The organism is Bacillus sp. BR3(2024) (assembly GCF_039134555.1).
GTDB classification, from domain to species: Bacteria; Bacillota; Bacilli; order Bacillales; family Bacillaceae_G; genus Bacillus_A; species Bacillus_A cereus.
On the sequence record NZ_CP152433.1, the window covers coordinates 3,273,257 to 3,330,927 of the forward strand.

Consider the following 57,671-nt stretch of genomic DNA (forward strand, 5'->3'; position numbering starts at 1 on the left):
ATACAAAGGGGATATTACATTGTATAACTTTCTTTCTGTCTTTATTGGTGTGCTCATCGCCGTTATGCTTCCATTGAATGGAATTTTATCTGAGTTAATTGGCAAGTACACAGCAAGCGTGGTCATTCACCTTGTCGGTTTAATTGCAGTTATCTTCATTTTAATCATAAACAAAAATAAAATTCGTTTCGATAAAAGTATTCCACTTTTTTTATATAGCGCTGGAGCGATTGGAGTATTCACTGTTCTTTTTAACAATATAAGTTTCTCCGTCCTTGGTGCTTCTATTACGATCGCATTAAGTTTACTCGGTCAATCTATTGCTTCCATCGTTATTGATCATTTCGGCTTATTAGGAATGAAAGTTGCAAAGTTTGAAAAGAAAAAACTAATTGGATTATGTTTCATCTCTTCTGGAATTATAATCATGACAATTTATTAATGGGGGCAAGAAAATGTTATATATTACGATCGCTATTTTAGCTGGTGTTTCTATCGTTGTTGCTAGAATTATTAACGCGAATTTAGCAAAGGAAATTGGAAACTGGGAAGGCACGTTTTTCAATTATATTACTGGATTATTTTTCTCTATGTTATTTTTAATTTTCAGTTCAGATTCATTGTATATCCCTATTCATAAGTTGCAATCTATTCCTATCGCCGTATACTTAGGCGGATTAGTAGGAGTTATCGTTATTTCATTATCCAACTATATTACTCCTAAAATATCAGCCTTTTATTTAACATTACTCATCTTTATCGGACAATTATTTGCGGGGACTATTATTGATTTCTTCCTGACAAATGAACTCTCAATTGGTAAAGTTATCGGTGGCATTTTCGTATTAATTGGGCTCACTTACAATTTACTCATAGATCGCCCGATAAAAACTGTGAAGCATAACCAAGTTCAACTATAATACTTTACGCTTACCTATCATATATTAATAGAAAAGCTCTTCACACGAAGTAATAGAGAGGAGAAAATCCTATTAAAAAAATTATTTTATTGCTAGGTAGCGTATTAATTATTTCTGGAATTGCATGGTTTATAAACTCGGGAAAATCTATTCAAGATCTCTATACTGCAAATAAGCCGAAAAAGAAAGCTACTATTATTTCAAGCTCGCGAGATCCAAATGAGCCCTCTGTTTTTTTAGGTAAACAGGAAATAAAAGATATACATGTCGAATCAATTAAAACAAAACAGGATATCTTTCTCACAAAAACAGATGAATTAAAAACGTTTATTAACAGTATGAATACCGCAAAAAAAGGTAAATTAACATTAGATGAAGAAGGATCAGACTTAATAGATTGTGATATGTGGATTACTTTCGAGGATGGAACTTATAAAAAATATTTCATATGGGTAGTTGATCATCACAGCAGCGAAGTGATGATTGCTCAGCAAGATACTCCTGATGATGTAAACCTTACGTACTATCAGTTAAACGAAGATAGTTCAAAAAAAGTTTATAATTTATTTAAAAAAATTATTTAAACGAAAAAGTCATGAGCACGCGAACTCATGACTTTTTGCACTATATATACTCAGGGAACACTCTACAACCCTTTTCCTGCTCTATATCATGACCAAAGAAAACAATTGGTTTCTCTTTCGCCACAACTCCTTTTAAACGTTTAATTGAAGATAAAGCTAATTCTGGATCAAATCCTGCGAACGGCACTTCATCTTCAAAATTCTCTTTCGTGTACGATGCATCAATTGTTAATAAAACTGAACCGGATTGCTCCGTCTCAATGAATAGCGACTGATGGCCTGGAGAATGACCTGGCGTATACAATAATTGAACACCTGGTACCACTTCATAATCCCCTTCAATAATTTTGTAGTTCAAATGCGGTAATATACATTCTTTCATATATTCTTCTCTATGAAGTGCTGCCTCATATTCCGTTCGCTGCACAATAATCGGTGTATTTGTAAAAGCACCGTTTCCTCCTGCATGATCAAAATGTAAGTGAGAACTAATAATATATAAAAGGTCGTCCGGCTCATACCCTACACGCTTTAATATATTCACGATTCTATCTTCTTCAGTCATTTTCGGTAAAATCTGTCCTTCAACAAATGTACCGTTAAAAAGCCCTTCATTATTAACTGCACTTTCTGGCATACCTGTATCTACTAAAATAGGCCCCTCTTCTGTCTCCAAAAGATAACACCATACAGGTAAGTTCAATAAATTCCCCGGCGCGAGTGTACCATTAACAGAAGAATGATCTAACATACAACGACCTGCTGGGATGAAATAAAGCTTCTTTACTGTCATTATGTATCCACCTTTACATTTAGTTTGGGATAAAGTAATACAATAAAAAATTCTTCTTTTTAGAAATAAACTCCTTCTAGACTATCAGTACAGCTTACATAAAAATGAAACATTAACACCGATTAACGCTGAAAACTAAAAGAAAGCACATGCACTACTTGAAAGCGGGCACACCATTGGGAAAATCGTATTAGAGAGATTTTAATCATGATAGTGACAGATAGTATGTGAAACTATATTAACGATTTTTCGAATATATCTATCATAACGTACAATATATCAACGATTTTTCGAATATATCTATCATAACGTACAATATATCAACGATTTTTCAAATATATCTATCATAAATCAAATTATATCAACGATTCGTCAAGCTATATCGATTTATCGACAAATAGCAACAATAAGAAAAGGCTGTTCCAGATGAACAGCCTTTTCTTTATTTACTTGAAATCTCTTTATTATTTTGAACGTCTAACGGAGCTCGCTTTCCTATTCCGAAAGCATAGAAACTAATTGTAACGATAGCTAAGAAAATAATACCTACAACTAATGAAATACGAGTATCATCGTTAAACCACATTCCGATTAATACCATAATTAAAAAGGCAATCGTTAAATAGTTTGTTACAGGAGCAAATGGCATTTTGAATGGATGATCTTTCATCTCTGCTCCCTTTTCTTTTCTAAAATTAATTTGACTAATTAAAATGACAAACCATGGTACCATACCAGGAAGTACACTCGCACTATATACATATACGAATAAGTTTTTCGGTGCGATGTAACTTAAAACAACACCAACCGCCAGACCGATAATTACGCCAACTGTACCAAATAAAGGTACACCATTTCCAGAAAGTTTCGTAAAATATTTCGGTGCTTGTCCATTTACACCTAACGTATAAAGCATACGACCAGCACTATAAATACCACTATTACAACCAGACATTGCTGCTGTAATAACAACAAAGTTAATAAGTCCAGCTGCTGCCGTAATACCAACTTTCGCAAAAGTCGCTACGAACGGGCTACCAATTGTACTTAATTGATCCCACGGATACACAGTTACAATAACGAAAATAGCACCGATGTAGAAAATTAAAATACGCCAAATTGTACTTTGAATCGCTCTTGTAAGTGTCTTCTTTGGATCCTTCGCTTCACCAGCAGTAATACCGATTAATTCCACACCTTGATACGCTCCAACTACAAGTGATAATGCAAAGAAGAATCCTGAAAAACCACCTGTAAAGAAACCGCCATTTGACCAAAGATTAGATATGCCAATCGCTTCTCCGCCGTTACCAATTCCAAAGAAAATAAGGCCAAATCCCGCAATAATCATTAATAGAATCGTAACGATTTTAATCATCGCAAACCAAAATTCAAATTCACCAAATGACTTAACTGAAATTAAGTTAGCTGCACCAAGAATAACCATTGCGATTATACCTGGTATCCAAGCTGGTAAATCCGGGAACCAATATTGCATATATGCTCCAACCGCGATAATTTCTGACATCCCAACGATAACCCACTGGAACCAGTTACTCCACGCTGTCATATAACCAGCTAACGGGTGAATATACTTATGACCGAACGTCGCAAATGAGCCTGTACTTGGCTCCATATACAACATTTCTCCCATGGCACGCATGATGAAGAAGATAAAAATACCTGCAATGGCATAAGCAAGCATTACTGACGGACCTGTCCATTTAATTGTGCTGGCTGACCCCATAAACAAACCAACACCAATCGTTCCGCCTAAAGCAATCATTTGAATATGACGTGCTTCTAAACCTCTTTTCAATTCTTTGTTTGCCACTTCACTTCCCCCTCTTAGATGATTCATAGCCGCATTTTAACACAAGATGCTTTCCCCTAATTCCTTTCGGCCCTGAAAATGATGAAGCAAACGTCATTTTACACTAGCTTTAAAGCTATCCTAAAATCGTTTTGCGCTCCTAATAAAATTCTCAAAACCTTTCATCTTCCAATATTCTATAAATCTTAAAATTACTTACCTTATATTAATTCATTAATCTGAAAAATTCAATTATTTTTTCAATAAATTATTATACATAAGTCTGATTAATTTTTAACTAAATTAACAATAAAATACATCTATTCAATATGATTCCGGCATGAATATTATTACAATATAAATAACCGAGGAAAGTATATCTTCCTCGGTTTCATATGTCAAATACTTCAACCTTTATAGTTAATAACGTAATTTCCCACACATTCGATTTATATACCAATGAGAAATTTAATATATTAATAAACTACTAACTTCTTTACACCAGCCAAAATATAAAAGAGTCTCATTAAAAAATGAGACTCTTTTACAATTTCATATTTAAATCGATTTCGAAGTTTGCTTACCAAAGATAAATACCCTAGTAAACACTACCATTATAACTACAATAACCAGAAAATAAAGTGGCATCACTAGTAACGAGCCTGTATGCAGCTGACTCATTCCCAAAATTGTCATCGTTACAATTACATAGTACCCTAAACTAAACAATGCACCTGCTGTACCAATGACATCTTGAAAATCTACTAACGCTAAACTTAAACAGTTAGGTAACGCTACTCCAATCCCTAATAACAATATAAACATTGCTATTAAAAATACAACCATATATATTACATTCGGATTTAATCCAATAAACGTAATAACAGATAAAAGGATAGCTCCCCCTGTCATTACGAGACAACCGATATATATAATTTTCTCTGGTTTATAAGTAGCAAGTAAACGTTTTGAAATTTTCGCTCCAACAATAGAAGCAGATGCAACAACAATTCCTAGAAATCCATACATACTAGGCGATAATTGAAAATATTCAATAAAGATAAACGGCGCTTCTGCATAATAGCTAAATAAAACACCATTTGCTCCTCCAATTAACAGCCCATATGTTACCACTTTCGGATTTGTAATTAACCTCTTCGAGACTGAAAATACATTTATTTTATTCGTTACTGAGACCGTTTTTGTTTCAGGGAGAGAAACAAACGTATACAGAAAAATACCGATACTCATAACTACTAAACTTAAAAATACTATTTTAAATCCAAACATTTGATCAAGAAAGCCACCAATTAACGGTCCTATCGCTGGTGTAAAAGCAATGACTGCCGAGATTTGAGCAAACATAACATGCCGCTTATGCCCTTCTACACTTTCCCGAAGAATCGTTTGTGTAACCACGGATCCTGCACTTGCTCCAAACGCTTGAATAAAACGACTTATCAATAAAACTTCAATGGAACTTGCAATATAGCATAAGAAACTCCCAGCGCCATATACGACAATTCCAAGTAACATCGCCCGGCGACGACCAATTATATCTGATAACCACCCAATAAAAAATACACCTAACGCAAAACCAGCAAAATACACACTAAGTGTTAACTGCACCTCATTATTACTTACATGTAACGCCTTTGAAATGTCTGGTAAAGACGGTGTGTAAATCGTTTCACTAATTTGCGGAAATGCGACAAGAACAATCATTAACAAAAGTGATGGTACTGAGACTTTTTTCATTTTTCATACCCTCCTATAACTTTGAAAATCTCAGAAATAAAAAGACTTTCCTTAGCTACGGAACAGGAGGGGCCATTATAGAAATCCGTTCATAAAACAACAAAGAAAACACCTCAATTACGTATGTTAATACTTATAGGAGGGTAATATTAACATCGATTTTTAAATATACTTTTTCAATTATATTACATACTGCGTTTCTTTTACTAGTGCTCGGCCTTGGAGGATTGTTAAAAAGATAACTTGATGCAGTCACCTTTTTATGGAATAATTAGAAATAGTTTGAATTCGTAAGTTTAATTATTAAACGATAGACTAGCATATTTTAATGTCACAAGCTTACAAACTGGAGGCCTTTCGTAATGATTGAAATTTTAAGGACAGTAGTAAACTTTCTAATTTCTCTATTCTCAGGAGAATTACCATTTGTATATTATGTATGGATTATTACCCTATTCCTAATTCAAATAACCCAATCTACTCTAAACTATAAACTCTTTAACAAGAAAGGCAATTTCAGCACTTATATATCGGAAGGATTACTTGCTTTTATTATTTTATTGTTTGGAGGAATATTAGTATCTAAGTTACTTGCTTACATAATAGACGATCCTACTATTAGTATGACGAATTTAACACATTATTTTGTTTCTCTTATCATATTAACTATATTTGTCGTAATAACCTGTGTTAAAGACTTTATAGAGACATCTATAAAGAATAAAAATATATCTCTTTTGAGCTTTTTAGTAATTTCCTTAATAACAAGCATACTTTCATTCAAGTTTTTATCACCTTTAATTGAAGGTTCTTTTTCTCTTTCTAAATCTTTTATAACTACTTTAATCATTCTTGTAACTATATCAATCCCTCTATTAATTTCCTTAGAGGATAAGTATGCAGATGAAGGGGAAACGGAAAATTTATAGCTTCTCATTTACATAAAAGAAAGAGGGAGCTCCCCTCTTTCTTTTAAATCATCCCTTTTAATATTAATCCTAAAACTGACATTATTATCGCACTAATAATAATTCGCAAAATCCAAGTTGTGTTTGTACTTATTTTTTCTAATTGCTTATTGATTGTTGCTATATCTTTCTCATTAATAGTAGTACGCGTTTCTAAAGCACGAATGTCTCTCATAATTTCTTTTTGCTCCGCCTTGAGACTGTCAATTTTAGCGTAAACATCTTCCATATATTCACACCCTCTGTTCATCTTAATAGAAAAATCTATATATATTATGAGACAACCCTCTTACCTGTGAATACATTGCGTACATCCGCGTACCAAATTATTTGTACAATCTAATTGAATTATTCATATGTTTCCTATCTTCTATATAAATCAGCGTTAAGATAAATTAAAAAAGGAATCCCTTGTTTATTTAACAACAAACAAGGTGCAATCCAACATTCGGGAGCACCTACGATAATTTCTATTGTTTTCATATTTACAACTCCATATAATCAGTATGATTTTCTGAAGAAGCCACTTTTTGAACTGTTTAAAGTATACTAATATGAATACGAAATAGCTGTATTGATAAACTCTCTAGAACAATAAATATACTGGCTGAAACGGATCTATATCCAATATTTTTTCCAGTAACATGAATGGTTATTTCTGATAAATACGTTTGTATATCATTGTTTTCAAAAATTTCATCCTCAACCTTTACAATATCTGCTTCACAATCTACTTCTTTAAAAGTTTTCAATAATTTTGTTTCCAATAAACTACAATCAAAATTCTCATCTTTTATTACGGCAAATTTAACCTTCATATCGATTTCCCCATTTTTAACAAACTAAAATCATTAAATCAATATAAATATATATTATTCTATTAAATAATTCAAAATATACGCTTCTCATATACATTATTAAAAATCAGTTCTAAAGAATTAAATGCAAAAAGAAATTACATATACAAATCCCCTATTTCAACTTAACTTTGTGTAATAATGCATATTTCAAATACATTATTTCCTTTCACTCATACTTTTATCATTGAGTTTTTATTCACAAATTCGTAACACATATATATGAGTTATTATGCTAAAATTAGTTTATTCACAAGAAGAAGTTATTCTTAATAAATCAATCATTTTTAATACCCTGTTTAAAGCCTTGCCCCCCTGCAAGGCTTTTTCCTATTTAACTAGAGTAGTAGTTTTCGTTATGCATCTCTCCCCTTTGTTCCTTACCCTACAAATAATACTGAATGTTTATTTTATTTTTTCAACATCCTTACTCGCTCTGTTCGAGAGCTCTTTACCAAATATTCAATCTAATGATAAAATTGACCAAATTAATATTTTCGTCCATAACTGTATCAAAAAGTACACTAAAGAAAAAATAGCACTCTCACGATTAAGTAAACGCGAGCTTTTTTCTTCTATCTACTTACTATTTAAGGTTAATAGTTTAGTAACAAGATTTAAAAATTCGACTTAAATTCATTAATGAATGGAGAGGTTTATATGAAATTAAAAGACAAAGTAGCAATCATAACTGGTGGTGCAAGTGGAATTGGCGAATCTACTGTTCGTCTTTTTATCGAAGAAGGTGCAAAAGTAGTTATTGCTGACTTTTCTGAACGTGGAAAAGAACTATCAGATGAATTGAATGCACATGGATATAATACATTATTTATTAAAACCGATGTAACAAAAGAGGCAGATATTAAACAGCTAATTCATGAGACAGTAAGTACATACGGTAAATTAGATATTATGTATGCCAATGCCGGCGTTGCTGATGATGCACCGGCAAACGAATTATCCTATGAAAAGTGGAAAAGAACTATTGATATTAATTTGTCTGGGGTATTCCTTTCTGATAAATATTCGATTGAACAATTTCTTAAACAAGGTACAGGTGGTGTCATCGTTAACGCTGGTTCGATTCATAGTTTTGTTTCATTACCTACACCAACAGCATACTCCTCTGCAAAAGGTGGTGTGAAACTATTAACTCAAAATTTATGTACTGCCTACGCTAAATATGGAATACGTATTAACGCGGTGTGCCCTGGTTATATTGACACCCCTTTACTAGGTAGTGTTAATCCTCAACAGAAAGAATATTTAGCTTCACTTCATCCACAAGGCAGACTTGGAACACCAGAAGAAGTCGCTAAAGCTGTCTTATTTTTAGCAAGTGATGATGCTAGTTTTGTTAACGGCACAACACTTCTTGTTGATGGAGGCTATACTGCACGTTAATTTAAAAATTTTGAAGCACCCTAAAAAATATATAGTCTTCAACAAGAAAAAGCGCCATCACAAGTGACGGCGCTTTTTCTATGTAAGAGCAACTAGAAGATATCCTTCTAGCCTACTCCCATTTATAAGTCCAAAACTGTTCAAGTTGCAGCCATTTTAATGTTGCTGCATCTTTGTTTTTTATTTTTGCATGCGTGTCTTCAAGCATTGCTTCTGTTTGTGAACGGTGCGCACCTAATGCAGTTAATTTATGATCAAATACTTCACTAATGTTATTTACAACATCCGGTTCTCCTAATACTGCTTCACGATTTTTCGTAATCGCAACAGCATGAATAACTGGGCGCTCTTCTTTTGGCATACGTGATACAGCGCGAACGACAGCGCGGCCAAATGCATTATGATCTGGATGTACACCGTGCTCTGGATAAAATGTAATAATTCGAGATGGATTTACTTCTTGAATGATTGCTTGAATTTTGTCAGCAACGAAATCAACATCTTCAAATTCTAACGTTTTATCATGGAAGCCAAGCATTCTTAAATCTTTAATACCCATCGCTTCACAAGCATCTTTCAATTCTTTCTTACGGATATGTGGAATCGTTTCACGGTTAGCGAATACGTTCTTACCCATGTTACGTCCCATTTGTCCTAGAGTACCACATGCATATGTTACAGGTACTCCTTGATCTGTTAATAAGCGAATTGTTCCTCCCGCAGCATATGCTTCATCATCTGGATGCGGAAATACAACAAGTACATGTCTCTCCATAAGTTTCCCTCCTTCTTACTTAAATGGTGTTAAGCTTAACTCAAGTGCAACTGCTAGACGACCTAAATTATCATGTCCAGCTAATAATAAACGCTCTTGATCGTCTACTTCCCAGTGCGTAATACCTTCAGCATATACCCAACCGTGATCCATTTTCAGACCAACTCGGTATGGATTTGTTCCAGTTATCTTCCCGCGTTCAAAACGGATAATCGCATTTCGAATGAAAGCACCAACTGTCATCATCTTTTCATTTATGTGTGATGCATACGCTCCGTTTGTCGTTTCTAAATGAATATATACATCTTTATTTACAAAACGTTCAATTTCATTTTGAATAAGAGAACTATCTTTTACTATTTCCATCGGAATTCACCTCTTTAAACCATTTTACGCAAAAATAATGTAAATTGCTATCTCTATATTAGAGGACAACGCTCACTTTTCCTAATAATTTGCACTGTGTTTTTTATATTTTTTATATGATATGTAAAAAATACATTTTTTCCTTCACTTTGTTAAATAGTTTTCTTTCTTTTTTGAATTTGCTACAATATATTTTATCCTGTATTATTGCAGCGAGATACATTTCGACAATTGAATACATAATTTAAAGAAGGTGACATGATTGGAACAGTCAGCACATGAAGTAGCAAATTGGCAATATTATTTTGCAATTGCCGTATTTTTAATCACGTACGGATTTATTATTTCTGAGAAATTGAATCGTGCTGTAATCGCACTATTCGGTGCTGCTATTATGATTATTTTTGGAGTTGTAGATTTACATACTGCTTTCACATCACATATTCAATGGGAAACGATTACCCTTTTAATTGGGATGATGATTCTCGTACATATTACGAGTCAATCAGGCGTCTTTGAATTTGTGGCCATTAAAGCGGCAAAAGCAGCTGGCGGAAAACCGATTCGCATTTTATTATTACTATCCCTATTAACTGCTGTCGGATCAGCATTTTTGGACAATGTAACGACTGTTTTATTAATCGTTCCTGTTACATTATCCATTACACGTATTTTAAAAGTAAATCCTGTGCCTTATTTGATTTCAGAAGTGCTGTTTTCAAATATAGGCGGAACAGCAACATTAATCGGTGATCCACCTAATATTATGATTGGATCAGCAAACAAGCATTTAGACTTTAACGCCTTTTTACTTAACTTAGCTCCAATCGTAATTATTATTTCTATTGTGACACTTGGCATTATTTACTTCATGTACCGTAACAAACTAAAAACAACACCTGAACAAATCGAAAAACTAATGGCATTAAATGAAAAAGATTATATTAAGGATCAAAGCCTCCTTTTAAAATCTATTTCGATTTTAGGACTAACTATTTTAGGCTTCGTACTTCATTCGATTATTCATGTAGACGCTGCCGTTATAGCGATGACAGGCGCTACACTTCTTATGTTAATCGGCGTGAAAGAACATGATATTGAAGATGTATTTGCCCACGTTGAATGGGTAACCATTTTCTTCTTCGCCGGACTATTCGTTCTCGTTGGCGGGTTAATTGATATCGGACTTATCTCTTCACTTGCAAAAGAAGTAATCGGCGTAACAAACGGTGACATCGGATTCGCAGCTATACTTATTTTATGGGTATCTGGCATCGCATCTGCGACAATCGACAACATCCCTTTTGTCGCTACGATGATTCCTCTTATTCAAGACTTAGCTACAGGACTCGGACTATCTGTCGATTCTCCGCAAATCGAAGTACTATGGTGGGCGTTATCTCTTGGAGCTTGCTTAGGAGGAAATGGAACGCTAATCGGAGCATCTGCAAACGTAGTCGTTGCTGGTATTGCAAAACGTGAAGGACATGCTTTCTCTTATATGGACTTCTTAAAAATTGGTTTACCATTAACTATTGTTGCACTCTTGTTATCACATGCTTATATATATTTACGTTATTTAATGTAAAAGTTGTATTGCATGAAATTATATCGTCAAATCCAAAAGGTTTGCAGCATCGTGCTGCAAACCTTTTTTCATCACCAAAATATACCGATAATTGCTAACCCACCTAAAATCATACCACCAATTTGTCCGACAATTGTTGGTGATAATTGAACACCTTTTCTCACTTCAACAACTGGTCTTTCGTGCCTTAGTTGCTGCACTTCGCTTTGCAGTTGATGTACACTTCCGTGTAACTCTTTAATTAGTTCCTTTAATTCAGCGACCTCTTCATTTACTGGTTTTGCTTTTTCTAAATTCATTTTACATAACTCCTTATAAATTCAATCAGTTCACTGTGAATTTTCGCCAATTATCATTATATCTCCTGCATACTACATATATAATATTGAATGTATTCGCTAATCTTGCAACCCTATCCATTCATCCCGCAATATCCCCATAATGATACGATCAAAACACTTCCCATCTCTTTGAACCGCTTCTCTCATACACCCTTCCATCTGAAAACCTATCTTTTTATACAACGCAATGGCTGCTTTATTATAAGAAATTACATCCAGACCGACGCGGTGTAAATTCAATTCATAGAAAGCATACTTTAAAATAAGATGTATTGCTTCTTTCCCATATCCTTTTCCTCTATCATTCGCATCTCCTATACCAATGGCTAATAAACCTGTTCTGTTATTCCACTCTATACCATGAATCGCCACAAAACCAATTAAGCGATCTTCTTGAACTGTCCTTACCATGAAAGAAACACTATTCGATCTTCGTCCTTTTAATAACCCATCACTTGCTATTTCATTTAAAGATTGCGGGAATGCTACATCTGTATCAACATTTCTTAAATACTCACTATCTTCTTGCCACATAGCCATTACTTCAGCATCTGTTTCTCTCATAGCTGATAATTTAATCGTTTTATTTCGAAAAAGATTCATTGTCATTTCAAACTCCCCCTTTATTAAATAACGGGGATAATTATTCCAGCCTATTTACCCCCTCGTTTCATAAACGGGATACTTACAATAAGCGCTGACATTGGCACATCTCCTCCATATTGAATTAACTTCATTGTATAATTTTTTATTTATTCTAACAATAACAGAAAGGCCCTCCAAATTTTGAGGGCCTTTCCTAATAGCAAAACTATATTATTTCGTAAACATTTTCTCCGCTTCATCCATTGCCATTTTGTTTCCTAAAGCAGAATAGTCAAGCCATGGTTGATCATTGATAATGTATACATGCTTGCCTTTAACTGCTTTTAAGTCTTTCCAAATTGGTGTTTCTTGAAGTTGTTTAAATGCTGCTTTTGCTTTGTCATCTCTATTTACAACAACGAAAATCGCATCTGCATCAAAGTCAGGTAATACTTCTTGTGAAATGACTTCGAAAGGACGGTTTCCATCAATTTTCTCTACACCATTTGCAGGTTGTAACCCTAGGTCTTGGAATAAAATTGGTCCCATCGGTCTTTTCGTACTAAATACACGCAATTCTTTTGCAGTAACGCGAATTGCCATTACTTTTTCGTTATTACCTAGCTCTTTATCTATTAAACCTTTTACTCGTTTTGATTGCTCTTCGTAATCTTGAATATATTTATCTGCTTCTTTCTCACGGTTTACAAGTTTACCAACTTGTTTTAAATGCTCTCTCCACGTACCTTCATCTAAATTGAAAGAATGTGTTTTTGCAATTTTTTCGTATTTCGCTACATCTTTACCAGCATATTTTTCATCAACATAAATGTCAGTTGGCTTTAATTGAAGTAACGCTTCCATATTCGGATCTGTTACAACACCAAGCTTCTTCGTATCTTTCAACTTCTCTTTAGCGTGCGGTAAGAAATCTTTTAAATCTCCACCAATAACAGAACCTACTGGTGTAATTCCTAATGCAAGTAAATCATTCGTTAAATGAATAGACATTGAAGCAATTTTTGGGTCATTACTTTTTTCCGTTTTTTTCGTTGCCTCTTCATTAGCTTTCGTTTGACCACATGCTGCTAATACTAAAATACACATCATGCTAAATAAAATAGTAAGTTTCTTTTTCATATGTTCTCCTCTTTGAAGTATTTATTTTGTTTTTGTAAGTAAATAAAGAAAATACGGTGCTCCTAAAGTTGCCACTACTATACCAGCTGGAATAGAGTTTGGCTCAAATATAGAACGACCTATCGTATCTGCTAGCACTAAAATAATCATTCCGATAATGCCAGCTAAAGGAAGAAAGTGTTGATATGTAGTACCTACTAACTTCCTTGCGATATGCGGAGCAACTAAACCGATAAAACCAATTCCTCCTGCCATCGATACACTTGCGCAAGATAATCCAACCGCTGTAGCTAAAAGTAATAACCGTTCTTTTTGAACAGAAACACCAAGTCCTGCTGCTACACTATCACCTAGTGACAATGCATTTAACGTTTTAGATTTTAGCCACGCATAAGGGGTTAGTATGAAAATCCATGGTAATAATGCAAGGACATGAATCCAATCCCTTCCCCACACGTTACCAACTAGCCATCTAGAAGCGAATGTATACGTCTCATCATTTAACTTGAGAGAGAAAAATAGCGAAATTGCACTAAAGCCAGCTGAAACTGCAATACCAACGAGAATAAGTCTAATGGGAAGTAAACCTTTTGACCGATCACTCGCAAGTAAAATAATAAGAAATGCAGCTAATACTCCTCCGCCAAATGTAAATAACGGTATTAAAATGGATGCACTCTCATTAATAGAATGAAAGAGAGTAACAAATACGATAAGACCGAAAGATGCACCTGAATGCAACCCTAAAATACCAGGATCTGCAAGTGCATTACGTGATAACCCTTGCAAAATCGCACCGGAAATACCAAGACCAATGCCGGCTAACATCGTGATTATTATTCTTGGCATACGATAATCATATAGCACGGTTGCACTCTCAAAATCACCATAACCCAAAAGTGTTTCAATTACTCTAAGTGGTGCTATACTCAGCGTCCCTGTATTTAAACTAATTAAAATTACAGCGATATTTATACATCCGAAGATTGTAGTTACAGTAATAGCTCTCTTTTTATCCGTGTTAAAAAGATCTTTCACTTATAACTCCCTCCCAACTTTACGTGCTATATAGAGGAAGAACGGAACTCCAACAAGAGCTACCATAATCCCTATCGCAAGTTCCTTAGGAGGATTTACTGTTCTTGCCCCTAAATCAGCTACAACTAATAACATAGCTCCTAATAATGCTGACATAGGAATAATGAGTCTATAATTCACACCAACTAATTTTCTAGCAATGTGCGGGATAACTAGTCCTACAAATCCAATAGAACCAACAGCTGAAACAGAAACACCTGCCAGAATAACTACTATAATCATCCCTAGTATTCTCGTTCGGTTCGTTTTCACTCCTAAATTTGTAGCAACATCATCCCCCATTGATATGAGTGAAATAGATCTCCCTAGCATTGTCGCGAAAATAATCGTTATAAGAATAATAGGAACTAAAAATTTCAAGTGTTCCCACTTAACCCCTGCAACACCACCAGCATACCAAAATGCTAAATCTTGGCTTAAATCATAATAAATCGCAACACCTGAACTTAATGAATGTAAAAGCGCTGCCATAACTGCTCCAGCAATCGTTAATCTCATTGGTGTTAACCCGCCTGATGTTGCTGACCCAATAACAAAAATAAGTACTGTACTTAAGACTGCTCCAATAAAGGAAACAATCATTAAATAGGAATACGGCATATGCGGAAAAAAAGCAAAACTAAGTGCCACTACAAACATCGCACCTGCATTTATTCCGAGTACACCTGCATCAGCTAAAGGATTTCGTGTTATACCTTGCATAACAGCACCAGCAACCGCAAAAGCTGCCCCTACAACTCCTGCACCAATTACTCTCGGGAGCCTTAATTCATAAATAATTTGGTGCTGCGTTAATTTCGGATTGTAATTCAAAATCGCTGCCCACACCGTTTGTAAATGAATATCTTTTGCACCAAATGAAATGGCTAAAAATATAGATCCAATTAAACATAAAATTGTTAAGCTCATGAAACATATGAACTTAATATGTATCCAGCGGTTATTACCAGCATGTACAGTAGACTTATGTAACATGTTTCATTTCATCCTTTATATTCAGTTGTTTTTTATAATTATTTTTTATTTATAATTATTATTGATAATAATTATCATTTTCATTTAGATATTATATCCCCACTTTTTTTAAATAGCAAACTATTTTTTCACTTCGCTAAATATTAAAATACTCATTACAATTCCCTTCTAAAACTTACAAATACATGCAACATAGACTACTGGATTATTTTTTAAATTGTAGTATACTTATTAATTATTTTGATTTTTCTAATAAAAATCCCGAAGGTGACACAATGTTCCATATAAAACAACTACTACACTTCACTTACGAGCAAGCATTATCTTGCTTATTCCCAGTCGTTATTTTCTTAACACTAGCCCTTTCAAAAATCGTTTCTATTCCAGGGTTATATCGCTATGATTTCATACTCATCGCATGTCTTCTTATGCAGTGGATTATGTACAAGACTGGACTTGAGACGAAAGACGAATTAAAAGTAATTACTGCCTTTCACCTCATCGGCCTTTTACTAGAAATATATAAAGTTCATTTCGGTTCATGGAGTTATCCTGAAGAGGCGTATTCAAAGATTTTTGGAGTTCCGCTTTACAGCGGCTTTATGTACGCAAGTGTCGCAAGTTACATATGCCAAGCGTGGAGAAGGTTGCATTTACAAATGCATTATTGGCCGAAAGCTATTTTTACCGTGCCATTAGGAGCAATGATTTACTTCAATTTTTTCACGCATCATTTTCTATACGATTTTAGATGGTTCTTAACTTTACTTCTATTCATCGGTTTCTTTCGGACATTTGTGGAATTTTCATTACGAGGCGTTACATATAAAATACCACTCGTTCTCTCCTTTTTCCTTATCGGTTTCTTCATTTGGATTGCAGAGAACATCGCAACATTTTTCGGAGCATGGCAATATCCAAATCAACGGGAAGCATGGAATCTCGTTCACTTAAGCAAAATTAGTTCATGGTTTTTACTCGTTGTTATTAGCATTATGATTGTCACGCAGCTCAAACATTTGAAGGAATCAAAAAGATAATGCTGATTATGTAAAAACAGTTAGCCCATCACTCATTAGAGAGTGATGAGCTAACTGTTTTTAGTAATATTTTTTAAACCGTCCTTATCAAGGGAGTTATAATTTACAAGAGTATAAGCAATTACACATTATGAACTGCTACTAGCAGAAGATGTTGCTACAGATGAAGCGGCAATCGTTGCCATCATGGCTGCCTGTTGTGCTTGTATGAGGACTTCTATCATTGTTTGTAAACCTGTGTTAGTAGCTTTACTTTCCTCACCTTTCTGACTTACGAACAGTTGAATAGCAATAAGAATAGTTGTATCTGTATGCCAACGGAACAATTTATCCCCCTGCAATTTTTCAATAAATGCTCGAATAGAATGAATCTCTTTTTCTCCGTCCTCGAGTAACGCTAGTAGCCCGATAGCTGGGTAATGCATCTGTTTTACTTTTACCTTTTCTTGCTTTAACAAATTCCATATATTTGTACATTTTGCAACTAATAGTTCTTCCCTGACATCCTTCTTTAGTGAAAGAATATGACTCAAAAATTGAAGATCATTCCCTTTACGCAAACCAGCTGTCGCTAGTTTCTGATAAAGACGTTCCACTCGGTCCATAAGTGTTTCTACATGCTCTGATTGTCCTGCTAATAAAACTGCGAGCGGATAATCATTTGTACTTGTAAGAAAGAGGTGATCCTTTTTCATGCGTTTATATACTTGCATCGAACGCTGAATGTGCGCGCCATGCTGTTCATTTTCTTCTGTTAAAAGCACAGCTGCTGCGAGATAAGTAAATATACTCCGGCTAAAGCCACCAGTGACCAATTGTTCATATAAATCTAAAAACTTCCGAAAAGCTTCCTTGTAATCTGTAAAGTGAATATCTAATGTTGCGGCCACTACAAAACGATGATAAGACTTTAAGTATGAAAACATCCCTACCTGATTCTTAATATAACTACTAATTTCTAAAAAACGTCCGAGATCAAACAATTTATCACTACCTGCATACATAGCAGCAATCATCATTCCTGTTCGAGAATCACTCGTTTTCCATTTAAGTTCTCCCTTTAACTGTATATATGTATGTTTATATTGCTCCAACTTTTGCTCTAATGTAATCATAGTATTCACCCCTATTTCTAGTTCTTCTCTATTATTATACGTATATTCCATATTTAGGAATACTATAATTAATAATCACAACATAAAAAATTATAAAATTCTCTAATCCTTCAAGAAGTTATACAAAAAAGGTAGATAATAATTTATCTACCTTTTTTGTATATATTATTTAACATTACAACTGTATTGCTTGTTATATGCAATTAAGACTAAAGAGCTTTAATAATACGTTCCATCGCTTTCATTTGCCCAATATGATCAGCTTCATGATAAAGCATCATACCGTAAAGCTCCCCTACTGTTTCCAATCCTAGGAATGGCTCTGGCAGTTTATTTTCAAATGCTTCTGCTGGAATTTCGTTAATACGTTTTGCTTGTTCTTTTAATTGAGCCGTTAACACTTCTAACGATGGTCCTTCTGTCGTCCATTTAGATGGTCTTGATCCATATCCAAACATACCTGGATATTCAGTTGGCAATTGTTTAAATTCTCTTCCGAACATGAAAGTCTCTGCTGCTGTTAACACGTGACCGATATGCCAACGAATTGTATTGTTAAAACCCTCTGGCTGCGTATCCACAGTTTTATCATCTAACGTTTCCATAAATTTAAGTAACGCCCCGCGCGTTATTTCAAATTGTTTTAAACCCACTAGTCTATTCATTTTATCGTTCCCCTTCTTGATGTACAATTTATTATGAACTAAGAATGTTCAACTTACTAAAGTTTCACCTTGTTTAATCTATCAGAAACAAATAAGAAATACATCTAATATGCTTATTAAAAATAATAAAAAGGTTCACTCCTCGTAAATATAGAATTACTTACTATGTTAATAAAAGAGGAGTGTACTTGCATGTTACATATTTTAAAACAACAATATAATCTTATTAGCTCTACAAGAGAAACTCTATTTTCGTTTTTGGAAGAAATCCCAGTAGAAAAATTACATAGCACAGTTTCTAATTTCGGAAGCGGTAGCATTATAAAGACTCATATTCATGTAGCCGATTGCTATCGATACTGGCTTGGATCATTCGCATTCAAGCAAAAAAGAGCAGATTTTTCATTTGCTAGCGATTACGAAATTGAGCATGCAGATGTGGAAAAAGTTCGCGCTAGATTTAAGTTAGTAGATGAGACTGTACAACGTTTTTTAGATGAATACAATGACCGTTGGCTCGAAAATATAGCAAATGAAGTGAAATGGCAAAAAGAACCTTGGAGCACAACTCCGCTATGGCTTTTAACTCATACGGAGACGCATGAATTTCACCATAAAGGACAAATTGTATCTATGGCTCGTCACCTTGGATATACTCCTCCTGATACAGACCTTAGTTAATACATTCGTGTTCATTTAAAAGCGGAATGAGCAGCAAGAATAATAGTATGATCAAAAAACTCGTTGATACATTTTGTTGTGTATAAAACATTTATTATTTGTTTTAGGTATACCATGCCATTATAAAATTCATGTAACGTCGAATTAAGATTCATATTTTTTATGTAACTCATTGAAGAAAGTTAAGTATTTATACATTCAATTACTAACTAAAGGAGAAAATTATAATGAGATTAGAGAGCGAGAGAATTTATTTAAGGCCTCTTTGTCAGCTAGATGCTCCTATTATATTAGAAAGTACAATGGATGATGAAATAAGATATATGACTGGAACTAAGTCCACTTTTTCATTGGAGCAAATTACGAAACATATAGATCATATAAATAATGATTCAAGTCGCTATGATTTCGCTATTTGTTTACAAAGTACTGACAAGATGATTGGAGAGTTGTCGATTTTAGATATCGATGAGGAGAACAAAAGAGCAGGATTCAGAATATCAATGCTTTCAATAGCATTAACAGGACAAGGCTATGGAACGGAAGCTATTAAAATAGTTTTAAGATTTGTTTTTGAACAACTATCATTAAATCGTTTACAGTTAGAAGTATTTAGCCATAATTTACGCGGAATTAAAGCTTATAAAAAAGTTGGTTTTGTAAAAGAAGGAACCTTACGTCAATCTTTATTTTATAACGATACATACTCAGATGAAATTATTATGGCCATACTTAAAAGCGATTATATAGAGAGACCTTTGTAAATGGATGCAGTTAATCTATTAAACAAATTTAAAGAACCTTACCACAATAAAATGCAGTAAGGCTCTTTCATTTTTATATCAAATAACAGCTCTTAAAACATGTATAATCGTATTAATACCAAATAGTCTCCGCATAATTATATGCATCACTATTCGGAATTGCATGTTTCCCTTGTGCTTGTGCCTTTCTTGGATCTAAATCATATACCATTGGTGTATAGCATGATGTTTGCCCTTTATTTACAACACCATTTCCTCCAGCACTTCCGCAAGTGTATGCCTTTCCATCTGTTTTTCTAACAATCCTTGCATCAGCTTCATTATTATAAACTGCCAGGCGAGTTACAGTAACTTTTGCCCACGCTGTTTTACACGTCGTGCTAAATTTTAATTCCACATAAGAATTTGAATCAATCCACTTCTTTTCTTTCGTTACTGCAGATTGATCACAGCTGTTATAATAAGGACTTTTCCCATCATATGAATGGTCTTCTGCGTATGCTTTATCGCTATTAGTCGTGCTAAACATACTAGTTACAACGAGTAAAGATAGCAATAAACATGCACTCGTCTTTTTTAAAAGTTTCATATCTTTTCACTCCTTTATTAATAACGTGCTGTTTTCCCGTAACCGTTATTAAACGTAACTGCTTCAGCATCTGCTGTGTATCCGAAATCAGCAGTTAAATCAAATACCATTCCTGTATAAGTGCTCGTTTGACCTGTTTTTATTGTGCCGTTCCCCTGATTAGAAGTAACTGATTTTTGGAATACACCATTTTTGTATTTATTCACAACAGCGTACGCGTACACTCCTCCCGAAACAGCTGGTGCTGGTTGATCTAAAACAAACTTAGCCCATGCTGCATGACATTTATTACTGTAACGTAAATACACTGTCCCTACTTTTTTACTACCTTCATATACAGCTGTAGATTTTGCATTAAATCCATCTGCATCACACGTCGTACTTCCCCCGTATACTTTCGTTGTTGCTGGATTCTTCCCGTCATAATAACTGCTTAAATCAGTAGCTGCAAATGTACTTCCTTGGAAACTAAATAATACCCCTACACTCGCTGCACTTAACACACATACTTTCATTAGCTTTTTAAACATTGTAAATCTCCTCCCTCAAAATAAGTACGTTTATCTATCCCCTATGTACGCCCCTCCTTTCATGCTGCCTAGAGGCATCTTACAGAAACGAATAAAAGTTGTAAATTCCCTTACGATTATTGGAATATACAAAGAAATTTACTTATCCTTTTAAGAAAAAAAGTTGAGAAATACAAATTTGAAGACATCCTTTATTTCAAACATAAAAGAACCGATACTTGTTACATGCAAGCATCAGTTCTTTATACAAAATTGCCATTTTTTCTTTTTATAAAATAAATATTTCTCCACTTAATCCGTTGTAAAGAACTCCCTCGTTACATCAATAAATGGCTGCAGTGGTGCTGTCATCCATTTATCTTTATGCCAAGCAATTTGTGTATAAATTGGAGATATTGTTTCGTTTAACATTAACTCCTTTAACGTCCCTTCCCGTATATCTTTTTCTACTACTATCGCTGGTAAAATGGCTATACCTAAATCTGCAATAACACATTGTTTAATTGCTTCAACACTCACAAATTCAATTTTATTTGCTGGATATACATCTTCCCCGCGAAATAGCTCTTCAAATAAAGTCCGATACGAGCAGCCTAATTCTGTTAGTAAAAGTGTTTCACTCTCTAAATCTTTTATAGAAACTGAAGGTTGTTCAAGTAAACGATGCGTAGGAGCAGCTACTACTTTTAATTCTTCTTTCATAAGTGGTTCCACATGTAAAACATCTTCTGTTTTACATTCGTCCAAAATAAATGCAAGATCTACTTTCCCCTCCATCAATTGTTCCTTCGCATCTTTATTGGAGTGTGCTGGTTTAAATATAAGTTTTATTTGAGGAAATTGTGCTTTAAACTTCTTTAATATAGAAGGCAGTCTGTATGTACATTGACTTTCTTGTGCACCAATTATTAACGTACCTGCTATTTCTTCATCATCTTTCACAGCCATTTTCGCTTCGTTACTGAGTGCAATCATCTTGTCGGCATATAGTTGAAACTTCCTACCTGCTTCAGTTAAGAAAAGACGTTTCCCTAATCTCTCAAATAGTGGTGTACCGAGCTCAGCCTCTAATGTTTTAATTTGTGCTGTAACGCTCGATTGGGCAAAGTTTAATTTCTTCGCAGTTTGTGTAAAGTTCAAAGTATGTGCCGCTACTTTAAATGTAATTAACTGTTTTATTTCCATTTATCATCCCTCTTTTCAATCGATATTTCCGATTGATTCCATCGAAATAATCCTCTTTGTCTATTGATATTTGTATTGTATGATAAAGAACATCTATAAACAATATAAATGGAGGTATTCCATATGAAAGCACTTTGTTTCGAAACATTCGGAGACGCTAATGTTCTACACTATAAAGAAATACACAATCCAATCATAAGTCCAAATGAAATTCTTGTCCGCACGAAAGCAATCGGATTAAACTTCGCTGATATTTATAGACGCCGCGGCGATTATCATCTTGCTGGCAATCCGCCTTATGTATTAGGTTATGAAGGAGCTGGAATTGTTGAAAAAGTAGGAGCTGACGTTACTACTATCAACCTAGGAGACCGTATTGCATTTGCGGACGTCCCATTTGCAAATGCAGAACTAGTTGCCGTTCCATCTGAAAAAGTAATCCCACTACCAGATTCTATTTCTTTTGAAACAGCCGCTTCTGTCTTATTACAAGGATTAACTGCACATTATTTAACGCACGATAGCTATCAACTAAAACAAGGTGATATAGCTTTAGTACACGCTGCAGCTGGTGGCGTCGGTCAACTTCTTATTCAAATGATTAAACTACAGGGCGGAACAGTAATTGGTCTTACATCATCAAAAGAAAAAGCAAAGATAGCTACATTAGCTGGTGCCGATCACGTATTTTTATATACCGAAGCATGGCATATGAAAGTACTTGAAATGACTAATGGAACTGGAGTAAATGTTGTGTATGAATCAGTAGGTTCTACATTAGGGGAAAGTTTTAACGCTACTAAAATTGGCGGTACTGTCGTATTTTACGGAATGGCTGGTGGTAATCCTGCGCCAGTTGATCCGCGTATGCTTATGGATACTTCAAAAACTTTAACTGGTGGAGACCTTTGGAACGTGCTTACCACTTATGAAGAACGTAAAAAACGATCTACTCAATTATTCGATTGGATCGCAACTGGAAAATTAAACATTTCAAATCCTACTACATTCTCTTTACAAGACGGTGCTCTTGCTCATGAATTATTAGAGAGCCGTAAAAGCACAGGGAAGATTTTATTAATCCCATAATTCACAAAATGAAAAGGAAGCTAGATTTCTCTACCTTCCTTTTCTTATTTCTATTTGAGATTTAATTATATTTCCACACTTTCTTTCCCTTTTGCAACATAACTCATATCTCCAACCGACTCGACTGTATATGTTCCATCTTGGTATACAATCTTCGTCACACTAGCATTTTCCACCCCAAGTTTTGTTTTGCTACTGTCTAACATTTCTATTAAGGTAGTAATCAAAAGCCCATGAACGACAACTAAAACGTTACCGCCACCATTTCCAGCAGCTTCTTCACTAATTTTATCTATCTCAGCTTTTATGCGAGTAGAAAATAATTCCCAATCTTCCGCCTGTTTTGTAGGATCTGCTACTCTAATAAGATTAATCACTTCTTGAATAGAAAACTTCATAAGTTCTTCTGGTGATGCAACGCCTGCAGCTTTTCCAACCACATCCCACATATTCTCAAGTTTTTCACCTTCAAAAATACCGAAATTTAATTCTCGCAAATCTTTTCTTTGCTCAAGTTTTAATTTTGATTGCTCACTATATTTTAATACTAAATTAGCAGTTTCAATTGCGCGGCCGCTATCACTACTATATGCATTCATAAAATGAATATCTTTTAATCCTGTCCCTAAATTTGTGGCAACTTCAACACCTTTTTCTACTAATGGAGAATCAGCCCAACCTTGCGCGCGATGATTCGTATTTAATATTGTTTTACCGTGTCTTGTAACATATAACGTAACTGCATTCTCATTGCTATCTGTTTCTCGCTTATTCATTTCATTCTCTCCCTTTACGTTTCTATATCAATTTTACCACCTCAATTATTCATTGAGCAAAATATACGTCAGTAGATCCGCTTAATAAAAAAAGCTATCTTTCTGTATATCCATACAAAAAGATAGCATCTTTTATGATTACATTTCTTAACCGTTACTCCTACTCAGCAAAAGCACTCGAATATTGTACAATTCCTTTTACACCTCGAAGAGAATTTTCTGTTAATTCCATTATCATAAATACCTCTTCAGGCACTTCAAACGGTGCTTTTATATTCCACTCACTTGCTTTCTTAAAACCAAATTTCGGGTAGTACTCTGGATGTCCTAATACTACAACTGATCCGTATCCAAGTTCTTTCGCTTTTTCTAATGCAGCTACAATCAGTTTTCCACCAATTCCTTTTTTCTGATGCCCCCTAGCAACTGAAACTGGTGCAAGCGCTAACGATTCTACAGAAGTTCCATCTTGTTCTATTGTAATTTTCGATAACATAATGTGACCAACTATATCTTCATCTACCGCAACAATTGATAACTCTGGAACAAACGCGTCACATTCTCTAATACGTTTTACAAGTTCATGTTCTGTTTTATCACTAAATTCTTCCTTTAAAAATGCTTCTTTTACGACTTCTTCTGTTTTTCTATAATCATTTTTTTGTTCTTGTCTAATCGTTACCATTTTAACTTATCCTCTATTCTTTCTTATTTCTTTTTGAATTTTACGCAGTGCTTTTTTCGATCCGCGCTCAATATCGTGTTGCATTTTTCTTTCTTTATAATCAACAAATAGTGTATTTAAATCGTATCCTTCTGGATATAACTCCTTCGCTGCTACTTCTAAAGTAATACGTTTTACATTTACTTCAACGAATTCACCGTTATAATATACAACAACGTTATAAAAATTATCTTTTTCCTTATAGATGATACCAAAATCATCATGATCCAATAAATTAACACGATCGCCGATTTTGTACTCATAATGAGATTCTCTTTTTTCTTGTACGAATTTCGGTTTTCTAATTTTACTTTCATTCACTTTTTCTAAAGCGTACTCTTTATTTCCCATGTACTCTTTCGCCCTTTTCAGTACATGTTCTTTTACGTTCATTTTATTCGCAATCCAAAGTGCATTACTTTCTCCTGATTTTCCGATAACTAATTTATAAAGCGGCTCTAACGTTTCACTATTAAACTGCATCGCTGCATTCATAAAGTCATCATGCATTTCTGAAAATCGTTTAATTTCTCCGTAATGCGTACTCGCAACGGTAATACATCCCGCAAAGTACAACTCTTCTAAAATAGAAATTGCAAGTGCTGCACCTTCATTTGGCTCTGTACCGCTCCCTATTTCATCAAATAAAAGTAACGTATTATTATTTGACATCCTCATAATCTCAGAAAGATTTTTCATATGAGATGAAAATGTACTTAGTGCGTTTTCGATACTTTGATTATCACCAATATCTACAAATACATTTTCAAAAATAGCGATTTCTGTCCCTTTATCTCCTGCAATATGAAGACCTGACATTGTAGCTAATGTTAACAATCCAATCGTTTTTAACACAATTGTCTTTCCGCCCGCATTCGGCCCTGTAATAATTAAACTACGATACTCTTGACCAATTTTAAAATTCAAGGGTACAACTTGCCCTGTTAAAAGCGGATGCTTACAATTCACTAAATGAATGTAGCCATGATCATTTAACTTCGGTTCTATTCCATCAATCGATTTACTAAACTTCGCTTTCGCAAATACCATATCATACTGACTAATTAGCTCCATGTTAATCTTTATACTATAAATATTTTCTAATACCATCCCTGATAAAGTCGCTAAAATTTGATATTCTTCAACCGCTTCTTCTGCTTTCAAACCAGCTAGTTCTGCATTCAATTTCGTAACCGTATGCGGTTCTATAAATACAGTAGAACCTTTTGCCGAGGCTTCAATAATACTTCCGGCAACTTGGTTTTTATAGGAAGATTTAATTGGAATCGTATAACGGTCATCCTTTTTACTAATAAAGAATTCCTGAATGAATTTCTTATTTGCACTACTATTTAAAAACTTCGTTAAACGTTCTTTTATTTTCCCATCTACAGAATCGATATTATTTCGAATTCGTTTTAACTCTTTACTTGCAGCTGCATCAATACTATTTCCTTTAATTGAAAAGTTAATTTCCTCTTCAATACTTTTATATTCAGTCATTGAATTTGCATAAGAAGCTAATACTGGTGCAAAAAATTCTTTATCTAACATAAACTTTTTAATCTTTCTACATCCACGTAAAAAGTCTGAAACACTCACTAATTCTTCTGGATCTAAAATCATACCTTTTTCTAATTTTTGAATTGTACTAGCAATATTAGAAATGCCGAAGAAAGGAACATGCCCTTCTGCATCTAATATAGCTCGTGCTTCTGTCGTTTCATTCAGCCGATTTCTCACTACTTTTATACTCGTACTCGGCTCTAATTTGTTTAATAATTCCTTACCTAATCCACTTACACAATAAGATTTCACTATATCCTTTAATTCGTTATATTGTAACTTTTCAAAAGTCATCGTATTCATTTTGTTTCTCCTCACTATGATTGATTTTTATCATAAATGAAGATACCTACTCATTAGATTCCAATGAGTCATATATAAAATTCCATAATTATACAATAAAAACATATACAAAAAAGCTGCGGGGATACCGCAGCTTTTACATTTACAAGGCATGTGTAATAACGTATGAGGAAATAAGCCATAAAAAATAGATGGCAGTCCCTTATTACACGCTTTATAAAGTATTGTAGGTATCTTCATAGGTTTTGAAATAAATGCATGACAAAATTAGGGGTATGATGTACATAAAAATCCCCTGGTCTTATCCGATTTATTTCATTAAATTTTTCCTATTTAATACCTACCGCACTCACAAAAAGCACCTCTCATTAATTTATATTATAGTCATTGAAATCTAATTTATTGAAATCATCATACTATATGTTACGTGAGAAGTAAAGGTGCCATACTTCAGTAGTACGCAACTCTACACTTCAATATTTCTTAAATTAGACCTATATTCGCTGAGGAGAAATTATAAGAAGCGCCTCCGCTATTGCGAATGTCATTTCCTTCCCCTGATACATTTAATAATTATGACAAGCAATAATAGGAGGTTTACTATATGAATGAAGAATATAGTATTTTACATGGAACTGCTCTGGAACCAAATTTAATCGGTCCCACACTACCATCAATTCCACCATTTACATTCCCCACCGGACCTACTGGAATCACAGGACCTACCGGCGCGACAGGTTTTACCGGAATTGGAATAACTGGTCCTACCGGGGTTACAGGTCCTACCGGAATCGGAATAACTGGTCCTACTGGGGTTACAGGTCCTACCGGAATCGGAATAACTGGTCCTACTGGGGTTACAGGTCCTACCGGAATCGGAATAACTGGTCCTACTGGGGTTACAGGTCCTACCGGAATCGGAATAACTGGTCCTACTGGGGTTACAGGTCCTACCGGAATCGGAATAACTGGTCCTACTGGGGTTACAGGTCCTACCGGAATCGGAATAACTGGTCCTACTGGGGTTACAGGTCCTACCGGAATCGGAATAACTGGTCCTACTGGGGTTACAGGTCCTACCGGAATCGGAATAACTGGTCCTACTGGGGTTACAGGTCCTACCGGAATCGGAATAACTGGTCCTACTGGGGTTACAGGTTTAGGGATTCTTCCCATATTTGGAACAATAACTTCTGAAGTAGGAATCGGTTTTTCAGCAGTAGTTAATACAAATATTAATTTTACCATTCCAGGACCTGCTAGTGGAACTACCCTAAATCCATTAAATAATTCTATTACAATTGATACCACTGGCGTGTACTCTGTATCCTTTTCAATTGTATTTGTAATACAAGCTATATCGTCTAGTATATTAAATCTTACAATAAACGATTCCATTCAATTCGCAATTGAAACGCGAGTTGGTGGTGCTTCTGGGGTGAGAGCTACATCCGCCAGAACTGATTTACTACCTTTAAATCAAGGGGATGTTCTTCGAGTACGAATAAGAGAAGCCACGGGTGACATTATATATTCCAATGCCTCTCTTGTTGTTATAAAGGTCGACTAGCTCTTTTATTACAATAAAGATTTATGAAAAATAAAGTGAAACTTTAATAAGCCCTCACCAATCGGGCTTCCCACAAATAGCGGGATAAATATGCACAATATAAAAAGAAGAGGAAAACTTATATTTCAGTCTACCTCTTCTTTTTCATCACCAAATTATTGTTGAACATATATGGAAACTGATCCTCCACTTACTTGGAACTGCCCCCATCCGTCCTTATTAATTGTTACAGTATTTGTTTGATTACCCGTAATATCGTACCATACTTCCCCTGCGTTATTCTTTCCAACATCCATCCACTTCGCCCCTCCTGGTCCATCAGAGATTAATGTTGCTAAACCAGAATTAGCATGTACACTATCACCTTCTCTTGTCCAGCCAATCACATCCGGATGATCAAAATAATCACGCTGCGTACCATATGCAAAGTTTTTTCGTGCCGTCAAAATCGGATCAATTTTGTCCTTTAACGCTGGAATTTCATAGTTACTATTTCCTTTTGTACCATAGTAATCACCATAGAAAACAGAAGGATACCCCTCTGCACGCGTTAAAATAAATGCATATGCCAGCGGTTTGAACCAAGGGCTCACTACAGATTCCAATGACTGACCAGGCTGTGAATCATGATTTTCAACTAGAGTAACCGCAAGTGTAGGATGATTCGCAACTACCGTTCCTTTTAAAATATTTCTCATATCATAATTTCCATTTCCTGTTGAAGCATAATGAAAATTATAATGAAGTGGTGCATCGAACACAGATTGATTATAATTAACCTTCGCTAAATAATTATTTAAAGTCTGGATATCATTTTGCCAATATTCAGCTACTGTAAACATTTCTTTCCCTGTTTGCTGTCTAACGTGATTTACCCAATCGCGCAAATATTCATGATCAATATGTTTAACAGCATCTAAACGAAAACCATCTAAATTTAATTCATTCGCATACCACGTTCCCCATTTTTTCATTTCATTCGCAACATCTGGATGATCAAAATCAAGATCCGCATACATCAAATAATCATAATTCCCATTCTCGCTAGACACTTCCCAGTCCCATGCTTTACCTATGCCCCTAAATTTATAAATTCGGTTTAATTTCCTTCCTTCATCCCAATCCGTTCCATCAAAATGATACCATTTCCATTTGAAATTAGAATAAGAATCTCCACGCCCTGGAAAGTTAAATCCCGTCCACGCACTAATTTCATAATCACCTGATACTTCATTATTTCGATTGTTCGGGTCTACCTCAACTGCTGTGACAGTTTCTGTATAATCAGCCCCACCTTTATGATTCATAACTACATCACCGTATACATCGATGTTTTTCTTATGTAAAGCGTCAATTGCAGATTTCAATTGTGCTTTCGTCCCATATTTCGTCCGCACTGTTCCCTTTTGATTGAATTCCCCCAAATCATATAAATCATATGCTCCATATCCTACGTCATTTTGCGTAGTTCCTTTATATGCAGGTGGTATCCAAACAGATGTAATTCCTTTTTCCGCTAAATTTTCAGCATCAGTACGCAAACGATTCCAATGGTTTCCATCATTCGGAGCATACCACTCAAAATACTGCATTAACGTTCCATTGTTAACTGTGTCTGCATATGCTTTACTCCCCTCATATATACTAGGTAAAAACATAACAACCGACAATCCGACTATTGTTATTCTTTTAAACATCTGTACACCATCCCCTTCCAAGAAAGCGTTTGCATAGTTTATCAGAATTATTATAATATTCGTCCCACCGTTAGTAAAGTAGCAATCTCTCACTCTCCCATATTATTTTTAATCTAATTTCAAATATTCAACGTAGTTTTAATTTCACATCCTATTCAAGATTGTTTACAATTTACCTATAAAAGCATAACGGAGGGATTTCGATGACAGACTTTCAAAAACAATTTTTCGCACGATTACATATAGAAGAAAAAGACACAGTTTTATTTGAAGATTTATCTAACATTATGTACGCAATGGCACAAACTGTTCCTTTTGAAAACTTAAATATTCTCGAAAAGAATTTTAAAGAAATATCAAAAGAAAATTTGAAAGAGAAAATTTTAGTAAATAACCGTGGCGGTCTTTGTTATGAACTCAATCCTACTATGTATTACTTCCTGAAAGATTCTGGATTCGATGTTCATCTCGTTTCAGGAACAGTTTATAACGCTGCAAACTCCATATGGGCTGTTGATTCTGGCCATATCGCAACCGTTTTAACCCATCATAATGAACTTTATTTAATTGAAGTAGGATTCGGATCATACTTACCTCTTGCCCCTGTCCCTTTCTCAGGTGAAGTCATTCACTCTGCTACAGGAGATTATCGTATTCGTAAAGAAATGACCGAAAAGGGAAACTACATTTTAGAGATGCGGAAAAACAATGAGTTCTTGGATCAATCTGCTGCTGATGATTGGACGTTAGGCTATGCATTTTATATAGAAGAAGTGGATGAAGAAAAAGCAAATACAGCACAAAAAATTATCGTTGAACATGAAGGATCACCCTTTAATAAAGTACCTCTTATTGTAAAACTAACTGAAGATGGGCATGCCTCTTTAACGAAAGATAGCCTTACAGTAGCGAAAAATGGTAAAAAAACGAAAGAAACCGTTACAGACATGCAATATACAAACCTTTTACATTCAAAATTTGGAATTACACTATAAGTATGTAAGCCTTGTTATTTTAGCAAGGCTTTTCAATTTTCAGCAGGGATTTTTTGCAATTTGTTGTATTTCATAGTTATATAGAAATATAACTACATGTTTAGAAAGGAAATGATTATGACAGAACTTAAAGATCGATTACAAGTAGCTGATATAGAAAAATGGGATTTAACAGACATTTACCATACAATTGAAGATTGGGAAAGTGATTTTCATAAAATTGAAGTATTAACGAAGGAATTACACGAGTTTAATGGCAATATTCACGATGGCAATAGTTTATTAGCTTATTTAACGAAGAGTGAAGAAATTTCTAGCATAATATCTTTAATGTTCGCTTATGCACGATTACAATCTGACCTTGATACACGCGATACTGACGCGCAATCTCTTGTCGATAAAGTATCACAATTACACGTGAAAGTAAGTGCGGCGAAATCTTTCTTTTCCCCCTTCTTACTTAGCATAGACGAAAGCACATTACATTCTTACATAGAAGAAACAGAAGGCTTACAATATTATAAAGAAGACTTATTTGAATTATATCGGTATAAAAAACACGTATTGAATAAGGACCAAGAAGCAATTTTATCACAGATGGGTGAAGCTCTTTCTTCTCCACAGCACACATTTGGTATGTTAAACAATGCAGATATATTATTTGGTGAAGTGACGACTGACGATGGAGAAAAAGTGAACTTAACACGCGGAATGTATGCAAAGTTAATAGAAGATACGAATCGTGAAAAGCGTAAAGAAGCTTATAAAGCATATTACAAACCATATGTTCAGTTAAAGAATTCCATCGCATCTACTTTATCTGCTGCTATTAAAAATAATGTTACTGTTTCGAAGCTAAGAAACTATCCATCAGCGCTAGAGAAATCATTATTTGGCGATATGGTTCCGAAAGAAGTATATGAAAACCTAATTGATACAACGAAAAAAAACATTCAAACATTACATACATACAATGAAATTCGAAAAGAAAAATTAAACGTAGATGAACTAAGACAATACGACTTAGGCGTCGATTTAGTAGAAGGTGCAAAACAAGACATTCCATATAGTGAAGCATTTGACATTATGATTGCATCACTAGCTCCTTTAGGAGAAGAATATATTGAAACATTAAAAAGTTTTAAAGATAAAAGATATATAGACGTAAGGGAAACACCAGGAAAACGTTCTGGTGCTTATAACTTTGGTGTATATGGTGTTCACCCTTTCATTCTTTTAAATCATCACGATGATTTAAACAGCCTGTTCACTCTTACTCATGAATGCGGACACGGTATGCATACGCACTATTCACATGGATACCAACCACGAATTTCTGCACATTATTCTATCTTTGTCGCAGAAGTCGCTTCAACAGTAAATGAAGTGTTATTAATTCACTATTTATTAAAAGAAGCAAAAGAAACGAACGTACGTAACCATTTAGTTAACCATTTTATTGAGAAATTTAAAGGTACTTTCTTTACACAAATTATGTTTGCAGAATTTGAAAAAATCACACATGAAATGGCTGAACAAGGTAAACCATTAAATGCACAAGTATTCAGTGAAATTTATGAAAAGCTATTTAAAGAATATAACGGTGATTCACTTGTATTTGATGAAGAAGTAAAATACGGATGGGCTAGAATCCCTCATTTCTATCGCCCGTTTTACGTATACAAATATGCAACTGGATTCGCATCTGCCATTCAAATCGCTGATAAACTATTAAGCGGTGATCCGAATGCTCAGAAAAATTATATTGAATTCCTTAAAGGTGGAAGTTCAGACTACCCATTAAACTTATTGAAAAAAGCTGGCGTCGATTTAACAACGCCAGAACCGATTGAAAGTGCATTGAAACAATTCACTCAACTTGTTGAGGAGTTTTCAACATTATAAAAAGCATGCAGAGTATATGCTCTGCATGCTTTTTATTTGAATTACTCTATTCTATATGCTGCTGCGTCACACAATGAATCATACCACCGTATGCATACAATTCGTTAACATATATACCGACAATTCTTCTCCCTGGAAATTGACCTTCAATGATTTGAAGCCCTAATTTATCATGTTCATCACCGTATATAGGTACCAATACAACTTCATTACCAATATAAAAATTCAAATATGAACCCTTACAGTCTGCTTCTTTTACCACTTTTCTTGTTACTGGTACTGGAATGAGCTGAAATGGCTTTCCATCTATATTTTTCGCTTGTCGCAATTCTTGATAATGCTTTTCGTACGCCTCCAAAAGGTATGGCTCTCCTTCACCGAAAGGATCATATTCATACAGTATCGTATTTTCATTTACAAACCGTGCCGCGCCATCAATATGATAATCCGTATCTTCATCATAATTATCTTCTCCGCGTATACCAGTTATCCATATAAAATTCGTTACTCCTAAATATTTCGTTAATTCTATTTCAATTTCTTTCTGACTTAGTGTAGGATTTCGATTTTCATTTATAATAGACGTTTTCGCCGCCATTAAGGTCCCGTTTCCGTTTATCTCAATTCCCCCGCCCTCTAGACAGACACTAGATTCAACTTTTGGAATGCGATACATTTCACTTATTTTATTCGGAATATTAGCGTCGTTTTCGTACGGATATTTATCTCCCCAACCATTAAATATCCAGTGCGTTAGGCAGCGATTCCCTTCCTTATCCGTTACAAAGATTGGTCCGTTATCTCTTATCCAAATATCATCAGTTTCTTGAATTAAGAAATCAATTTTATCCATATTTACATTAGCTTCCATTAACTTCGATTGGACATGTATTTTCTCTTCTTCATCACATACAACAATATGGACATTTTCTCCATAGTGAAGCTCCTTTGCCATCGATATCCAAATATCATCTAACTTAGCTCTATAACCTTCACCTCTATGTGCTTTATCATGTGGCCATTGGAGCCATGTACCTTCATGTTTCTCCCATTCCGCAGGCATATAATACAAACTATTTTCTATATTTCTCATACGTGTTCACCCCTTATATGAATGTATGTCCAGTCTATACTTTGACATCATGTTAAGGTCAACAGGAATATATTCATTTACTTGTAGCAACTTTATAAGGTGACTCTTTATTTCTCCTTGTGATACACTACTTCTCCTTGTAAAACCGTCACTAAAACTTTCGCATTCGGAATCTTATCGGCACTCATTTTAGTAATATCTTCATTTAGTAATACCATATCAGCTGATTTGCCTACTTCAATCGAACCTGTAATGTTATCAAGACCTAGCGCTTTAGCTGGCTTAATTGTATAGGCATCAATAGCTGCGTATACATCAGACAAGCCCTTTTCATCAATGCTTAATGCATTTGAAATCGTCACAAGTGGATTCAGTTCGTTTACATCCCAATCACTACTAAGTGATACATTCGCACCGGTTTTCCAAATTCGCCCTAACGGCATAATTCGTTTCATTTGCTGATTTGTAAAATACGTACTTGCCCAGCTTTGTTTTGGATCTTCCGCAAAATCATGACCTACTTGAAAATCAGCGCTAATACCTAACTTAGCAAAACGATCTATATCACTATCTTCTACCATTTCCACATGCGTAAGTGTATAAGGCTGGTTTGCACCTTCTTTTTTCGCTGCTTCAATCGCATTTAAACTCTCTCTTACCCCAGCATCTCCAATTGTATGAATAAGTGCACCGTAACCAATTTTATTTAATTCGGTTAACCACCATTTCATTTTTTCTTCTGGAATATAATTCAACCCATACGGAGTTCCTGTAAACCATTCAAATTTATATTTTTCTAGTGTTTTAGCAGTGCTATTAATACTAATTCCATCACTATACATTTTCACTTGATTAATAAGCATACGGGATGACACATCATCACGCTTAATTTTTTTGAAATACTCCATTTGTTCTGCTTCGTTTAAATTTGGATATACCCATGGTCGAAGTACTACGCGTGACGTTAGCTTTTTTTCGTCATTTACTTTATTCCAAACGTCTAACCAGCCTCGCTTCCAATAAAGACGTCCATCACCAACTGTAGTAATACCATTCTTTGCAACCTCATCTAAACCGTCTAATAAACCTTCATAATTTTTTTCAAACAGATTTGGTTGAGAATTCCATGCTTTTTCCATCACGATATCTCCTGCTGTATCATAAAGAATACCAAACGGTTCTCCTGTCTCGGAATCCCGAATAATCCTTCCACCTTGTGGATCTTTTGTATCTTTATTTATTCCAGCTAACTCGAGTGCCTTTGAATTAACCCATACAGAATGGGAGGTTCTTTCCATAATTAATACTGGATTATTAGGAAATAACTCATCAAGAACTTGTAATGGGGTTTGTTGCTCTGATTTTTCGTCCATATCTTTTAACAACGCTTCCAAACTGAACCCCGTTCCACTTATCCATTCGCCATCTTTCACACCTTTTTTACAAGCCTTTAAATACGAGCGTTGTTTTTGCAGAGAAGCATCTGGTGAGACACTACAATTTCCTGCTGCTGGTGATTTTGCTTCAAATATATGATTATGATTGTCCACAAAACCAGGAAGGATAAAACGTCCTTGTAAATCCACCACTTTCGTATCTTCATTTATAAATTCCTCTACATCCTTGTTTGAACCAACAAATATAATTTCCCCCTCTTTAACGGCTACAGCCTCTACGATGTCTTGCTTTTCATTTGAAGTATAGATTGTACCATTTTTAAACACTACATTTTTAGGTAACTGACTTGGTAGTACAGCGCTACCACTCTCACCTTCTCCTACTCCAGCAGTACATGCGGAAATCCATACCATACTTAGAACGAGACAAATAATCATGATTGTTCTTCTCATATTCTCTCTCCTTTTTATTATGATAAATTGCTTTCATACATAGAATAAGGATTGACATAATGTTAATGTCAATCCTTATTCTCATTCTATTTTCGTAACTAAAAAACAAATTTGTGTCACATACTCTTCTGCTAAACAATCACATTCAGGTCCCTTTATATAAACCTCATATGGCGAATTAATTATCACATACCCATTTCTTTCAATCCATTCTTCTAACGCTATATAAGCGTAACCTATATAGTCGTAACTTCCATAATGCATAGTAGTAACGATATGATGTGGACTTAGTTGTTTCATTTCATACTCTTGTGCTACGTCTTCATCATTCCCCTGCATAACCGGGATTCTTAATTCAATATCACTGTTACTTGGAATATATTCTTCATCATAAAAGACTGCAGATGGTGAACCGACTATTTGAAAATTATTTTTTTGTACCTCTTCATATAAGTCATAAAAATAATCATCCATATCATCTATATCTATTTTTACTCTTTGAGTAATTATCGTTACTTCATTCCTCATTCCCATTAATATATCGTAATTTCTATGACGAGCAATATTTAGACTACTATTCACCTTTACCATTTCATTCATTTCTGAAATAACCTGTAAATTTTGCTTCACTTCATGAGACAACTCGATAATTTGTGATTGTATATGTTGAACAAACGAATCTTGATCTGATGACTGCAAAACAATTTTAATTTTTGGAAGAGGAAATTTATACTCCCTTAACTTTTTGATTTTCAACGCTACTTCCAGCTGCTCTTGTTCATAATACCTATACCCATTAACCGGATTCACATATGCCGGTTTTAATATCTCCTCTTTGTCATAATGTCTTAACATCCGCGTACTCATTTTACAAATCCGAGAAAACTCAGCGATGGTATACATATCAATACTCCTTGAATAGATTTTCTTTTCATTACTTATTTATTAAAACCAATCAAAAATCTTCTTCATTGAAAAATCTTCATTCTGATTTTTTAATCTTCTCATTTTTGAAGATAACAAATGGCTTGGACAATACCACGTTAAACAATTCATTGCGCCTCCCATTGTTGATATTTCTCCTACATGAATTTGAATAACTTGCTTCTCCGTATACTGTTGAATATATCGTAAAACTTCCTCATCTTTAGCTAGTCCAAACTTAGGAACATAAAGAGCATCACATGATTCTAACATATTTATATACAACCCTTTTGCTGATGCTATCTCTTGATCATATTGTCCTTTCTCTGTATATGATGAAGGAACAACTATAAATTCAGCTTCTGGCATTTGTTCTTGAATAATCTCTTGAACACTATATCTAAATTCATGATCCCCTAAAAAATCACTAATAAACATTGTATGTTCATCAATAAATTTAACCATTCCGTCTGCGTGTGCTAGTACATCCCCTTCTTCAGCAGGAATAATAATAACTCGGCTCACATCTAAATCCCATTCTAACTGCTCAATAATTTCCTCTTCTGTCCAATCATCGTTATCATCAAATATACGTTCTGTTAATATTACGGTATCTTTTTTATTCCAAATAAGATTACCACCATCTAATATTAATGGGGATTTCACATATTCAAAGTCATTCTTTTTCAACCATTTATTAAACTGTTGATCTAAATATCGCCCTTGATCATCTGGCAAATAATTTGGTCGATATTTAAATTTAACTAGATGATTTGTGACAACCGGTGCAACATCTCTTAGCCAAATATCATCATACTCAAAACAGCTCGTATGAAAGTCTTGTTCTTCAACAGATAAAGATATAAGTTGATCCGCAATTGATTTCTTTTCATTTAAACATTCATTAAAGTAAATCAAGTCTTCATAAAATGGTTGATAATATTCATTCGATTCGTCTGGTATTGCAGTAAAAATAATTCCATTATGTTTTTGTTCCATATTATTTACCTCGCTTTTTAATAGTAGTTACATAATTGATTTCACAAAGCCAACTAATCCTCAATTCATGTCTTTTTTATTCCAACTCATGCAACATGTACATTTCATGAATGGATTATAGCATGGAGGAATATTATATATTTATATAAAAAATATAAAGCTGACGTTAAGCCTTAAATTGACTCTTGACAAGTTTTTAAATAACCTATTTTAAAACAACAATAAATGATTAAATGATTTTTTTATCAAGATTCAAACCCATTACTTCTAATAGATCATTTTGATTATATAGATTCACCAAATGCGCTTCTACTCCTATACAAATTCCTTCTAGCGGAAGATCATTTGGATCCTGACCAAAGGGATCTTCAATTTCAACCCCTATTGCTTCAATACCTATGAATGCAAAACTTATAAACGTAGTCGCAAGTACTGTAAACCATCCGAGACTATCAACAAGACCAATCGGTAAAGTTGCACAAAATATAATCAATAAAATTTTTATATGAGCAAAATATGCAAAAGGAATAGGTGTTGTTTTGATACGATCACATCCACCCACAGATGTAAGTAACGTATTCAAATCTGTTTCCATACTAATTATCGCATTTGGATGAATTTGCCCCGTTTTCAAACCTTTTGATAGTATAGTTTTCAACATAAAAACTATACTAATCGGTAAATGATTGGACTCAACCAAAAATGCTTTTTCCTTCTCAGAACAGACAGCAAGCAATGATTTCACTTCAGATAAATCTTTTTCCTCTCTCAAGTGTCCTTTCGCTAACTTTGGAAATGCAATTAATAGATGTAAAAATTTTATTTTTTCCTGCTCCATACTCTTCCCTTTAGAATCCCAATGACACAAAAAACTAATTGCTAAATTTCTAGTACAAGCACCAATCGCGCCAAACAGCTTTCTACCTTCCCAGTACCGATCATAGGCAGTATTCGTACGAAACACTAATAGTAATCCTAAAGCTCCTCCGACGATTACCCAAGGAGTCTGATTTATATTTATTTCTGTATAGTAATAATTAATCACAGCTACTATCGTTGAAATACACGTATATAATACGATTTGTGGGAAAATATCTCTTATAATTGTCCCTTTTAATGTAAATATTTGATGTAAACTATTTTGATTATTGTAATGAACCATATTTACAAAAACCTCTTTCTCTATTAACCTTTTATTCTTTTAAATCATGAAAGTATACAATTAAATAATAGAATCATAAACCCTATCATTATGAGGCTGGTTAAGATTATTTCTTTCAATACCGTTACTCCTTTTTTGCAAAAAGATAAAATATCTTATTTAATTCAACAACAAATGTTTACTATTCTAAATCCCGACGCATCATTTTAGAATTCGCAATGAACAATGCACTAATTAATACAAAGATCGCACAGGCATATAACAATAAATCTAACGGACTATCGTGATCTATAATGATGAGACGCACAATAGCTGTTATACCTATATATATAAAATATCGTAATGGAAAATGAAAATTCATTTGAAAATACTTTATAATCATTACGATGAACTCGAAGTACAGAAAGAATACGACGATACTATCAATTAAATGATAACTAGATTCATTACCATCCAATTTCAGTTCTTGCATAAACTGAATGACTTCTTTCATAAGAAACACACTTAGAACAACCCCTAAGCAAATTAAAGCTACATTTAAAATGTACTGTAAAACGATAGGGAAATACGAAAACACTATTTTAAAATTCTTTAACACAAACATTTTTCTCCTTTACCATATAAAACGAAAAGCGAATATACACTACAATTCATTCATCATTATATTTAAATTTATTTTTATAAATAATAAGGAATGACAAAATAGGTAATAAGATTCCACCTATTTTGTCTATATAGCAGCACAACGAAATTACAATTAATTACTTCAATGCAATTGGTTGTTGTTGTGTCACACAATGTATCATACCGCCGTTTTTATACAACTCCCTCACATCAATACCGACTACTTTACGATCTGGGTATAACTTCTGAATCGTATCGTTTGCGATTTTATCATTCGGATCATTATAATTAGGCACTAATACAACTGTATTCCCAATATAATAATTGATATACGATCCCTTATAATCGAGAGTTTTTCCATTCTCTAAAGCAACCTTTTCTTTACTAAGCGGCAAGTATTCATACTTATATTTCTGTCCTAAAGCATTTTTGGCATCTAACAATGTATCCATATCTTTATTGGATAAACCCCATTCAGCTAGGTCATCTTCTTTCATCGTTACAATGGTAGATTTATTATGGAATTTAGCAAATCCATCAATATGAAAGTCCGTAATATCTAAATTAGGTACTCCGTCTAACCAAATAAAGTTTGATACCCCAAGATCACTTATATATTTTTCAATCTCCTTTTCTGATAAATCAGGATTTCTATTTTTATTCGTTACCGCACTTCGAGTTAATAACGCAGTCCCATTGCTGTCTAATTCAATTGCGCCGCCTTCAAGGACAAATTTCCCCCAATCAATTCTTTCAATTCCTGATTGTTTACTCACATTCTTACGTATTTGAGCATCATTTTTATAAGGTGTTTTCTTCCCCCAACCATTAAATGCTGGATCTAATATTTTGAGATTTTTATTGCTGTCATAAACAAAAATTGGTCCACTGTCCCTTGCCCATACATCATCAGTAGGCGCGATAAAGAAATCAATCTTCTCCATATTTAACCCTTCATCTGTTAAAAGGTTATTGATTCTTTCTTTTTCTTCCTGGTCATATGCAACAATGTGGACTTTCTCACCCTCAGTTAAAGCACTTGCCATCTTAACCCAAATAGGTTCAACTTCCTTCTTATACTCTTCACCATATGTGTATTCATGTGGCCATTGCAGCCATGTACCTTCATGTTTATCTTTTTCATCTGGCATCGTATATTTCCCAGCATTTTTCTGTACCTCTACTTTTTCCCCTTCTTTCCCTTTAACATTTTCATTGTTACCCTCAAAAGAGCATCCACTAATAATTGTTGTAGATAATGTAGCTATTAAACAAAACTTTATTGCTTTTTTCATTTTTTCAACCTCCTGTTCTTGTCTCCAATAATATAAAGCTTCACATAGTGTGAAGCTCAAGCTTTTTTATCAATGTAAAAATTACCAATTGTTCTTTGCATTACTTAGCATTTAACTACCTATTTAGATTTATTCATATGTCAATCACCTTTCTTACCTATTTATCCCGCTATTTATGTGCAGTAAGACCCTCACCTCAAAATTCAGCGGAAGCAAAAAAGTTAGGTGGGGGCCCTGCTGTCCGTAAAAGCCCGATTGATGAGGGCTTCTACTCAGTGGGGATGAACAAAGCCCCTCCACTGAATAAAGTTTCACTTTATTCAGTAAGTAAAACTTTACAAAATAAAAAAATCGGTATTGATAATTACATATCAATACCGATTTTTTATAATTATTTTCCTTCTATTAAATCATTCGCCATTTTCCTGAATTCTTGATTAAATGCGTCATTCATACCATTTTGGACGTTAGAAAATAATATGACAAACGTTCGTTTATCCCAGTTAAAATTATTAAAAGTGTTCCAGCCAGCTAATACACCGTGGTTATGATAATAATCTGGGTAAATATAGAAACTAAATCCATATTTTCTTGCAGGTGATGCAGAAAACATATCTGATACACTTTGTTTAGAAAGTAGTTTACCATCCATAATAGCTTCATCTAACTTTTTCATATCTTCAACAGTCGTATACATTTCACCACAACCATACAGCCAGTTCATTTTTAAGCGCGGCGTGGCTATTAACTTATTATCTTTTTTCGTATACCCTTCTGCTAAGAAAATATCTTCTGGAAGTGTTGCGCCCATTCCAGATTCATTCATTTCAACGGGAGTCAAAATATTTTCTTTCACATATTCAGCAAGTGGTTTATTCGATATTTTTTCTACAATATATGCAAGCACCATATAATTATAATCTGTATATTTCCATCCTGTCCCTGCTGGAAATTGTAACGTTTGTGCCCCAATCCACGTTACTAATTTTAACCGTGATGCTGCGTCAACACTACCTTGTCCCTGTTCTGGTAATCCAGACGTATGTGTTAACAAGTTTCGTAACGTAATATTTTTATCTGCTGGAAACGATGGGATATATTTATTTACATTGTCTTCAATGTTCAACTTCCCTTTTTCTTTTAGTTGCATAATAGATATTGCAACTACTGTTTTCGTAATAGACCCAATGCGATATTTCGTTCTTGGCGTTGTTAATACTTGATCTTTCACATTCGCATAACCGTAGCCTTTTCGTAAAATTACATGACCTTTACTTGCTACAAGAACACTCCCATTAAACCCTTTATCTTTTAAGTACTGATCTAGTTTTCCAGCTGCAATTTCATAACGCTTTTTCTCATTCGCATCAACTTCCTGCTTAACATCTTTTTGCTTACTATTTACATTAGAAAATGCCTTTGTATCATATTTTTTTCCTTTATTTGCATGTATTAGTGTAACAACACTTCCACAAAAAACAGCAAAAATAAAGAGAACGATTAACCATTTCTTTAACATACTAGGAACCCTCTTTTATCTAGTTTCACTTAACGTACATCCATTCTATTTTATATCTTTTAATTATCAAGTATATTATAATATTATTTAATATTCACTCTGTTAAAACTAGATTCCTTTTTCTCATTTTCAATTTTGACTACTCTCTATTGTATTTCTTTCTTGCAAAATTTCCAACATACAATCGGATGCATTACACTATAATTTCAAATTCTTTTGTAACATTTGTTACATACTAAAAAGAATGGAGATGTAATATGAAAAACACCGATAAACGCAATCGTTTAGATGATAAGATGTTTCATTATCGGATAACAAAAAAACATGGTATTAATTGAATATTACAGAAAACAGATTATGGTATTAAAAGGAAATGATGCTGAAAAATTTTTAAATAAAATAAATCATGCAAATAATGATAAAGAAAAACAGCTAATTATGGCTAAAATTACAGGTAATTTCAAAAGAGGTAATGAACGAAATTGAAAACGAATCTCATTTACATTTTGATTCTACAACAAATAAAAAAGAAATGTCGCTAATTCAACATTTCTTTAGACTTTCTTCATAAAAAATTTACATTGCTAACATTCCTTCATTTTCTATACTTCCTATATAAGCTAACCGCTGAAATAGTTAGTAATACAACTATGCATAACCACGCATACGTATATCCCTTCTTATCTACAATATAACCAAATAAAGCAGGCGCAGCAATAATGGCAATTTGATTTAATGTAAGTGCAAAACTCACTGTCATCCCTACCGATTCTTCACTTGCTGATTCCGCAACTTCAGTTATGAAAAGGCTAAACCATCCAATTGCAAAGAACCCTAACAATGCACTTACACCATACAATACATTCGTTATTGTATGTATGCTCATTACTAATATTAGAATGAAGAAAATAGAAATACAAACAGTTATAAATAAGAGGGTACGCCTATTCCCCTTATAAAATAAATCACTAGTAGCTGCTAATATAACCCTACCAACCATTCCAGAAAAGAACATAACGGAAAATACTTTTCCAGCTAAAATTGGCGTGATTGATTGTTCCAATACTAAAAATTTTATAAAGTGCGCAACTAACACCATTTGCAATGAAATCATACAAATGCCAGTTATATAAATTGCATATAACTCTTTTTTACACATCACTTCTTTTAACTGCATCCAAAAAGAAAGTTTACTACGTTCTTGTTTAACTTTCTCTTGAATATATGGTTCCTTATAAAATATAAAAAATAAAAACCCTCCAATTATACAAATACATGCAATACTATTTACCGCATAGGCCATATTATATTTTATTGTAAGAAACGGGATCAATACTCCCGCTAATGTACCACCAATCGGTATACCGGCTTGTCTAATCCCCATCGCTAACCCGCGATTTTCTTTTGAGAACCACTTCATTATCACCTTACTTCCTCCTGGCTGCGAAACACTATAAAACGTTCCTACTAATAAAAGTACAAAGAGTAACCCATTAAATCCATTGACCATATTAGTCAGTAAAAACGAACCTCCTAGTAAAAATGAACTTATCGAAATTAACAACTTTTCATTGTATTGATCAAGTAGCCGCCCGACAAAAAGTATACAAAATAGCGGTCCTATATTTACAACACTTACTAACAATCCAATCTCCGTATTCGTAAGTGCATATTCTTCTTTCCAAAATAAAGCAAACGCTCCAACACCATACGTTATAAGTGTCGCTGTTGTTTGAGCAACCGTCGCAAAAATTAACATAACCCACTTATAAGTACTATTCACCCTTTCTTCCATTAACACAATAATCCCTCCATCCCCTTCCATTGTATGAAAGTTCTGATATCATATAAAATAAAGATTTATCATGTAATTCATCAAAAAAAATGATACCTTTTCTGGAGGGATGATACTTGGATATAAAAGATTTAACTGTATTTTACGAAGTTGCGAAAGAAAAAAACATATCTCACGCAGCTAAAAATTTAAACTATGTACAGTCTGGCGTAACAATGCGTATGAAACAACTAGAAAACGAATTAGGTGTGCCTTTATTTTACCGAAACGGAAAAGGTGTAACTTTAACTTCTAACGGTGAGATTTTATTAACATACGCCAAACAAATTATCTACTTAATGGATCAATCTGTTAAAGCAGTTCAAAGTAATGGGATCGAACCAAGAGGCACTTTAAAAATTGGATGTACAGAATCTACAACCGCTGTAAGACTTCCATCTATATTAACAGCCTATTATGAGAAATACTCAAAAGTCGAATTGATTTTAGAATCAAATACGACGGAACAATTGATTAGGCTTGTACTAGAACGAAAACTGGACGGAGCGTTTATAGCTGGCTCTACTCAGCATGCTGAACTTCATACAAATATATTTCGTGAAGAAGAATTAGTTCTCATTAGCAAAAAGCCTTTATCTTCCTTTAAAGACATAGGAGACATGAATTTACTTGCATTTAGTCATGGGTGCTATTATAGAAATTTATTAGAAGATTGGCTTCAAGAAGAAGGAATTTCACCTAAGCGAGTATTAGAGTTTGGAACAATTGAAGCGATTCTCGCATGTGTAAAATCAGGTATGGGCATAGCAATTATGATGAAGTCTATTTTAAGTGGTCATAAACATGACGTATCATTCAATCCTTTACCAAATAGCTTCAAAAAAGTTCCTACTACTTTTATTACTAGAAAAGATATATATCACTCTGCTGCATTACAAAAATTTATGGAGATGACTCACAATGCGTGAAAAGAAAATACGTGGTATAAACCGAAAAACAAACACTATGATAAAGCGAATTGAGGAACATACAAAAACGTTCCCTTCTACTTTCTATAACGATGAATATTGGAATATGCTATTGCCAGTTTCGCAAGCTTTTATTGACTCTCGTAAAACACCTAGAAAAGTAAAACGGTTATGTATTCAAACCTTATTAAATCAAGCAAATCATTTAATAAATATGAAACCGAGCGATACACATACATATCGAGTTGTTGTTTTGATTTCTATAAATAATTTGTGGGATTCGCAAATCATTATATTTAAAAATGAGGACTACTTTCATAATTTCTTTAATAGAGATAGTGAATTTCAAAAATGGATTCTTCTTTCAAATGAAATTGATTTTTGGGAGACATGGGAAATGTCAGTTTGTCATTCCTTCAAAACGCTTCACTTTCAAGAAATTATTTATGATGCAGATGAATGCTATGAAAAAGAGATTCTGTTTATCGGAGAGTTAGATTAAAAAGGGTATACCTAAAACACTGGTATACCCTTTTCCACTTATTTTTCCTTCAATACACTATGTAATCGATCCGGATAATTTGTAAACATTCCTGTAGCACCCCATTTGATTAACAGTCTCATATCTGGTTTCTCATTAATTGTATAAGGGTGAATTAACAGTCCATTTTTCCTAGCCATTTTCATATAGGACTCATCAATAATTAGTTCCCCGTTATCATTACGTAAGTTTGGTCCAATACCAGCTGCATACTTTTTAATTTCTTGAAAATCATCATTTGTTACACTTTTCGGTTCATGTGTAATGCCAGACCATTCAACAATTTCATTGTTTTCATTTGGATAATACCAAAGCAATTGAACTAACGGAATATTTTCATTCATACTATGAATCTTTTTCAAACTATCTTTACTAAATGATTGAATCATAACACGGCTAGAAGACATGTTTTGGCCTACTAAATTATATTTTTGTAACAACGCCAACAATTTCTCTTCCATTCCTGGATACACATCTGGTGATTTTGTTTCAATATAATACTTCATACTTCTTCCATACTTTTGGAAGATTTCTTCAAGAGTTGGAACCTTTTGCCCAACATACTCTTGCTTAGCCTTTTCTGGATACGCTTTATTAAACCATGATCCAGCATCTAAACTCTTTATTTCACTTAACGTTTTATTGCGTACTTCGCCTGTTCCATTTGTAGTGCGATCAACTGCTGTATCATGCATTGCAATTAATTGGCCATCCTTTGTTAATTGAATGTCTAACTCTAAATAATCCGCTTTCATTTTTTTCACTAAATCATAAGAAGCAAAAGTATGCTCAGGTGCATGTCCACTTGCTCCGCGATGTGCAATATTTAAAAGCTTATTCGTATTCCATTCATGCTTTCCTTCTGCTTTCGCATGAACAGCTCCCCCAGCAAAGATACTTCCAGTCATAAAGAAAATAACTAAAACGCTAATAATCTTTCTCATTCTTCTAACCCTTCCTACGTTGCAAATTTCAACAAGCTAATGAGATTTACACGAAACAGAAGACACACTTTCATTATTTTTATAAACCTATATTAAAATTCCAATCTTACAAATGTTTTCTATATTATTAATATAGAAAACTAGTATTATCCTATTTAATTTCTATAGCCCTCCTTTTCACATGTAACTCCCTATTTTGTACGGTTCATTCAATAAAAAAAGCCATAAATTATTTAGAATACACTCCTGTGTCCCTAAATAAATTTATGGCTTTTCTCAAATATCTCCGGCCTCTATTAACTTGTCGAATTTAATCATATCAAACCTATTGAAATTTGTGAATATTTTTTTCAGTACAGTGAAGCGCATAAAACAATATTTCTTTAGTTACTTAAAAATCACATAATAAATTTCTCATTACCTCTTCCAATACTATATCTGGATTTACTACCGTTTTTTCCGAACGCCATCCGATAAAGCCATCTGGTCTAATTAATACAGCACCTCCATTCTCTATACCATATAATTTGCTAAAAATATCTTCTGGAGCAATAAAGTCTCCACTTAAGCCAACACGATACCCTTTTATATGTATTCCTAATTTAGCTGAAACAGTATGTGCTGCCTCAGCCCAAGAACTATTTTCTACTCCTGTAAGTAATACAAAACCGTTACCGAATAAGTCTAATGTAGAAACTTTCTTCCCTTCATACGTTCCCCATAAATGTGGCGCTCGCGTTCCAGGTCTTCCGTTCAACTCTATGCTATCCATTCTATGTGGAGTGACTGAATTATCTATAATCGCCTCTGAACAATACTGATATCCAACTGTAACAGCTAAACCATCCATATTATTCAAACTGCCTTTCTCTCTCTTCGCAGCACGAAACAGTAAACTACTTGCATAAGCTGTCGTTAATTTTGCAACAGAGTGTCTCTCTTCATGATATGTTTCTAACAATTTTGGTTTTGCCTTCCCTTTTATAACAGCCGCTAATTTCCAAGCTAAGTTATGCGCATCTTGTATTCCTGTATTTGAACCAAATCCGCCTGTTGGCGGCATAATATGTGCTGAATCTCCAACTAGAAAGACTCGATTTCCTTGAAATTTCATTGCTGTACTTTCGGCCGCTTCCCACGGTAAAACACTTAATATTTCTGACTCAACATTTGTACTTCCAATTGCTATTTCAATAATTTGTTTACAACGTTCCATCGTGAAATCCTCTGGTCCCTCTCCTTTTAATGGATCGTAGGCTACATGGTAAATCCATTTTTTCACGTTATCTACTGGGATCAGTGCACCAAGAACCTCTGGATGAAGTACCATAGAAAAACCGAATGCGTCTCCTTGTATAAACTCACTTAAGTCTGCTTCAAAATAAATATTCATATAATAGCCACCAATGGTTCCACGCCCCTCAGTTTTAATCCCTAACTGCTCACGTATTTTACTTTTCACTCCATCTGCTGCAATTACATAGTCACAATGTATGACACTTTCTTTTTCTGTTTCACGATTTCGAATCTTTGCTTTTACCCCGTTTTTATTTTGTTCAAATGAAACTAATTCATGATAAAAAGATAGTTGCCCGCCTAATGTTTTCGCTTCTTGTAACATCATCTCTTCTAAAATAATTTGATAACACGCAGTTTGTTTTGATGGACTAATCTTTTCTATTTTTTGAAGTAACTCTTCATCGTTTCCGTATTGTGTCGCTCTCATTTGTTCCAATTCTTCTTTATTCGCCTCAGCTATTGTATAAACCGCTATTCTTCCTCGGCAGTTCTCTAATGCTTTACCTGCCAATTTAATTCTTTTTTCCAAGCCTAATTCTCGAAATAACTCCATTGTACGTAAAGTAAGACCGCCTGCTTTCGGATGAATGGCAGTAGACGGATGCCTTTCAATAAGTAAGTACTCAATGTTATGTTTTGCAAGAAATAACGCAGACGCTAACCCAGATAATCCCCCTCCAACAATTAAAACTGGTACATAATTCGATTTCATATATTTCCCCTCCAAATCATTGTTCTGAGCTCAGTGACATAAATATAATCAAAAAAAACATTAAAATATAGACTTATATTTCATTTTGAATTATCATATAGATAGATTACGCCCCAAAATTCCTTTTACCTTTTCATACATCTATAATCCACCTGAATTGTGTCTGTATGAAAGTGTAAAACAAAAGAACGTACTTTACGTTGAACCATGTTCTATCGTAAAATTCAAAAATAATACAAACATTATAAGCGGTCGTAACCTTATGGATTATACAAGGTTACGACCGCTTATTTTATTGTTACATCATTTTTTGTTTTTAAAACCTCATCTATTGTGTTATGTAGTCCTTCCAATCCCTTTTCTATCTCCCTATAATTTTCAACAATAAAAAATTCATTCGTCTCGATTTTCTTTCTCAATATTGCACCTCATACAACAATCATGTAGCATTACCGTATCGAAGTAATGGTTCATCATCTTAAACCTTTCGACTAATTACCTGGAGGCAAAGTGATTGAAATGAATAAACAAGAACAATTAAATATTATAAAAAAAGATTTTATTGATTCTCAAAAAGTATTATTGGCAATTGGTGATGAAACGCGTCAAGCTATTTTATTAGTGCTAATGGAAACGGAATGTCAAACAGGATTACGTGTAGGAGAAATCACGAAGCAAACACACCTTTCCCGTCCAGCAGTATCACATCACCTTAAGATTTTACGAGAAGCTGGCATTATTTTAATGAGAAAAGAAGGTACAAAGAATTTTTATTATATTGATATACGTACAAAATTAGGTTTATTAAAAAATCTTGTATTAGATATTGAGAAGCTATTGCAAAACTTTTATTAAAACTTGGAGGTATAAGAAATGAAAGCAATGATAATTGATAGATATGGAAAAGTCCCAATGCGTATGGCAGAGGTACCTACTCCTGAAATAAATGAGTATGAAGTGCTCGCAGAAATTCATGCAGCTAGCATTAACCCAATTGATTTTAAAATACGCGACGGAAAAGTAAAAATGTTACTGAAATATGAAATGCCCCTAATCCTTGGTAACGACTTTGCCGGTGTCATCACGAAGGTTGGATCAAAAGTAACTCGTTTTAAAGTTGGTGATGAAATATATGCTCGTCCAAGAAAAAATAAGATTGGTACTTTCGCGGAGTATATAGCCATTCATGAAGATGATATAGCTTTAAAACCGAAAAATTTAAGTTTTGAGGAAGCTGCTTCGATTCCACTCGTTGGCTTAACATCATATCAAGCATTACATGACATCATGCAATTACAAAAAGGACAAAAGATTTTAATTCACGCCGGATCCGGTGGTGTTGGTACTTTCGCTATTCAGCTAGCAAAAATAATGGGTGCCATTGTTACAACGACTGCTAGTGAAGCTGGTGCGAATTTAGTAACGTCTCTTGGCGCAGATGAAATTATTAATTACAAAACAGAGAAATTTGAAGATATACTAAAAAATTATGATGCCGTATTTGATACAATCGGCGGTGCAACACTTGAAAAATCATTCAATATTATAAAAAGGGGAGGAAACATTGTTTCCGTTTCAGGCATGCCGAATGCTCGCTTCGGTAAAGAATTTGGTTCAGGATTCTTTAAAACTCTCTTATTTTCATTAGCCAGCAAAAAACTTACTGCACTTGAAAAAAAGCATAATGCTCAATATTCATTTTTATTTATGAAGCCAAGCGGGGATCAATTACGTACTATTGCAAACTATATTGAAGCCGGAAAAATTAAACCGGTAATCGATCGAGTTTTCCCTTTTGAAGATGCGCAAAAAGCAATGGAATATTCAGAGTCTGGAAGAGCAAAAGGAAAAATAATTGTAAAAATTAAATAATAATAAAACCTCCATTTTCTTAAAATGGAGGTTTTAAATTTGCTGTTAAATAGACATAGTGCAATGAAGTCCTTACAATAGATTGCAAGGGGAAATATTATATTATACTTTTAGTTAACTTTACAAAGAATACATACGTACAAATACATAACTTAAAATACAAAAAGGAGGAGATACAATGACTAAAAATAATGAAACAGGTTGGAATTTAGATAATAGTTATACGACTTTACCACAATCATTTTATACAGAAATCCCCCCTACTCCCGTAAGTTCACCGGAGTTAGTTAAACTAAACCATTCATTAGCGATATCTCTTGGCTTGACCCCTGAAGAACTGAAAAAGGAAGCTGAAATTGCTATTTTCGCTGGTAATGCACTCCCAGAAGGAGCTCATCCATTAGCTCAAGCATATGCTGGTCATCAATTCGGACATTTTAATATGTTAGGCGACGGTCGTGCTCTTTTAATTGGCGAACAAATTACTCCTTCAGGTGAGCGTTTCGATATTCAACTGAAAGGTTCTGGCCCTACTCCCTATTCACGCCGAGGAGATGGCCGTGCTGCACTCGGTCCGATGCTACGTGAATATATTATTAGCGAAGCAATGTATGCACTCGATATTCCAACTACCCGCAGTTTAGCAGTTGTCACAACCGGTGAACCAACCTATCGTGAAACAAAGTTACCTGGAGCAATTTTAACTAGAGTAGCTAGTAGCCATATTCGCGTCGGTACATTTCAATATGCTGCAGCTCGTGGTTCAATAGAGGACCTGAAATCACTAGCTGACTATACGATAAAAAGGCATTACCCAGAAATTGAATCTCATGAAAACCGATATACTGCATTACTACAAGAAGTCATTAAAAGACAAGCCAGTCTTATCGCAAAATGGCAACTTGTTGGATTTATTCACGGCGTAATGAACACTGACAATATAACGATCAGTGGCGAAACAATTGATTACGGTCCTTGTGCATTTATGGACAATTACGACCAAGGAACTGTATTTAGCTCTATTGACACACAAGGTCGTTATGCATATGGAAATCAACCATATATGGCCGCATGGGATCTAGCACGACTAGCTGAATCTTTAATACCAATTCTGCACGAAGATGAAGAAGAAGCATTAAAAATCGCTCAAGACGAAATTTCGAAATTTAGCGTACAGTATGAAAAACAGTGGTTCCTTGGAATGAAAAAGAAATTAGGACTATTTAGCAACGAAGAACAAGATCACTCACTTATTGAGCAACTTTTAAAAATGATGGAGAAATATAAAGCGGATTACACAAATACATTCCGTTCATTAACTCTTGATGCTATCGAAAATACAGCTCTATTTGAAAGTCCTGAATTTAAAGAATGGTACAAACTGTGGCAATCTCGATTAGACAGACAAGAACAATCGAAAGAAAACGCCTACGAGATGATGAAAAATAATAACCCATCAATCATCCCGAGGAACCACCGTGTAGAAGAAGCATTAGAAGCAGCTGTTACAAATGACGACTATAGCGTAATGGAGAAACTTCTTGAAGCTTTATCAAACCCTTATGCGTATTCTACAGATCAAGAAGAATACTGCGCTCCGCCTGCACCGACGAATCGCCCTTATCGTACTTTTTGTGGCACTTGATTAAAAATTTGTTTTTATTTTAACCCAAAAATTTATTAAGTTAACTATTAATCACAAACTTAAAAGTTGCTTTCAATATTGAAAGCAACACATTTAGTATCCAACCTTAAACAAGTCACAAATTATAATTTGTGACTTGTTTAATTACCCACGTTCAATAGAAGATTTGTTTTGCAGGCATCGTTGTATCTTCAGAGACAGCATATGGATTTTCATTAGGTTTTATAATTATAAACGTTCCACCATATCCACTTTGAGCTAATTTATTACAAAGACCTTCTACCATAAAACCCCATAACTCCAGCTGCTATTCCCATTATAGATAATCCAAGTTTTTTCTTTATTTCAATGCTTCTTTTTCAAGTATTCTCTTTTTTATTTCATAACTCATAAAAAAATACTTTTCTGCTTTTTCTAAATTACCTACTTTATGAAACTCTAATGCCAGACTTTCAGTATATTCGTGAATATACTCCGATAAATTTTTTCTTTCAAAGTAAGAAAAACCTTCGAGAATAATTTTTTCTATTTTTTCTACCTCTAAATGCTGGCAAAATCCCTTTAGAATTAAAAAGTGATATCTATATTCATCATTTTTTAATTCCTCACAAACCTTCAATCCACTTTCAATTAATTCCTTCGCTTTTTCTATTTCACCTAATTTATAATATTCTCTTGCCTCTAAAAAGATTGCCTTATAATGAGTAGGCATTTTTTTAGAAACCTCAGATAAGTGTCTAATTGCTAAAACTGAAAGATTTTGACTCGCATACAATAAACCTAAATTATGTCTGATTCTTAATACTAACATTTCAGCATCATTTTTTTGTAAAATGTTTATTGCTGACGCAATATATTCCTCACCTTTATCATGCTGCTTTAATTCCGAAAAAGATAATCCTAATATATTTTCGCACAGCGCTATGTTCACTTCATACCCTGCTTGTTTAACAAAGATATCTCTTGCTTTTGAAGCGTATTCAATAGCTGAATATGCGTAATGCAAGTGGTATTTTAATATAGCAACTCTATAATTAAACTCTGCATATTCAATTTCATCTGAAATATGCTCTAATAACCCTTCAGCTTTTTCAAAATAGTTGCTAGCTTCACTATAATTAGTAAGAATTGTATAATGAATGGCTTTGAATAAATAATAATAATAATTAGAATATTCATCATTTGGTTTAGGCAATGCATCTATTTTATCAAAAGCTTTTTTCAAATTACCTAAACCATCTATTAACACTTTATATCGAAATTCTAACAGATAATAGTGAAATGAAACCTTTACATCTGATTCGATAATATAAAGCTTTTTATCGATCTCCCCTTTTAATTTTTTTGCTTCACTTATACGTTGAGCTCTAATATCTCGATACCAATCATTCAGCATCTTAGTAATTAATTCATTGCCAGTGATTTGTATATTCATCAAATCCACTCTCCTTCTTTTAATTATCATAAAAATAACATAATTCGATTATTTATATCTATCTATATATATATTTCTCAACAATTGAACGAAATTCATTCACTGAATTTCGTTCAATATTTTAATAAATCCGCTGTAAATATGAATACTTTTTCTTATAACCTCTGAATATGAGTATCCTTAAAATCCGTCTCATATTTCAATCCATATCCAAACATTCGATCCATTCCAATATGTGCTGTCCATATTAAGCCAATCATTATAACGGTATCTATCTTAAAATAGACACCTATTAGAACAATTAATATGGATATGATATATGTGTGACATACATTATATATTTTCGCACCAACGTGATTATTAATCCCATATGCTAACATTGATAGATCCGGCGCTAAAAGGAATACAAAAAATATAATCCAACTAAACTCATATATCGAATACATATAAATCGCGGCTAAAAATACAACCATTCCTTCAAAATGTACAATACGTTTTTGCATTATTTATCATTCCTATTTTTCTATATTTATTAATACATTTTCATCGCTAAAAGTATTCTTTTCATTTTTTGCATTTTTTGACCAGATGGTTGCTAATATTGGCCCTGCAATGTTATGCCATACTGCCACTAATACACTTGGGAGTGCAGCAGCCGGTCCAAAATGCAAAATACATTCCAGCTACATTACTTATCGCTTCTAGTACTTTCATCCACTCAGCCCCTATCTTTTAATTGAAACACCTTATTCGGATTCAAAATATTTTGCGGATCAAGAGCTTTCTTTATTTTCTCCATTACAAATAATGCTGCCCCATGCTCTTCTTCTTGATACTTTCGTTTTCCGATTCCAACGCCATGTTCTCCTGTACACGTTCCTCCTCGTTTAAGAGCATACTGAACGATACTTTCATTTATTTCGTCTGCCTTCTTCACTTCCTCTTTATCATTTGTATCAATCATTAAGAGTACATGGAAATTCCCATCCCCAACATGACCGAGAATACCGCCAATAAGCCCTACTTTATCTAATACCTCTTTCGCATGTTGAATCGCTCCAGCTAATTCCGAAATTGGCACACATACGTCTGTACTCATTAGCTTTTTACCAGGATAACTATGCACGTAAGAGTACGCTAAGTTATGTCTTGCATCCCACAGTTTATTTCTCGCTGCTGTTTCCATCTCAAACGCAATTTCTATACATTTATGATCAAGAACGATTTCTTTCGTAAATTCAATATCTTGCTTTAACCCTGCTTCATTGCCGTGAAACTCTAAAAACAGTGTCGGTTCTTCTCTGTAACTTGTTTCATTGTAATGATTTACTTGTTTCATAGATAATTCATCAACGAGTTCAATTCTCGCGATTGGAATACCTGCCTGTAATATGTTAATTACAGCTTCTACTGCATCATTTATAGTTGGAAACGATGCCCTCGCAGCCATAACATGTTCTGGTATACCGTATACTTTTAAAGTTAACTCCGTGAAACATCCAAGTGTTCCTTCTGAGCCTACGAAAATACCATTTAAATGATAACCTGATGATGACTTCGCCGCTAAATTCCCGGTATGTATTACTCCTCCATCAGCAAGAACGACTTCTAAATCTCGAACTTGATCACGCATTACCCCATACTTTACCGCTGTCGTTCCGCTCGCATTTGTAGCAGCCATTCCTCCTAACGTTGCATCAGCTCCTGGGTCTACACTAAAAAATAATCCATACTTTTTCAATTCTTTATTAAGCTGAGAGCGCGTCACCCCTGGCTGTACTCTCACAAGAAAATCCTTTTCTCTTATTTCAAGTATTTTGTTCATAAGAGAAAAGTCCATTGTAATTCCTTTTTCGTAAGGAATTACATGTCCCTCTAAACTGGACCCTACTCCAAATGGAACGACAGCTGTTCCGTGCTGAATCGCTATTTTCATTATCGCGCTAACTTCTTCGGTCGTTTTTGGAAAAACAACTACATCAGGTAAACTACTACTATGGTAAGATTCATCTTTACTATGTAACTCTCGTACTGTCATATTTATTACTACTCGATCTTCAGGAAGTATGCCTTTTAATTCATTTACTACATGTTCAATTGTTATTTCCATAATCAACTCTCCTTTTTAATTTTAAAACAAGTATACCATCTTTATACAAAATAATTAGAAAAATAAGATTATTAAACCTGAACATACAAAAAAGAACCTGCAGCACACGCTACAAGTTCTTTTTCACTACATTTTAAACGATTTCTTTATTAACAACATAAACCAAATTAAAGTAACTGCCATCAACGAATGAGAAAATCCTACAATATAAGTTAACCCTTTAAAGTCAGCTCCATTTAACTGAAGAAGCCCTCTCGCTGCTAGCGAACCTAACATTAATGTTAATGCAATATTATGTAAAACAAACCACTTATTAAACCCTTGCACTTCATGAAACGCGAATACTTTTGCTAATCCTAAAGCAATTAAAAAGAAGAAAAAGCCAAGTACAAGTGTATGCGTATGCAAAAGATTTAACAAAGTAGACCCTAAAATCCCTTTATACTTACCATACTCCCTAGCGAAAATCCCTGATAATAAACCGATAATCAAATACGTAAACGATGCATTATATAATTTCTTCATTATGTACCTCCTTGAGTAGAATGTATAGTGTGTCATATTTAGTAATAATGATAGTTATATAGTAAAAACTCCTAGTCACCTAGGAGTCATTGTATAAGCATCTCACTCTTTACAATCAATCCTAATTATAAGATATCTCTCTATACAAAACAAACGAACTTTATGTGAACAAACACCCCCATTAAAATATGTTGCACTTTTGTTTTACACAATCCATACTAATTGTTATAACTTTTTAAAGGTGGTGTAATTATTGATAGTTCTTGAAACTGAACGTCTTAATCTTCGCTGGTTTGATATAAAAGACGCTCCTTTTATTCTTGAGTTAGTAAACGATCCTGCATGGATTCAGTTTATCGGTGACAAAGGAGTTAGTAACTTAGAAGATGCAAAAAATTATATTGTAAACGGTCCCATCGATATGTATAACAAACTTGGATTCGGCCTTTACTTAGTAGAACGAAAAAAAGATCTCACTCCACTTGGTATGTGTGGCCTTATTAAAAGAGATTCATTAGAAGACGTTGATATCGGGTTTGCCTTTTTAGAGACATTCCGTTCAAAAGGATATGGCTACGAGTCAGCTTCTGCGATAATCGAATACGGTGTACAAAAGCTCGGCATGAAACGAATTGTAGCAATTACTTCTGTAGATAACATCGCCTCAGGAAAGCTTTTAGAAAAAGTAGGATTACGATTTGAGAAAATCATTTCAGATTCAGGAGAAGATTTAAAATTATTTGGGTATAACGCATAGTAAAGAAGGTCGCCGTGAATGGTGACCTTCTTTACTATTTTACTGATCTCGTCATAATACTTTTAGTTCCATTTATAGTTTTGCAGTAATTCTTGTGATTACTACTATGCCTTTCATATCACATTTTTTGGAAATTCATAGAAATAAAACTTTCACATTTAAATAAATTATATTAATATATCAAATAAAGGAAGTGAGAATAAATGGAACAACCGCTATTTTTATTAGTTCTTCAATTCATTGCATTCATATTAATCATTTGTATCGTATATGGAATGTTGTACAATACCGTATTAAATTTAAATATGCCTAAATGGACTGCACATATAGTAGCTACGGTCTTTTCCCTTGGTATTACCTATCAAGCTTTTATAAATTTTATTTGAAAAACTTTTGTAGCAATTACTTCTATTGTTGATGCAGTAAAGCTTTTAGAAAAAGCA

The 57,671-nt window shown here is 34.0% G+C and carries 60 protein-coding genes and 1 pseudogene (1 of these 61 cut by a window edge); 22 read left to right on the plus strand and 39 right to left on the minus strand.

Going from position 1 to position 57,671, the window contains the following annotated elements:
- The 3 genes from V7S45_RS16830 to V7S45_RS16840 all read left to right on the plus strand — a co-directional run.
- Positions 1 to 442, plus strand: the 3' portion of a protein-coding gene (locus tag V7S45_RS16830; protein ID WP_002039063.1) for a DMT family transporter. Its footprint begins 5 nt before the window's first position; only the last 442 of its 447 coding nucleotides appear in the window; its start codon lies beyond the left edge, outside the window; the stop codon is at positions 440 to 442.
- A 13-nt stretch (positions 443 to 455) separates the two neighbouring features.
- Positions 456 to 920: a DMT family transporter gene (locus V7S45_RS16835; protein ID WP_000965811.1), complete on the plus strand. Its 465-nt coding sequence runs from the start codon at positions 456 to 458 to the stop codon at positions 918 to 920.
- A gap of 89 nt (positions 921 to 1,009) precedes the next feature.
- Complete coding sequence (locus tag V7S45_RS16840) at positions 1,010 to 1,504, plus strand: hypothetical protein (protein WP_000901702.1); 495 nt, start codon at positions 1,010 to 1,012, stop codon at positions 1,502 to 1,504.
- Positions 1,505 to 1,544: 40 nt separating this feature from the next.
- Here the strand turns inward: V7S45_RS16840 and aiiA are convergent, their stop codons facing one another.
- The 3 genes from aiiA to V7S45_RS16855 form a co-directional block, all read right to left on the minus strand.
- Positions 1,545 to 2,297, minus strand: coding sequence for an N-acyl homoserine lactonase AiiA (gene aiiA, locus V7S45_RS16845; protein ID WP_000216574.1), 753 nt, complete (start codon positions 2,295 to 2,297; stop codon positions 1,545 to 1,547).
- Positions 2,298 to 2,739: 442 nt separating this feature from the next.
- A complete protein-coding gene (locus V7S45_RS16850; protein ID WP_001284404.1) occupies positions 2,740 to 4,131 on the minus strand; it encodes an amino acid permease in 1,392 nt (463 codons plus the stop codon).
- A 537-nt stretch (positions 4,132 to 4,668) separates the two neighbouring features.
- Entirely contained in the window at positions 4,669 to 5,868 is a 1,200-nt protein-coding gene (locus V7S45_RS16855; RefSeq protein ID WP_000758017.1) for a multidrug effflux MFS transporter, read from the minus strand.
- Between the two features lie 362 nt (positions 5,869 to 6,230).
- Between V7S45_RS16855 and V7S45_RS16860 the strand changes: the two genes are divergently transcribed.
- Entirely contained in the window at positions 6,231 to 6,797 is a 567-nt protein-coding gene (locus V7S45_RS16860; protein WP_000570045.1) for a DUF5823 family protein, read from the plus strand.
- A gap of 43 nt (positions 6,798 to 6,840) precedes the next feature.
- On the opposite strand, the gene V7S45_RS16865 is transcribed toward V7S45_RS16860, so the two are convergent.
- Complete coding sequence (locus V7S45_RS16865; RefSeq protein ID WP_000390461.1) at positions 6,841 to 7,065, minus strand: hemolysin XhlA family protein; 225 nt, start codon at positions 7,063 to 7,065, stop codon at positions 6,841 to 6,843.
- A 310-nt stretch (positions 7,066 to 7,375) separates the two neighbouring features.
- Positions 7,376 to 7,654 carry a hypothetical protein gene (locus V7S45_RS16870; RefSeq protein WP_000865005.1) on the minus strand — a complete coding sequence of 93 codons (279 nt, stop codon included), beginning with the start codon at positions 7,652 to 7,654 and terminating at the stop codon, positions 7,376 to 7,378.
- 699 nt (positions 7,655 to 8,353) lie between these two features.
- On the opposite strand from V7S45_RS16870, the gene V7S45_RS16875 reads away from it, so the two are divergent.
- A complete protein-coding gene (locus V7S45_RS16875; protein ID WP_000768018.1) occupies positions 8,354 to 9,097 on the plus strand; it encodes a glucose 1-dehydrogenase in 744 nt (247 codons plus the stop codon).
- A 112-nt stretch (positions 9,098 to 9,209) separates the two neighbouring features.
- Here V7S45_RS16875 and bshB2 read toward each other — a convergent pair whose 3' ends face one another.
- The gene (gene bshB2, locus V7S45_RS16880; RefSeq protein WP_000439485.1) at positions 9,210 to 9,872 is read right to left on the minus strand and encodes a bacillithiol biosynthesis deacetylase BshB2; all 663 of its coding nucleotides are present in this window, start codon (positions 9,870 to 9,872) and stop codon (positions 9,210 to 9,212) included.
- 15 nt (positions 9,873 to 9,887) lie between these two features.
- Positions 9,888 to 10,238, minus strand: a complete 351-nt coding sequence (locus V7S45_RS16885; RefSeq protein ID WP_000407045.1) for a YojF family protein — start codon at positions 10,236 to 10,238, stop codon at positions 9,888 to 9,890.
- A 262-nt stretch (positions 10,239 to 10,500) separates the two neighbouring features.
- On the opposite strand from V7S45_RS16885, the gene V7S45_RS16890 reads away from it, so the two are divergent.
- Entirely contained in the window at positions 10,501 to 11,826 is a 1,326-nt protein-coding gene (locus tag V7S45_RS16890) for an ArsB/NhaD family transporter (protein WP_000437988.1), read from the plus strand.
- A 71-nt stretch (positions 11,827 to 11,897) separates the two neighbouring features.
- On the opposite strand, the gene V7S45_RS16895 is transcribed toward V7S45_RS16890, so the two are convergent.
- The 5 genes from V7S45_RS16895 to V7S45_RS16915 form a co-directional block, all read right to left on the minus strand.
- Positions 11,898 to 12,125 carry a hypothetical protein gene (locus V7S45_RS16895; RefSeq protein WP_001047304.1) on the minus strand — a complete coding sequence of 76 codons (228 nt, stop codon included), beginning with the start codon at positions 12,123 to 12,125 and terminating at the stop codon, positions 11,898 to 11,900.
- Positions 12,126 to 12,224: 99 nt separating this feature from the next.
- Positions 12,225 to 12,776, minus strand: coding sequence for a GNAT family protein (locus V7S45_RS16900; RefSeq protein WP_000178509.1), 552 nt, complete (start codon positions 12,774 to 12,776; stop codon positions 12,225 to 12,227).
- A gap of 207 nt (positions 12,777 to 12,983) precedes the next feature.
- A complete protein-coding gene (locus V7S45_RS16905) occupies positions 12,984 to 13,892 on the minus strand; it encodes an iron-hydroxamate ABC transporter substrate-binding protein (RefSeq protein WP_000728218.1) in 909 nt (302 codons plus the stop codon).
- Between the two features lie 21 nt (positions 13,893 to 13,913).
- On the minus strand, positions 13,914 to 14,930 hold the full coding sequence (locus V7S45_RS16910) for an iron ABC transporter permease (RefSeq protein WP_000653813.1): 1,017 nt from the start codon (positions 14,928 to 14,930) through the stop codon (positions 13,914 to 13,916).
- Entirely contained in the window at positions 14,931 to 15,965 is a 1,035-nt protein-coding gene (locus V7S45_RS16915) for an iron ABC transporter permease (RefSeq protein ID WP_000902719.1), read from the minus strand. It abuts the gene before it with no gap.
- Between the two features lie 275 nt (positions 15,966 to 16,240).
- On the opposite strand from V7S45_RS16915, the gene V7S45_RS16920 reads away from it, so the two are divergent.
- Positions 16,241 to 17,005 (plus strand): DUF817 domain-containing protein, encoded by a 765-nt coding sequence (locus V7S45_RS16920; RefSeq protein WP_000468399.1) that lies wholly within the window; start codon positions 16,241 to 16,243, stop codon positions 17,003 to 17,005.
- 128 nt (positions 17,006 to 17,133) lie between these two features.
- Here V7S45_RS16920 and V7S45_RS16925 read toward each other — a convergent pair whose 3' ends face one another.
- Positions 17,134 to 18,171 carry a DUF4003 domain-containing protein gene (locus tag V7S45_RS16925; protein ID WP_002026170.1) on the minus strand — a complete coding sequence of 346 codons (1,038 nt, stop codon included), beginning with the start codon at positions 18,169 to 18,171 and terminating at the stop codon, positions 17,134 to 17,136.
- Positions 18,172 to 18,329: 158 nt separating this feature from the next.
- Positions 18,330 to 18,785, minus strand: a complete 456-nt coding sequence (locus V7S45_RS16930; RefSeq protein ID WP_001081123.1) for a DinB family protein — start codon at positions 18,783 to 18,785, stop codon at positions 18,330 to 18,332.
- Positions 18,786 to 18,977: 192 nt separating this feature from the next.
- Between V7S45_RS16930 and V7S45_RS16935 the strand changes: the two genes are divergently transcribed.
- A complete protein-coding gene (locus tag V7S45_RS16935; protein ID WP_000902408.1) occupies positions 18,978 to 19,466 on the plus strand; it encodes a DinB family protein in 489 nt (162 codons plus the stop codon).
- A 227-nt stretch (positions 19,467 to 19,693) separates the two neighbouring features.
- A complete protein-coding gene (locus V7S45_RS16940) occupies positions 19,694 to 20,230 on the plus strand; it encodes a GNAT family protein (RefSeq protein WP_001235430.1) in 537 nt (178 codons plus the stop codon).
- 112 nt (positions 20,231 to 20,342) lie between these two features.
- Here V7S45_RS16940 and V7S45_RS16945 read toward each other — a convergent pair whose 3' ends face one another.
- The 3 genes from V7S45_RS16945 to V7S45_RS16955 all read right to left on the minus strand — a co-directional run bounded on the left by V7S45_RS16945 (position 20,343) and on the right by V7S45_RS16955 (position 22,534).
- Positions 20,343 to 20,819, minus strand: coding sequence for a DUF2690 domain-containing protein (locus V7S45_RS16945; RefSeq protein ID WP_000771162.1), 477 nt, complete (start codon positions 20,817 to 20,819; stop codon positions 20,343 to 20,345).
- A gap of 17 nt (positions 20,820 to 20,836) precedes the next feature.
- Entirely contained in the window at positions 20,837 to 21,349 is a 513-nt protein-coding gene (locus V7S45_RS16950) for a YjfA family protein (protein ID WP_000473741.1), read from the minus strand.
- A gap of 291 nt (positions 21,350 to 21,640) precedes the next feature.
- Entirely contained in the window at positions 21,641 to 22,534 is an 894-nt protein-coding gene (locus V7S45_RS16955; RefSeq protein ID WP_342761429.1) for a LysR family transcriptional regulator, read from the minus strand.
- 123 nt (positions 22,535 to 22,657) lie between these two features.
- On the opposite strand from V7S45_RS16955, the gene V7S45_RS16960 reads away from it, so the two are divergent.
- Entirely contained in the window at positions 22,658 to 23,623 is a 966-nt protein-coding gene (locus tag V7S45_RS16960) for a quinone oxidoreductase (RefSeq protein ID WP_000645274.1), read from the plus strand.
- A gap of 65 nt (positions 23,624 to 23,688) precedes the next feature.
- Here V7S45_RS16960 and V7S45_RS16965 read toward each other — a convergent pair whose 3' ends face one another.
- From V7S45_RS16965 to V7S45_RS16975, 3 genes are all read right to left on the minus strand, one after another.
- A complete protein-coding gene (locus V7S45_RS16965) occupies positions 23,689 to 24,399 on the minus strand; it encodes a histidine phosphatase family protein (RefSeq protein WP_001042044.1) in 711 nt (236 codons plus the stop codon).
- A 160-nt stretch (positions 24,400 to 24,559) separates the two neighbouring features.
- Positions 24,560 to 25,084 carry an N-acetyltransferase gene (locus V7S45_RS16970; RefSeq protein ID WP_000256470.1) on the minus strand — a complete coding sequence of 175 codons (525 nt, stop codon included), beginning with the start codon at positions 25,082 to 25,084 and terminating at the stop codon, positions 24,560 to 24,562.
- A 6-nt stretch (positions 25,085 to 25,090) separates the two neighbouring features.
- The gene (locus tag V7S45_RS16975) at positions 25,091 to 26,992 is read right to left on the minus strand and encodes a mannonate oxidoreductase (protein ID WP_001095187.1); all 1,902 of its coding nucleotides are present in this window, start codon (positions 26,990 to 26,992) and stop codon (positions 25,091 to 25,093) included.
- A 604-nt stretch (positions 26,993 to 27,596) separates the two neighbouring features.
- On the opposite strand from V7S45_RS16975, the pseudogene betA reads away from it, so the two are divergent.
- Together betA and V7S45_RS16985 are read left to right on the plus strand one after the other, a co-directional pair.
- Positions 27,597 to 27,833: pseudogene (gene betA, locus V7S45_RS16980) on the plus strand (collagen-like exosporium glycoprotein BetA); the annotation flags it as partial.
- Positions 27,834 to 27,908: 75 nt separating this feature from the next.
- A complete protein-coding gene (locus tag V7S45_RS16985; RefSeq protein ID WP_342761915.1) occupies positions 27,909 to 28,562 on the plus strand; it encodes an exosporium leader peptide in 654 nt (217 codons plus the stop codon).
- A 155-nt stretch (positions 28,563 to 28,717) separates the two neighbouring features.
- Here V7S45_RS16985 and amyS read toward each other — a convergent pair whose 3' ends face one another.
- Positions 28,718 to 30,259: an alpha-amylase gene (gene amyS, locus V7S45_RS16990; protein ID WP_000476405.1), complete on the minus strand. Its 1,542-nt coding sequence runs from the start codon at positions 30,257 to 30,259 to the stop codon at positions 28,718 to 28,720.
- A gap of 203 nt (positions 30,260 to 30,462) precedes the next feature.
- On the opposite strand from amyS, the gene V7S45_RS16995 reads away from it, so the two are divergent.
- Entirely contained in the window at positions 30,463 to 31,254 is a 792-nt protein-coding gene (locus tag V7S45_RS16995; RefSeq protein WP_000129185.1) for an arylamine N-acetyltransferase, read from the plus strand.
- A 117-nt stretch (positions 31,255 to 31,371) separates the two neighbouring features.
- Positions 31,372 to 33,159, plus strand: coding sequence for an oligoendopeptidase F (gene pepF, locus V7S45_RS17000; protein WP_000137535.1), 1,788 nt, complete (start codon positions 31,372 to 31,374; stop codon positions 33,157 to 33,159).
- A 46-nt stretch (positions 33,160 to 33,205) separates the two neighbouring features.
- On the opposite strand, the gene V7S45_RS17005 is transcribed toward pepF, so the two are convergent.
- From V7S45_RS17005 to V7S45_RS17040, 8 genes are all read right to left on the minus strand, one after another.
- Entirely contained in the window at positions 33,206 to 34,252 is a 1,047-nt protein-coding gene (locus V7S45_RS17005) for an agmatine deiminase family protein (protein WP_001244202.1), read from the minus strand.
- A 107-nt stretch (positions 34,253 to 34,359) separates the two neighbouring features.
- Entirely contained in the window at positions 34,360 to 36,102 is a 1,743-nt protein-coding gene (locus tag V7S45_RS17010) for an amidohydrolase family protein (RefSeq protein WP_025687413.1), read from the minus strand.
- A gap of 81 nt (positions 36,103 to 36,183) precedes the next feature.
- A complete protein-coding gene (locus tag V7S45_RS17015) occupies positions 36,184 to 37,005 on the minus strand; it encodes a MerR family transcriptional regulator (protein ID WP_000287978.1) in 822 nt (273 codons plus the stop codon).
- Positions 37,006 to 37,047: 42 nt separating this feature from the next.
- Entirely contained in the window at positions 37,048 to 38,025 is a 978-nt protein-coding gene (locus V7S45_RS17020) for an agmatine deiminase family protein (RefSeq protein WP_000435520.1), read from the minus strand.
- A gap of 229 nt (positions 38,026 to 38,254) precedes the next feature.
- Positions 38,255 to 39,187, minus strand: coding sequence for a bestrophin family ion channel (locus V7S45_RS17025; protein WP_000233820.1), 933 nt, complete (start codon positions 39,185 to 39,187; stop codon positions 38,255 to 38,257).
- Between the two features lie 181 nt (positions 39,188 to 39,368).
- Positions 39,369 to 39,785: a phosphate-starvation-inducible protein PsiE gene (gene psiE, locus V7S45_RS17030; protein ID WP_000916574.1), complete on the minus strand. Its 417-nt coding sequence runs from the start codon at positions 39,783 to 39,785 to the stop codon at positions 39,369 to 39,371.
- 163 nt (positions 39,786 to 39,948) lie between these two features.
- A complete protein-coding gene (locus V7S45_RS17035; RefSeq protein ID WP_342761430.1) occupies positions 39,949 to 41,106 on the minus strand; it encodes an agmatine deiminase family protein in 1,158 nt (385 codons plus the stop codon).
- Between the two features lie 391 nt (positions 41,107 to 41,497).
- Positions 41,498 to 42,625, minus strand: coding sequence for a serine hydrolase domain-containing protein (locus V7S45_RS17040; protein ID WP_000915224.1), 1,128 nt, complete (start codon positions 42,623 to 42,625; stop codon positions 41,498 to 41,500).
- A gap of 324 nt (positions 42,626 to 42,949) precedes the next feature.
- On the opposite strand from V7S45_RS17040, the gene V7S45_RS17045 reads away from it, so the two are divergent.
- Positions 42,950 to 43,111: a hypothetical protein gene (locus tag V7S45_RS17045; RefSeq protein ID WP_002164471.1), complete on the plus strand. Its 162-nt coding sequence runs from the start codon at positions 42,950 to 42,952 to the stop codon at positions 43,109 to 43,111.
- Positions 43,112 to 43,220: 109 nt separating this feature from the next.
- On the opposite strand, the gene V7S45_RS17050 is transcribed toward V7S45_RS17045, so the two are convergent.
- Entirely contained in the window at positions 43,221 to 44,450 is a 1,230-nt protein-coding gene (locus V7S45_RS17050) for an MFS transporter (RefSeq protein ID WP_033689829.1), read from the minus strand.
- Positions 44,451 to 44,536: 86 nt separating this feature from the next.
- On the opposite strand from V7S45_RS17050, the gene V7S45_RS17055 reads away from it, so the two are divergent.
- Positions 44,537 to 45,388 carry a LysR family transcriptional regulator gene (locus V7S45_RS17055; protein ID WP_000351693.1) on the plus strand — a complete coding sequence of 284 codons (852 nt, stop codon included), beginning with the start codon at positions 44,537 to 44,539 and terminating at the stop codon, positions 45,386 to 45,388.
- Complete coding sequence (locus V7S45_RS17060) at positions 45,381 to 45,890, plus strand: DUF3916 domain-containing protein (RefSeq protein ID WP_001208320.1); 510 nt, start codon at positions 45,381 to 45,383, stop codon at positions 45,888 to 45,890. The genes V7S45_RS17055 and V7S45_RS17060 overlap by 8 nt, the downstream gene beginning before the upstream one ends.
- A gap of 38 nt (positions 45,891 to 45,928) precedes the next feature.
- Here V7S45_RS17060 and V7S45_RS17065 read toward each other — a convergent pair whose 3' ends face one another.
- The 3 genes from V7S45_RS17065 to V7S45_RS17075 form a co-directional block, all read right to left on the minus strand.
- Positions 45,929 to 46,873 carry a glycerophosphodiester phosphodiesterase gene (locus V7S45_RS17065; protein ID WP_001226350.1) on the minus strand — a complete coding sequence of 315 codons (945 nt, stop codon included), beginning with the start codon at positions 46,871 to 46,873 and terminating at the stop codon, positions 45,929 to 45,931.
- Between the two features lie 391 nt (positions 46,874 to 47,264).
- On the minus strand, positions 47,265 to 48,884 hold the full coding sequence (locus V7S45_RS17070) for an FAD-dependent monooxygenase (protein WP_000841681.1): 1,620 nt from the start codon (positions 48,882 to 48,884) through the stop codon (positions 47,265 to 47,267).
- A gap of 287 nt (positions 48,885 to 49,171) precedes the next feature.
- Entirely contained in the window at positions 49,172 to 49,303 is a 132-nt protein-coding gene (locus V7S45_RS17075; protein ID WP_001227549.1) for a hypothetical protein, read from the minus strand.
- Between the two features lie 91 nt (positions 49,304 to 49,394).
- Here V7S45_RS17075 and V7S45_RS17080 point away from each other — a divergent pair, with 91 nt between their 5' ends.
- From V7S45_RS17080 to V7S45_RS17090, 3 genes are all read left to right on the plus strand, one after another.
- Positions 49,395 to 49,739 carry a metalloregulator ArsR/SmtB family transcription factor gene (locus V7S45_RS17080; protein ID WP_000571870.1) on the plus strand — a complete coding sequence of 115 codons (345 nt, stop codon included), beginning with the start codon at positions 49,395 to 49,397 and terminating at the stop codon, positions 49,737 to 49,739.
- 18 nt (positions 49,740 to 49,757) lie between these two features.
- Positions 49,758 to 50,756, plus strand: coding sequence for an NADP-dependent oxidoreductase (locus V7S45_RS17085; RefSeq protein ID WP_000646438.1), 999 nt, complete (start codon positions 49,758 to 49,760; stop codon positions 50,754 to 50,756).
- A 178-nt stretch (positions 50,757 to 50,934) separates the two neighbouring features.
- Complete coding sequence (locus tag V7S45_RS17090; RefSeq protein WP_088346236.1) at positions 50,935 to 52,401, plus strand: YdiU family protein; 1,467 nt, start codon at positions 50,935 to 50,937, stop codon at positions 52,399 to 52,401.
- 154 nt (positions 52,402 to 52,555) lie between these two features.
- Here the strand turns inward: V7S45_RS17090 and V7S45_RS17095 are convergent, their stop codons facing one another.
- From V7S45_RS17095 to V7S45_RS17120, 6 genes are all read right to left on the minus strand, one after another.
- Positions 52,556 to 52,687: a hypothetical protein gene (locus tag V7S45_RS17095; RefSeq protein WP_000229167.1), complete on the minus strand. Its 132-nt coding sequence runs from the start codon at positions 52,685 to 52,687 to the stop codon at positions 52,556 to 52,558.
- Between the two features lie 54 nt (positions 52,688 to 52,741).
- Entirely contained in the window at positions 52,742 to 53,836 is a 1,095-nt protein-coding gene (locus V7S45_RS17100; protein ID WP_001025509.1) for a hypothetical protein, read from the minus strand.
- A gap of 155 nt (positions 53,837 to 53,991) precedes the next feature.
- Positions 53,992 to 54,339, minus strand: a complete 348-nt coding sequence (locus V7S45_RS17105) for a DUF4260 domain-containing protein (protein ID WP_001172057.1) — start codon at positions 54,337 to 54,339, stop codon at positions 53,992 to 53,994.
- Between the two features lie 12 nt (positions 54,340 to 54,351).
- The gene (locus V7S45_RS17110; RefSeq protein ID WP_000545396.1) at positions 54,352 to 54,507 is read right to left on the minus strand and encodes a hypothetical protein; all 156 of its coding nucleotides are present in this window, start codon (positions 54,505 to 54,507) and stop codon (positions 54,352 to 54,354) included.
- A 47-nt stretch (positions 54,508 to 54,554) separates the two neighbouring features.
- Positions 54,555 to 55,946 (minus strand): FAD-linked oxidase C-terminal domain-containing protein, encoded by a 1,392-nt coding sequence (locus V7S45_RS17115; RefSeq protein WP_000406570.1) that lies wholly within the window; start codon positions 55,944 to 55,946, stop codon positions 54,555 to 54,557.
- Between the two features lie 126 nt (positions 55,947 to 56,072).
- Positions 56,073 to 56,471, minus strand: a complete 399-nt coding sequence (locus tag V7S45_RS17120) for a DUF2871 family protein (RefSeq protein ID WP_000737896.1) — start codon at positions 56,469 to 56,471, stop codon at positions 56,073 to 56,075.
- Between the two features lie 253 nt (positions 56,472 to 56,724).
- On the opposite strand from V7S45_RS17120, the gene V7S45_RS17125 reads away from it, so the two are divergent.
- Together V7S45_RS17125 and V7S45_RS17130 are read left to right on the plus strand one after the other, a co-directional pair.
- Positions 56,725 to 57,228, plus strand: coding sequence for a GNAT family N-acetyltransferase (locus V7S45_RS17125; RefSeq protein ID WP_000636208.1), 504 nt, complete (start codon positions 56,725 to 56,727; stop codon positions 57,226 to 57,228).
- A 203-nt stretch (positions 57,229 to 57,431) separates the two neighbouring features.
- On the plus strand, positions 57,432 to 57,614 hold the full coding sequence (locus V7S45_RS17130; RefSeq protein WP_000437513.1) for a hypothetical protein: 183 nt from the start codon (positions 57,432 to 57,434) through the stop codon (positions 57,612 to 57,614).
- Positions 57,615 to 57,671: the final 57 nt, after the last annotated feature.

Bases quoted from the DNA above. Each gene is read 5' to 3' on its own strand.
- V7S45_RS16835 (WP_000965811.1), top strand. From the start codon at position 456: ATGTTATATATTACGATCGCTATTTTAGCTGGTGTTTCTATCGTTGTT.
- aiiA (WP_000216574.1), bottom strand. From the start codon at position 2,297: ATGACAGTAAAGAAGCTTTATTTCATCCCAGCAGGTCGTTGTATGTTA.
- V7S45_RS16855 (WP_000758017.1), bottom strand. From the start codon at position 5,868: ATGAAAAAAGTCTCAGTACCATCACTTTTGTTAATGATTGTTCTTGTC.
- V7S45_RS16860 (WP_000570045.1), top strand. From the start codon at position 6,231: ATGATTGAAATTTTAAGGACAGTAGTAAACTTTCTAATTTCTCTATTC.
- V7S45_RS16865 (WP_000390461.1), bottom strand. From the start codon at position 7,065: ATGGAAGATGTTTACGCTAAAATTGACAGTCTCAAGGCGGAGCAAAAA.
- V7S45_RS16870 (WP_000865005.1), bottom strand. From the start codon at position 7,654: ATGAAGGTTAAATTTGCCGTAATAAAAGATGAGAATTTTGATTGTAGT.
- V7S45_RS16875 (WP_000768018.1), top strand. From the start codon at position 8,354: ATGAAATTAAAAGACAAAGTAGCAATCATAACTGGTGGTGCAAGTGGA.
- bshB2 (WP_000439485.1), bottom strand. From the start codon at position 9,872: ATGGAGAGACATGTACTTGTTGTATTTCCGCATCCAGATGATGAAGCA.
- V7S45_RS16885 (WP_000407045.1), bottom strand. From the start codon at position 10,238: ATGGAAATAGTAAAAGATAGTTCTCTTATTCAAAATGAAATTGAACGT.
- V7S45_RS16895 (WP_001047304.1), bottom strand. From the start codon at position 12,125: ATGAATTTAGAAAAAGCAAAACCAGTAAATGAAGAGGTCGCTGAATTA.
- V7S45_RS16900 (WP_000178509.1), bottom strand. From the start codon at position 12,776: ATGACAATGAATCTTTTTCGAAATAAAACGATTAAATTATCAGCTATG.
- V7S45_RS16905 (WP_000728218.1), bottom strand. From the start codon at position 13,892: ATGAAAAAGAAACTTACTATTTTATTTAGCATGATGTGTATTTTAGTA.
- V7S45_RS16915 (WP_000902719.1), bottom strand. From the start codon at position 15,965: ATGTTACATAAGTCTACTGTACATGCTGGTAATAACCGCTGGATACAT.
- V7S45_RS16920 (WP_000468399.1), top strand. From the start codon at position 16,241: ATGTTCCATATAAAACAACTACTACACTTCACTTACGAGCAAGCATTA.
- V7S45_RS16925 (WP_002026170.1), bottom strand. From the start codon at position 18,171: ATGGAATATACGTATAATAATAGAGAAGAACTAGAAATAGGGGTGAAT.
- V7S45_RS16930 (WP_001081123.1), bottom strand. From the start codon at position 18,785: ATGAATAGACTAGTGGGTTTAAAACAATTTGAAATAACGCGCGGGGCG.
- V7S45_RS16935 (WP_000902408.1), top strand. From the start codon at position 18,978: ATGTTACATATTTTAAAACAACAATATAATCTTATTAGCTCTACAAGA.
- V7S45_RS16940 (WP_001235430.1), top strand. From the start codon at position 19,694: ATGAGATTAGAGAGCGAGAGAATTTATTTAAGGCCTCTTTGTCAGCTA.
- V7S45_RS16945 (WP_000771162.1), bottom strand. From the start codon at position 20,819: ATGAAACTTTTAAAAAAGACGAGTGCATGTTTATTGCTATCTTTACTC.
- V7S45_RS16950 (WP_000473741.1), bottom strand. From the start codon at position 21,349: ATGTTTAAAAAGCTAATGAAAGTATGTGTGTTAAGTGCAGCGAGTGTA.
- V7S45_RS16955 (WP_342761429.1), bottom strand. From the start codon at position 22,534: ATGGAAATAAAACAGTTAATTACATTTAAAGTAGCGGCACATACTTTG.
- V7S45_RS16960 (WP_000645274.1), top strand. From the start codon at position 22,658: ATGAAAGCACTTTGTTTCGAAACATTCGGAGACGCTAATGTTCTACAC.
- V7S45_RS16965 (WP_001042044.1), bottom strand. From the start codon at position 24,399: ATGAATAAGCGAGAAACAGATAGCAATGAGAATGCAGTTACGTTATAT.
- V7S45_RS16970 (WP_000256470.1), bottom strand. From the start codon at position 25,084: ATGGTAACGATTAGACAAGAACAAAAAAATGATTATAGAAAAACAGAA.
- V7S45_RS16975 (WP_001095187.1), bottom strand. From the start codon at position 26,992: ATGAATACGATGACTTTTGAAAAGTTACAATATAACGAATTAAAGGAT.
- amyS (WP_000476405.1), bottom strand. From the start codon at position 30,259: ATGTTTAAAAGAATAACAATAGTCGGATTGTCGGTTGTTATGTTTTTA.
- V7S45_RS16995 (WP_000129185.1), top strand. From the start codon at position 30,463: ATGACAGACTTTCAAAAACAATTTTTCGCACGATTACATATAGAAGAA.
- pepF (WP_000137535.1), top strand. From the start codon at position 31,372: ATGACAGAACTTAAAGATCGATTACAAGTAGCTGATATAGAAAAATGG.
- V7S45_RS17005 (WP_001244202.1), bottom strand. From the start codon at position 34,252: ATGAGAAATATAGAAAATAGTTTGTATTATATGCCTGCGGAATGGGAG.
- V7S45_RS17010 (WP_025687413.1), bottom strand. From the start codon at position 36,102: ATGAGAAGAACAATCATGATTATTTGTCTCGTTCTAAGTATGGTATGG.
- V7S45_RS17015 (WP_000287978.1), bottom strand. From the start codon at position 37,005: ATGTATACCATCGCTGAGTTTTCTCGGATTTGTAAAATGAGTACGCGG.
- V7S45_RS17020 (WP_000435520.1), bottom strand. From the start codon at position 38,025: ATGGAACAAAAACATAATGGAATTATTTTTACTGCAATACCAGACGAA.
- V7S45_RS17025 (WP_000233820.1), bottom strand. From the start codon at position 39,187: ATGGTTCATTACAATAATCAAAATAGTTTACATCAAATATTTACATTA.
- V7S45_RS17035 (WP_342761430.1), bottom strand. From the start codon at position 41,106: ATGAAAAAAGCAATAAAGTTTTGTTTAATAGCTACATTATCTACAACA.
- V7S45_RS17040 (WP_000915224.1), bottom strand. From the start codon at position 42,625: ATGTTAAAGAAATGGTTAATCGTTCTCTTTATTTTTGCTGTTTTTTGT.
- V7S45_RS17045 (WP_002164471.1), top strand. From the start codon at position 42,950: ATGGTATTAATTGAATATTACAGAAAACAGATTATGGTATTAAAAGGA.
- V7S45_RS17050 (WP_033689829.1), bottom strand. From the start codon at position 44,450: ATGGAAGGGGATGGAGGGATTATTGTGTTAATGGAAGAAAGGGTGAAT.
- V7S45_RS17060 (WP_001208320.1), top strand. From the start codon at position 45,381: ATGCGTGAAAAGAAAATACGTGGTATAAACCGAAAAACAAACACTATG.
- V7S45_RS17065 (WP_001226350.1), bottom strand. From the start codon at position 46,873: ATGAGAAAGATTATTAGCGTTTTAGTTATTTTCTTTATGACTGGAAGT.
- V7S45_RS17070 (WP_000841681.1), bottom strand. From the start codon at position 48,884: ATGAAATCGAATTATGTACCAGTTTTAATTGTTGGAGGGGGATTATCT.
- V7S45_RS17085 (WP_000646438.1), top strand. From the start codon at position 49,758: ATGAAAGCAATGATAATTGATAGATATGGAAAAGTCCCAATGCGTATG.
- V7S45_RS17090 (WP_088346236.1), top strand. From the start codon at position 50,935: ATGACTAAAAATAATGAAACAGGTTGGAATTTAGATAATAGTTATACG.
- V7S45_RS17095 (WP_000229167.1), bottom strand. From the start codon at position 52,687: ATGGTAGAAGGTCTTTGTAATAAATTAGCTCAAAGTGGATATGGTGGA.
- V7S45_RS17100 (WP_001025509.1), bottom strand. From the start codon at position 53,836: ATGAATATACAAATCACTGGCAATGAATTAATTACTAAGATGCTGAAT.
- V7S45_RS17105 (WP_001172057.1), bottom strand. From the start codon at position 54,339: ATGCAAAAACGTATTGTACATTTTGAAGGAATGGTTGTATTTTTAGCC.
- V7S45_RS17115 (WP_000406570.1), bottom strand. From the start codon at position 55,946: ATGGAAATAACAATTGAACATGTAGTAAATGAATTAAAAGGCATACTT.
- V7S45_RS17120 (WP_000737896.1), bottom strand. From the start codon at position 56,471: ATGAAGAAATTATATAATGCATCGTTTACGTATTTGATTATCGGTTTA.
- V7S45_RS17130 (WP_000437513.1), top strand. From the start codon at position 57,432: ATGGAACAACCGCTATTTTTATTAGTTCTTCAATTCATTGCATTCATA.